The organism is Pantoea sp. X-Soil-TKNS-1211 (genome assembly GCF_059730495.1).
Genome location: NZ_AP035953.1, coordinates 574,892 through 631,986 on the forward strand (window position 1 = coordinate 574,892; position 57,095 = coordinate 631,986).

Genomic DNA, 57,095 nt, shown 5'->3' on the forward strand with positions numbered 1-57,095 from the left:
CTGAATCGCCTGCAACCACAGGCTTACCGCTGGCGGCACCAGGCCGGTATCGGTGATCTGATGTTTTTCGATCAACGGAAAGCACAGTGTGGCGCTGGGATCGGCGGCCAGTACTACCTGACCACCGGCATAAAACACGCCGAGTGCACCGGGCGAACTCATCGGGAAGTTATGCGCCGCAGGCAGCGCCACCAGATAGCGGGTACGATCGGTTACGGCACAAATATCCACGCTACCACGAATGCTGTAGTAGTAATCATTATGGGTACGCGGGATCAGTTTTGGCGTGCCGGTGCTGCCACCGGAAAGCTGGAAGAAGGCCACTTCATCTCCGGCGCTCGGCGTCGGGGTAAAATCACCGGCATTTTCCGCCAGCAGCGCTTCCAGGGTGTTTTCCGGCTGGGCATCATTGCGCAGAATCACCTGCTGCAATGAGGGATGGCTGCGGCACAGCGTGTCGATAAAGCTATCATCGGCGAACAGAGGATGGGTGCGATCGGCAATCAGCAGCACTGGTTCAATTTGTGCCGCGTAGGCGGTCATTTCGGTACGCTGGTGGCTGAACAACGCATTGACGGGCGCCACACCGATTTTAAATAAGGCGAACAGCGTCAGATAGAAATCCGCCACGTTGCCGAGTTGTACCAACGCGGTATCGCCGGTTTTCAGGCCGCGACGTTGCAGCGCTGCCGCCAGGTTGTCGGTTAACTGATGCATTTCGCGGTAGCTGATGTGACGTTCGCCGTCGATCACCGCGATGGCGTCGTTTTCTTGCTGACGCGCGAGGATGTCGGTCATCGGCACGTCGAGCCAGTAGCCTTTTTCACGGTAACGTGCGGCGAGTTCATCAGGCCAGCGGTTATAGGGAATACTCATGGTCTTTCCTTTATTGCAGTCCAAAGGCGCGCAACATGGTGTCCAGCTTCACGCCGGTTTCACGCCATTCTAATTCGGGTTGAGAGTCGGCCACAATTCCGGCACCGGCAAACAGGCGCACATGGGTGTCATGTACCGTGCCGCAGCGGATGGTGACGACCCATTCGCCATTGCCTTCGTCATCACACCAGCCGACGATGCCGCCAAACAACTGACGATCGAACGGCTCCAGTTGTTGGATCAGCTGCTGTGCCTGTTGATGCGGGAAACCGCTCAGGGCCGGTGTCGGATGCAGCAGGCAGGCGAGGGACAGGGCATTTTCGCGCGTGTCCTGCACTTCACCATCAATCTGCGTAGCGAGATGCCATAAAGTTGAGGTAGTGATGAGCGAAGGCACCGTCGGCACCGACAGCAGATGGCTGCGTGGTTGCAGGGTGGTGCGCATCGCATCGGTGACCAACTGATGTTCGTGCCGATCTTTACTGGAATTCATCAGGGTTTCGCCGGCTGCGCGGTCGGTTTGGCTGTCGCTATCGCGACGTGCTGAACCGGCGAGAGGACAAGAGCTGAAGTCACGCCCCTGCTTGCGCAGCATCAGTTCCGGACTGGCTCCCAGCAACACACCACCCTGCGGCAGCGGCAGATGGAAATGGTAGCTGTTAGGGTTTTGCGCCATGACCCGCTGCATCAGCGCAGCGCTATCCACCGGTTGTTCTGTCACGATATCCATTAAACGCGACAGGACCACTTTGTCGAGATCGCCACGTTGGGTGGCAGCCACCGCATCGGCCACCATTTGGGTAAAGATGTCGTGATCCGGTACCGCCGCACGGCGGCGCACTGCGGGTAGAGCACTCAGTTCGGTCGGTAACGCGGCCAGCAAATCGGCACGCTTAAAGGTCTGATGGGATTCAGGAATAAACAAGGCGGCAGGTTGGCTGACATCAAACGGGATCGCACCGACCAGAATCGGCTTCTCGATACCCTGTTTTTTCGCCGCCGCAAAATGCTGGCGCAACTGTTGCTGAAAATCACCGTCTAACGCAGCAGCATCCTGAACCGGTTCGGTCAGGGTGGTGTAGCAACCCTGAGTCACCAGGCTGCGCCACGGAGATGTGAACAGGAATCCGCGACAAAGTGCGGAAAAATCCTTCAGCCAGGCATTTTCAAATGTGGAGGATTCCACCATAATTTTCACCTATAAATGATAAGATTATTAAGAATGATTATCATTTTTATTATGGCATCGTAACCTACGTCTAATGGGTTAAAGAGTCAATCAGTTCGCGGGAATTCCCTTATCTTTAGGCGTTTTCCCGCAATTACGCCGAAGGCCGGAATAAGCTAAATGGTGGATGAAAACTTATGAATAAATGCGGTTTATGGGGCATGGTTGTCCTGTTGTTCATTTTGCAGGCGGTTAGTGGCCTTGCGCGTGCCGAACAGGGCTGGCCGCGCAAAATTCAGACCGAACAAGGCGTGGTGACTTTAACCAAAGCGCCTCAGCGTATCGTCTCAACCAGCGTCACGCTGACCGGTTCTCTGCTGGCGATTGATGCCCCGGTGATTGCCTCCGGTGCCACTGCCCCCAATAGCCGCCTCTCTGACGATCAGGGCTTCTTCCGTCAGTGGGGCGAGGTGGCAAAACAGCGCGGCGTAAAACGTCTCTATATTGGCGAACCCAGCGCTGAAGCGGTTGCCGCCGAAGCGCCGGATCTGATTATCGTCAGTGCCACCGGGAATGATTCTGCTATCAAACTGGTGAGCCAACTTTCTGCCATTGCACCGACGCTGGTCATCAACTATGACGATAAAAGCTGGCAAGACCTGATGACATTGCTGGGTGACGCCACCGGGCATGAAACCGAGGCGGCGCAGTATATTAAAGCCTTTGCCGATCGCCAGGCCGCGCTGAAAAAAGCCATCAAATTACCGCCACAGCCGGTTTCCGCCATGGTATGGAATGGCGATGGACGAGCGGTGAATCTGTGGACCGCAGAATCGGCGCAGGGCAAATTGTTGCAGCAACTGGGCTTCACCCTGGCGATGCCCCCGGCCAATATTCAACAAAGCCACAGCATGGGACAGCGCAAGGACATCATTCAGCTCGCGGGTGAAAACGTTGCCAACGGCCTGACGGGACACAGCTTCCTGTTATTTGCTGCCGATGACAAAACCCGTCAGTCGGTGCTGGCTAATCCGTTCCTCGCACAAAACGCCGCCGTGACGCAACAGCAGGTTTATGCGCTGGGCGTCGACAGTTTCCGCCTTGATTACTTCAGCGCCAGCAACCTACTGACTCGCCTGGAAAAACTGTTTGTGAAGTCATGATGTTTCTTCCGCCAGCTTCACGGCTGGCGGTTGATAGCGACGTAACGATCCCATCACCAGCCACATCAGCACGCCCAGCAGGGTGGCAGCGAAGCCAAACATCGCGGCAGCCTGCTGGGGTAACAGCCAGGCACCGATCCCGCCAATCAGCGCCGCGCCCAACGCATCCCCGGTGACGTTTTGTGCCGTCCATAAGCTGTTAATACGTCCCAGCAGCGCATCAGGGGTTAATGCCTGAATCAGGGTGTACTGCACCAGGCTGGTAATGGAACTGAAGTAACCGAAGGCCACCAGACAGAGCAACGCGAGGGGGAGGTTCGGCATCAGGCCAAACAGCCCGAGCGCCAGAAATGAGGTGATAGCGCTACTGAGAATCAATAACCCAGGACGTGCGGCCTGTGCTAACCGACCACTGGTCACTGCGCCGATCGCGGCACCCAAAGGCACGGCAGCGAACATCAATCCCAGCCGGTCGGCGCTCACCTCCCAATGCGGTGCCAGCGCCGGATAAAGCACGCGAATTGCGCTTGCCAGCGTGACCAGCGCGCCCATTAACGCCGCCATACCTACCAGCGGGGTGGTAAACAGAAATTGCACACCGGTAGCCAGGGACTTTAAGGGATGTTCACGCGGTTGGGGTGGTGGAGGCAGCACCGGCAACTTCAACAAGGTCAGCACGGTCAACAAGGTTCCCAGCGCCGCGAGGGCGAAGTTCCACACCACGCCGCCGCTGGCAATCACCATGCCGGCAATCGCCGGTGACAGGATAGAGCCGAAGCGTACTGAAAGCATGGTAATCGCGCCTGCCTGCATCAGATTCTCGCGTCCGACCAGCGCCGGAGTTGCGGCCAGCAGCGCGGTGACGCCAATCGCACCAAAAAAGCCATCCCACAACCCCAGCAGATAGACCACAGACAACGAGGGTTCAGGCAGTGCGGCGTTAATCGCCAGCCCGACAAAGCCCAGGCCACAGGTGGAACGAGCCAATAAAATCAGTTTCTTACGTTCATAACGATCGGCCAGTACTCCACCGGTGAGTAAACCGATAAACATGCCGCAGGCGGCTACCGTGACGCCGAGTCCGACCAACAGGGAGGAGCCCGTCATCTGCTGAATTTGTACCGGTACGGCTACGGCTAGCATGCCGAGTGCCACAATCGAGATAAAGCGGGCGATAAACACCGCGCGAAACGCCGGGTGGGATTTAAGCAGGGAGAGATCGATAAAGTGGGAGGGTTTGTTCATGTCTTCGCCTTTTTGCACCAATTTTCCTCATCTTTCGCGAGGCGAGTCATGATAACATAGACAAATACGAGTAATAACGATAACAAATATCATTATCACATTTACCCTACGCACGCGACGACGTTGATCATTAAGGTTCATAACACTATGCACCAGACTCGTGCACTTGCAGGATCAGGGATGCTGCTGGTGCTCCTTATTGCTCTCAGTTTAATGCTGGGCGCAAAATCCATCTCTTTTTCCGATGTTTATCATGCCGTTACCACCTCCTGTGGTAGCGCGGATTGCGTTATCGTTCGCGAGGCTCGTCTGCCACGCACCCTGGCCGGATTACTGGCGGGGGTGGCTCTGGGATTGGCAGGGGCGTTGATGCAAAGCCTGACGCGTAATCCGCTGGCAGACCCCGGCATCCTCGGTGTGAATGCCGGAGCCAGTTTCGCCGTGGTGCTGGGCATTGCGTGGTTTGGCGCGAATACCCCATCCGAATGGCTTGGTTTTGCTTTTGCGGGTGCGTTGCTGGCTTCGTTGTTGGTGTCGATGACCGGCGCGATTGGCGGTGGACGCGTCAATCCGGTGCGTTTAACCCTGGCGGGCGTGGCGCTGAGTGCGGTGCTGGAAGGGCTGACGTCGGGTATCTCGCTGCTCAATCCTGACATCTATGATCACCTGCGTTTCTGGCACAGCGGCTCGCTGGATATCCGCAACTTTACCATTTTGCGCACCCTGTGGCCTGCTGTCGCACTGGGTAGCGTGGTGGCTATCGGTTTGTCGCAGGCGTTAAACAGCCTGAGTATGGGCGGCGATATGGCGACTGCGCTGGGCACGCGCGTGGCACGGACCCAGTTGCTGGGGCTGCTGGCGATTGCCTTGTTGTGTGGTGCAGCGACCGCCGCGGTCGGACCGATTGCGTTTGTTGGGTTGATGACACCGCATCTGGCACGCTGGCTGGTGGGCAATGACCATCGTTGGCTGCTGCCTGCTACCGCGCTGGTGACGCCGATCCTGTTGCTGACGGCGGATATTATTGGTCGCCTGCTGGTGCCCGGTGAACTGCGCGTCTCCATTGTTACCGCCATGCTGGGTGCACCGATGTTGATTGTGCTGGTACGGCGCAAACTCGCGCGGGGTGCCGTATGACCGGACGCGTCATGTTTCATACTTTCTGGCTGCTGCTCGGTTGCGGGTTGATCGCGTTCCTCGCGATGACGCGCGGTGCCTTGCCGGTCAGCGGTGAACAAATCTGGCAGGTGCTGCTGGGGCAGGGTGCTAACAATATCAAACTGATTGTCCTTGAGTGGCGTCTGCCACGCGTCTTGATGGCGCTGCTGATTGGCGCAGCGCTGGGTGTGAGTGGCGCGATTTTCCAGTCGTTGCTGCGTAATCCGTTGGGCAGCCCGGATATTCTTGGTTTTAACACCGGGGCCTACAGCGGCGTGCTGGTGGCGCTGGTGCTGTTCAACCAAAACGCCTCAGCGATAACATTGGCAGCGATGATTGGCGGTATCGCCACTGCCGCGCTGGTTTACCTGTTTGCCTGGCGCAACGGTGTGGAAACCTTCCGTTTGATTATCGTCGGCATCAGCATCCGTGCACTATTGATGGGCCTTAACAGCTGGTTGATTATCAGCGCTTCGCTGGATTCTGCCCTCAGCGCCGGTCTGTGGAGCGCCGGTTCGCTTAACGGTATCACCTGGAACAAGACGCCGCCGGTGATCGCGGCGTTGTTGGTGGCGCTGCTGCTGGTGGCGTTGCTGGCGCGCCGGATGCGTTTGCTGGAAATGGGTGATGATACCGCCTGCGCCCTTGGGGTGCCGGTGGAGCGTAGCCGTTTATGGTTGATGCTGCTGGGTGTGGTGCTGATTGCCGCCTCGACGGCGCTGGTCGGCCCGATCTCCTTCGTGGCGCTACTGGCACCACAGATTGCCCGTCGTCTCGGCGGCGGTATGCCGCTGGCGGGGCTGTGTGGTGCGCTGTTGCTGATTGCTGCCGATTTCGCGGCGCAGCATCTGTTCCTGCCTTATCAATTGCCGGTGGGCGTGATTACCGTCAGCCTTGGCGGCCTTTATCTGATTGTTTTACTGGTGCGGGAGGCTCGACGCCAATGACCGAAATCTCTACCCGTCTTTATGGCGAAGGGTTGACGCTGGGGTACGACAAAAAAGTGGTGGCAGAAAATTTGTCGGTGGCGATCCCGGAAGGAGAGCTGACGGTGATTATCGGCCCGAACGCCTGTGGCAAATCAACCCTGCTGCGCACCCTGAGCCGTCTGAATACACCGTTGAAAGGCCAGGTTTTTTTGGATGGTGAAGCCATTGCGCGCTATCCCACCAAAGAAGTGGCACGTCGTCTGGGCCTGCTGCCGCAAAGTTCTAACGCACCAGCAGGCATCAGCGTGACTGAGCTGGTGGCACGTGGGCGTTATCCACATCAGGCGCTGTTTGGGCGCTGGCGTGCCGAAGATGAAGTTGCGGTACAGCAGGCGATGCTGGCTACCGGGGTGTCGGATCTCGCTGATCAGCAGGTGGATACCCTGTCTGGCGGTCAGCGTCAGCGCGTATGGATTGCGATGGTGCTGGCGCAGCAAACGCCGTTGCTGTTGCTCGACGAACCGACCACCTGGTTGGATATCACCCATCAGATTGAATTGCTGGAATTGATGCAGGATCTTAATCAGCAGCACGGTCGCTCGCTGGTGGTGGTGCTGCATGACCTGAATCACGCCTGCCGCTATGCCACGCATCTGATTGCCATGCGCCACGGACGGATTATTGCGGAAGGCAAACCGGCAGAGATTGTCACGTCAGCGCTGATTGAACAGGTATATGGCTTGCGCTGCGTGATTGTGGAAGATCCGGTGGCGCATACGCCAATGATTGTGCCGTTGGGACGGCCAAGAACATAACTTATTGTAGCGGCGCGATTTATCGCGCGGTTCCGTGCGCGGTGCTGGAAAAATCCGCGCGATAAATCGCGCCGCTACATTCTGGATTACAGTTCGCTCAGTAGCCGTTGCAACAACGGGCCAATCTGCTCAAACATCTTCGGCGAAATGATATCGACGTGGGCGCAATCCATCGGCCATACCTCCAGCTCGCCCACATAAGGTGCCCAGGCGCCGCGCGCATCCTGTCCCGGTTGCTGCGTCTGCTCCGCGAGGAACAAGGTGGCACGACCACTAAAGCTGGCGCTGCGTGCGGTCGCCAGCAGGCGTACCGAACTGGCGTAGTTGGCTTCAATGGTGTCAAACATCGCCTGCATCTCTTCACCCGCCTGATGCCGTTGTGCCGCAATGAACTGCTCACGCTCGCGGTTCACTTCGTCCAGCACTGCCGGGTCCAGCACGTTCTCGCCGCGCTTTTCATCCCAGTTCTGCGTCTCTGGCGGCCAGGTATCAAGCAGGCCAAGGAAAGCCACCTCTTCACCGGCCGCCGCCAGTCGTGCCGCAATTCCCTGCGCCAGCGTACCGCCGAGTGAATAGCCGAGGAAATAATAAGGACCGTGCGGCTGCACCTCGCGCAGCGTGCGCAGATGGGCTTCGCACACCTCGTCGAGATGCAGGCTTTGATTCAGTGGGCTGGCGGTATCGGGCGACTGAATACCGATCAACGACCAGCGCGCATCCAGGTAGCGTTGCAGAATGCTGAATTGCCACGCAAAACCGGATGCCGGGTGGAAACAGAACAACTTCGGCCCGCTTGCCTGACGTAGTGGCAACACCGCCTCGAAACCGGCCTGCTGGTGAGACTGATCATCACTCAGCAATGCCGCCAGCTTCTCGACGGTGGAGGCAACCATGATCTGTCCAACCGTAACCTGCTGCTGGAGTTCACGACGTAGCTGGGCAGCCAGACGCATCGCCAGCAGCGAATGTCCGCCGAGGGCAAAAAAATCATCCTGGGCGCTGATGCTGTCGCGCGCCAGCAACTGACAAAACGCCGCTGCCAGCTGGCTCTCCAGTCCTGGATGCGGTTCGCGCCCGGCGCTGGCGGCTGCTACCTGTGGCAGCGGTAGGGCTTTACGATCCAGCTTGCCGTTGCTGCTGAGCGGGAACGTCTCCAACTGGACAATCGCCACCGGCACCATATGGGCGGGCAGTTGCTGGGCCAGTGCGCTACGCAGGGCCTCACCGTCTATGGTGTGATCGGCGATGACATAACCCACCAGTTGGCGGGCATCGCCCTGTGCCGCCGCACCACCCAACACCACGGCGTGCGTCACGGCCTGCTCAATGCCTGGCTGGTCGCACAACAGATGATCGATTTCGTTGAGTTCGATGCGCTGACCACGAATTTTCAACTGATCGTCGCTACGGCCAAGGTATTCCACTGCCCCGTTATCGAGCCAGCGCGCCACGTCGCCAGTGCGATACATACGTTCGCCATTGCCTGCCGGATCGGCAACAAAACGGCTGGCGGTGAGATCGGGACGTCCCAGATAACCATGCGCCAGTTGAATACCGCTCAGATAAAGATCGCCCGCCACACCCGGCGGCACCGGTTGCAAGCGTGCATCAAGAATACGCAGGCCGGTATTCCAGACGGGATAGCCAATGGGTACGCTGGCACCCTCGACCGCAGCCAGTGATTCGCCAAACGCCGGATACCAGCTCACATCCACCGCTGCTTCAGTCGGGCCATATAAATTGTGCAGAGGAACATGGGTCAACTGCTCCCACTCACGGGATAAATCGGTTGGCAGTGCTTCGCCGCTACAGAACACACGGCGCAGGCTGGCGCAGTTGTTAATCGCCGCATCATCCTGCAACGCGGCGACAAACGCGGCCAGCATTGAAGGAACAAAGTGGGTGGTGGTGACCCGGTACTGCGCGAACAGTTGTTGCAGGGCTTCGGGATCACGATGGGCTTCCGGCGGAGCCATCACCAGTCGGGCGCCCACCAGCAGCGGCCAGAAAAATTCCCACACCGAAACGTCAAAGCTGCTGGGGGTTTTTTGCAACACCACATCATCAGCCTGCAACGGATAGTGATTTTGCATCCACAACAGGCGGTTAACGATCGCCTCATGGCCGACCAGTACCCCTTTAGGACGTCCGGTAGAACCCGAGGTATAGATGATGTAGGCACCATCCTGCGGTTGCGGCGCGCTGCGCGGGGCAGGGACATCTGTATGACTAAACAGCGCATCGAAATGCAGCTGACTGACGCCGGAGATGGCGGCAAAACGTGGTGCGAGTGATGCCGAGGTGATCAACGTTTGTGGTGTTGCATCTTCCAGCATCAGTTGCAGGCGATCATCAGGGTAGCCGGTATCCAACGGCAGATAAGCGGCACCGAGCGAGACGATCGCCTGAAGCGCCAGCGACAGTTGCACCGAACGCGGCAGTGCCACAGCAACAATATCACCACGCGTGACCCCGGCCGTACTCAGTTGCTGCGCCAGCGCAAACACCTGCTGCTGCATCTGGCGGTAGCTGAGCTGATGCTGGGCATCGGCCAGTGCGGATGCATCTGGGGTTCTCTCTACCTGCTGGGCCAGCAGCGATGCCAGAGTCTCGGCAGGTAACGGGTGTGGCGTGTGGTTGATATCCGCCAGCCAATGATGTTCTGCTGCAGTCAGCAGATCCAACTCGCCGCACGGGCGTTGCGGCTCAGCGGCCAACTGTGTCAGCAACAGCGCGAACCGGCTGGCGTGACGTTGCAGCGTCGCCGGGTTGTAGCGTTCGGCATTGGCCAGCAGTTCCAGCGTCAGCTCACCCTGTTCACTGATATAGATGGCGATTTCCAGATCGCGCACCGGGCCGGAAGCCAGTTGATGGGTGACGCCCTCCACACCGGCGAAATCCAGCTGGTAATCAAACATCTTCAGGTTGATCACCGGGCCATAGATCGGATCACCATCACCGAGACGGCCCAGATCGCGCTGCACTTGTTCAGCATCGTAACGCTGGTGGCGGCGCATTTTCTTCACTTCACCCGCCAGTTGCGTTGCCAGTGCGGCCAGCGGTTGCGCTGGATCGTAATGGATCGCCATCGGCAACACGTTAATCACCGGCCCGGTGGCGCACAGGGCGGCTGAACCGATGCGGCGCATAAAGATGAAGCCCGCCGAGAAATCGTTTTGCCCACTGAGACGCGCCAGCCATAACCCGACCAGCGCAAAGGCGAGATCGGCGGCGCTGTGCTGCGGATGTTGGCTGACCAGCGTCTGGAAGGTGGCGCGATCCAGCGTCAGGCTATGACGCAACAGATCGGTGCTGGCGCTTTGCCCGGCCAGCGGCTGGGGTGCCAGCGTGGCGGGCGCGGGCAGGGAGGCACCTTTTTCACGCCAGAACTGGCGGTCACGCTCGAAGGAGGAGGATTGCTGATAACGCTGATACTCTTCCACCACTTCGCTAAAGGGGATAAACGGCGTTGGTTCTGGTTCCTGCTGGCGCGCCCAGGCGCTGTACAGGTTGGCGATACGGCGCGTCAGGGCGGTAAAACTAAAACCATCCACCACCAGGTGGTGATAACGCTGATACCAGAACCAATGCTGCTCGCCGAGGCGGTACAGGCAATGATGATATAAGGGAGCTCCGCTCAGCACGCGCAAGTCGCCATTCATATCTTCACGCATCAACGCGCGGGCCTTGTCAGCGGGATGCTCGTCTGAACGCAGGTCAACCAACTGCGGCGGGCTGAAGTGCTGGGCCTGCGGCCATTGCAACGCTTCGCCGTCCACTTCACCGAACGCCATATTCAGCGTATCGGCTTCCTGCATTCCGGCGATGATCGCTTTGCTCAGCAAGGCGCTGTCGATATCGCCATGCAATTCAATAAAGTGTGCCACCGCGTAGGCGTTGTGATGGCGTGACAGCTGATCGGCAATCCAGATACCGGGCTGCGCCGCAACCAGTGGCAGGGTCTGTTGTTCGGTGTGGGGTCGATTCATCAGGAATTCAGACATTGTCGCTCCGGTTAGTGTCCTGCGTCACTGGGCGGATATTCCCCCAGTTCTGTTCCAGCCAGCTGAGGCAATCTGGCTGTGGCTGGGGGCCATACACGGCATGCCAGCCAGCGGGAAGGTCGCTAAACGCGGGCCATAAACTGTATTGTTGCTGCGGATTGCGCAGCACCAGACAATCCTGCTGCGGATCGTCGAAGGGATTGCGATGTTCCATGTCGGCTCCTGAGTCCGGGCGAGATGAATTTATGTCGGGGTGCGCCACAGCGCCTGTAAGCCAACGAGCAGGCCACCGCGCCAGCACAGCGCGTCATGTCCACCTTCTACCGGTTGGTAGTGCACCTGATATCCGGCGGCTTGCAACATCTGTTGCAGTTGCTGATTCGCCTGCAAAATCAGTCCTTCACGTTTGCCCGCTTCCAGCCAGAAACGCAGCGGCTGACGCGGTGCCAGCCCTTGCTCCAGTTGCTGCAACAGCCAGCCATGCGGGTTACCACGCTCCGGCCACCAGAAGGAGCCGGACAGGCTGATGGCGTTGCCAAACTGCTGCGGCCAGTGCAGCGCCGCGAATACCGAGGCCAGGCCGCCAAAGCTTTGCCCGGCGACCACGGTGCTATCGGCCTGTTGTTGGTACGGTGCCCACTGCGCCACCTGGGGGAGTAATTCCTCCTGCAAGGCTTGCCAGAACAGGGCGTTACACGGCAGCTCACGGCTGCGATGCTCACGATCGATGATGTCGATAAACAGATAGACGGCGGCGGGCAATGCGCCCTCATCGGTGAGTTGTTGCAACGGGCCAGCAATCGGCATGCTGTTAGCCCAGAACTGGCCGTCGAGCAGAATGGCCAGTGGCCGGGACGTAGGTTGCGCCTCACCGGTGCAATAGATCCACACCCGGCGGCTATTGCCGAGTAAGTGGCTGTCCCAGCGATATTCTTGCAGGGCGATTGCGGGGGCGCGGCCTTCATCAATCGCCTGCCACAGCTGTTGATTGGGGGCCTGAGGCAGATGCAATGGAGAAACGCCCATGCCGCGTCCACCTGACCAGCCACGCAAGGCATTGAGCGGATCAGATTGGGCGGTGGGGAATTTGTCGCGCCACCAGTTGCGCAGCGCGTACATGTCGACATCACCGGAAAAATCAGTCGCCTGCTCATCCGGCATCAGGCAGTAGCTGCCACGCCAGTTGGCTGGCAGGGTGGTTTGCCAGTACCAGACATCGGTAGTGGCAACACGCATCAGGGATTGCGGGGCGCGGCGCTGGTGGTGATCGGTCACACCGGTAATGTTGATCCACACCCGCTGGATACGTGACTGCGTCTCGTTGCCCTGCGGATCGCGCCAGAGGAAAGTGACCAGGCATTCGCCGTCCACTTCACCTTCCACACGCGGGATACCTTTACTTTGTTGCTCCTGCCACCAGGCTTCACTGCCGGTCAGATCATTTAGCCAGGTCATAGGTGCTGCCAGTCGCCATTTACTCAAGGATTCTTTCACAAAGGTGATAAATAATACTATTGATAATTATTTGCATTTGCAATAGGGTGTTTCCGCTCATAAATGAGCGCGCTCGTTCCGCCTGTCAACTTTCCCATTAAGGAAAGGATGCGCAACGGATGGCACTGCCAGGCTTGGAACGGGGCTTTGATAAGGACTGTGACCTTCTCACCGGCTCGCCAGTGACCTTTACTGGCAATCCAGGAACGAAAAAATGACAAAATATTCGCGTTTATCATTAGCTATTCTGATTGAACTGGGCCTTCTTTCCAGCAGCGTCTGGGCAGCAGAGACCTCCAGTAGTACGACTACCAGCACAGACGCCAATTCACACGATGGCGGCACCATGATGGTGACCGCCGAGCAACAGACGCTCCAGGCTCCCGGTGTTTCCACCATCACCGCTGATGAAATCAAAAAGCATCCGCCAGCCCGTGACGTCTCAGAAATCATTCGTACCATGCCGGGTGTTAACCTGACCGGTAACTCAACCAGCGGCCAACGTGGCAACAATCGCCAGATCGATATCCGTGGCATGGGGCCAGAAAACACCCTGATTATGGTCGATGGTATCCCGATTACCAGCCGTAACTCGGTACGACTTGGCTGGCGTGGCGAGCGTGACACTCGCGGTGATACCAACTGGGTGCCACCGGAGCTGATCGACCATATTGACGTGATTCGTGGTCCGGCAGCGGTGCGCTACGGTAACGGCGCGGCGGGTGGTGTGGTGAACATCATCACCAAAAAATACACCGATCAACAGTGGCACGGTTCCTGGAATACCTATTTCAACGTCCCACAGCACAAAGATGAAGGTGCAACTAAACGCACCAACTTCAGTCTGCAAGGACCGCTGGGCGATGATTTCAACTTCCGTTTATACGGTGGTTTAGCCAAAACGCAGGCTGATGCCTACGACATCAACGAAGGCCATGCGGCAGACCGTACCGGGACTTACGCGGGCAGCTATCCGGCGGGCCGTGAAGGCTCAGTCAATAAAGATATCAATGCGTTACTGAGTTGGGCGTTTGCACCGATGCAGACACTGGAACTTCAGGCGGGCTATAGTCGTCAGGGTAACCTGTATGCCGGTGATACCCAGAACACCAACACCAGCACGCTGGTGAAAAGCAAGTACGGCGACGAAACTAACCGCATGTACCGCCAGAACGTCTCGCTGAAGTGGACCGGAGCCTGGGATAACGGCGTCAGCACCAATACCTGGGGACGTTACGAGAAAACCCGTAATAGCCGTATTAATGAAGGTTTGGCTGGCGGCACCGAAGGGATCTTCTCCAACAGTGGTTTCAACACCATCCAGTTGGATGACATCATGCTGCACAGTGAAATCAGCATTCCGTTTGAATGGCTGATCAACCAGACGGCAACCCTGGGTACCGAATGGAACCAGCAGCGCATGAAGGATCCGTCTTCAACCACGCAGGCGGCCAACTACGGTAGCGTACCGGGCATCTCCAATACCGGACGTAGTCCTTACTCACAGGCTGAAATCTTCTCGTTGTTTGCTGAAGACAATATGGAAGTGACGGACAGCACCATGCTGACGCCAAGCCTGCGTTTCGACCATCACTCGATTGTCGGTAACAACTGGAGTCCATCACTGAACCTGTCGCAGGGACTGGGCGATGACTTCACGCTGAAGATGGGTATCGGTCGTGCTTATAAAGCGCCGAGCCTGTATCAGACCAACCCGAACTATCTGTTGTACAGCAACGGCCAGGGGTGTGCTGACGCCTCCAGCGCCTGTTATCTGCAAGGTAACAAAGACCTGAAAGCGGAAAACAGCATCAACAAAGAGATTGGTCTGGAGTGGAAACACGAGGGCTATCAGGCTGGTTTGACCTGGTTCCGTAACGATTATCGCAACAAAATTGAAGCCGGTATGGTTTCAACCGGTACGGCTTCCAATGGCACCACCAACATTTACAAGTGGGAGAATGTGCCAAAAGCGGTAGTTGAAGGTCTGGAGGGAACGGTTAACATTCCGTTCTCCGATGCGGTGACCTGGAATAACAACTTCACCTATATGTTGCAGAGTAAGAACAAAACCACCGGCGACCGTTTGTCGATTATTCCGCAATATACCCTGAACTCCACGTTGAGCTGGCAGGCGATGGAAGATCTGTCACTGCAAACCACCTTTACCTGGTATGGTAAGCAAGTGCCTAAGAAGTATGACTATCATGGCGATCCGGTTACCGGCAGCGCCACCGATCAGGTTAGCCCTTACTCCATCCTTGGCATGAGCGGTACGTATGATGTGAACAAGTACGTTAGCGTAACCGTGGGTATCGACAACCTGTTCGACAAGCGTCACTGGCGTCAGGGTAATGCCCAGACCACCGGTAACGCCAACACCGGCTCTTATCTGTACGGTGCGGGTGCCAATACCTACAACGATTCAGGCCGTACTTACTACATGAGCCTCAACACCCAGTTCTAATTCAGTGACTGAGGTAACTGGCAGCGGGCAATCAGTCCGCTGCCATCTTTACGGTTCAGCAACGCCAGACGACCACGATGCATCTGCACGATGCGCAGCACGATATTCAAGCCCAACCCACTGCCGCCGTAGCGTTGATCGCGACGCCGAAAGGCTTTGGTTAACTCTTCTGCCGCGCTGGCTTCGATGCCTGGTCCTTGATCCCAGACTTCAACAATCACCTGCTGTGCTTCCTGACGTAACACTACCTTCACTTCACTACCTTCCGGGCTGTAGCGCGAGGCGTTTTCCAGCAAATTGCGCAGCATCAGACGCAGCAATACCGCTTCGCCCTGTTGCGGTATGTCGGCACCCTGCGGCCAGTGTAGTTGTTGCTGACGTTGCTCATAAAGTTCGGCCATCTCGGGCTGGAGCGGTTGCATGATGTCCTGTTGCCAGTGCAACTGTTGATAGTGACCACTCGCCAACGCCTGCCCTGCGCGTGACAGCATCAGCAACTGTTCGACGGTGTGCATCAGTTGATCAATGCGCGCTACCAACATTTCGCTCTGTGGCACGTTCTGTTGTTGCAGCAATTCCAGATGCAGTCGTAACCCGGCCAATGGTGTGCGCAACTCGTGGGCGGCATCGGCGGTGAACAAGCGTTCCTGCTGAATGGTGTGATCCAGGCGCGACAGCAGCTGATTAATTGAGGTGGTCACCGCTACGATTTCTTCCATCTCAGAATAGAGTGGCAAAGGTGACAGGTTATCGGCGGAACGATGCGCCAGGCTGTTTTGCAGTGACTTGAGCGGGCGGATAATCCAGTTAATCGCCCAGAAGGAGAACAATAACGTCAGGCACACCATCACCAGCGAGGGCAGTAGCAACGAGGCTATCGCTTCACGGATTTCATTTTCAACGTGTTCATTGCGTGCTTTAGCGGAGAGGGTTTCACTCACCAGAAAACCGATTTGCTCCCGGCTTTCGTGCCACAACCATACGGCGCTCATGATCTGGCAGGTGAGCAGAATCAGCGCCAGCATAATCAGTAATCGCTGACGCATACTGTTCATTCTCGTACTTCCAGCCGATAACCTACGCCGCGTACGGTTTTGATGCGGTCTTTGCCGAGTTTGCGACGCAGATTGTGAATATGGACTTCCAGGGTGTTGGATCCGGGATCATCGTTCCAGCTGTAGAGATCCTGCTGTAAGGTTTCACGGTGCACATTCTGCCCGACACGCATCAGGAGGCGTGTCAGCAGCGCGAACTCTTTAGGGGTGATCTCCAGAGGCAGGTTTTCCAGCAACACCTGCTGAGAACTGAGGTTGAGGGTCAGATCGCCCTGCTGGAGCAGGTTGTCGCTGTGGCCCTGATAGCGGCGAATTAACGCGCGCGCGCGGGCCTGCAACTCAACCAGCGCAAAAGGTTTCACCAGATAGTCATCAGCACCGGCATCTAACCCGTCTACGCGATCTTCCAGCGCATCACGCGCGGTGAGAATCAACACCGGTACGTTGATCCCGTCGCGCCGCCACTGGCGCAGCAAGGTCGCGCCGTCGCGATCCGGCAAGCCGAGATCCAACACGATCAAACTGTACTGGCCGCTGCGCAGTAAGGCGTTGCTTTCTGCGGCGCTGGCAGCACAGTCCACGGCGTATCCCTGGGCGCTCAGTGCCTGGGCCAGGCCCGATTGCAGCAGCGCATCATCCTCAACGATTAACAGTTTCATCAGTTGTTCTGGTAAATGTCCTTGTAGAGGCGGCTCTCAAAACGCACCAACGGAATACGACGTGTCTTTTGATCTTCCGGCGGGACAGCGTAGCCTGAAAGGTACTGCACAAAGGCGACACGCGCGCCGCTGGCCGTGGTGATAAATCCTGCCAGATTATAGACGCCCTGAAGTGAGCCGGTTTTGGCTGAGACTTTGCCATCCACTCCCGCCTCATGCAGACCACCACGATATTGTAGCGTGCCGTCATAACCCGCCAGCGGTAGCATCGAAATATAATTCAACGTCGAATCATTTTTGGCAATGTATTGCAGCACCTGCATCATGGTATCCGGGGCAATCAAATCATGGCGCGACAGGCCGGAACCATCCACCTGAATGCTGTTACCGAGATCAACACCGGCTTTTTCGCGCAGAATACGACGGACCGCGTCAGAACCGGCGCGGAAGGTGCCTGGCACGTTAAAATAATGATGGCCGATGGTGCGGAATACGGTATCGGCAATCATGTTGTCCGATTTCTTCAGCATGGTATGCAGCAGATTATGCAGCGGTGCAGATTGTGTCGAGGCTAACACCGTGCCCGGCGATGTCACCTGTGTCTGGCGCACCAGATGGCCGCTGTAATCAATATCTGCGGCCCGCAGCTCATCTCTGAGGATTTCACCCGCCCAGGCCGCACCATCCTGTACCGCAAATGCCAGTGGCAGCGGTTCGGCACGTTGACGCATACAACCGGTCAGGGTGTAGCGATTCAGTTCACCAGGCACCACGTCCAGCTCGCAATATTGTCCTTCACCACTGTTGCGGCCCAGGGTGCGGACCTGGCTGAACATATGCGCCGGATAATAAGAGGCGATACGCACAAAGGCATTTTCGCCCGGCGTGTTGGCGCTGTAGAGCGAAACGGAGAAACAGTTTTTATCAACAATCGCCGCACCCGGCGGGGCACTGAAACACTGGGTCAGGTCGTTCCACGGCCAGCCTGGCGCCATATCATGGCTGGCGAAGACCGAGGTATCGATCACCAGGTTGCCTTTAATATGGGTGATGCCCTGCTTTTTCAGTGCGGCAACCATGTTGCGCAGATCCTGACGGCTTAGCGTCGGATCGCCAGCAAAACGCGCCACCAAATCACCGTTCAGCGTACCGTCGCTGACGGCACCTTTGGTTTCCAGCGTGGTCTGAAAACGGAAGTCGGGTCCGAGTTCCAGCAGCGCCGCCAATGCGGTGACCACTTTCATGGTACTGGCCGGTAGCGCCATCTGTTTGCCATGAAAATCGATGATCGGGGTTGATGCGCCCACTTTTTGTACCATCAGCGCCAGGTTTGCGCCGTCTGGCAAATACTGCATGTATTCTTCAACGGGGGCTGCTTGCGCCTGCAGCATAAACGCACAGGTTAGTCCGGTAACAAGTCGTGAAAATCGCATAATCTCGCGGTAACTGACGGGTGAAGGCGACAATACTACGTCCCCGGACGGTGCAAAGTAAACGATGACCCACAGGGAACTCTGGGGTAAAATACGTATCAAAATGCAAAACCAATCCTGACCCGGAACGCTTTCCGGGTCAGGATTCTTTTGCTTGTGAAATGAGGTAACGCGCCGCAGAAGCTGTTTTCTGCTGTCACCAGTCAGGATGACGCCGTTAACCAGGAAAGATGACGAGGAGCCAAAATGAATCAGATTCCGATGACGTTGAAAGGCGCTGAAAAGCTGCGCGAAGAGCTGAACGAACTGAAAACCGTTAAGCGTCCGCGCATCATCGCCTCTATCGCCGAAGCCCGTGAGCATGGCGATTTGAAAGAGAATGCCGAATATCATGCTGCCCGCGAAGAACAGGGGTTCTGCGAGGGTCGCATCCAGGAGATCGAAGCTAAGCTCTCCAATGCACAAGTTATTGATATTACTAAAATGCCGAAAACCGGCCGCGTCATTTTTGGTTCTACCGTGCGGGTTTTGAACCTTGATACTGACGAAGAATCGACCTACCGCATCGTGGGTGATGATGAAGCCGATTTTAAACAAAATCTGATTTCAGTGAACTCGCCGATGGCGCGTGGTCTGGTTGGAAAAGAGGCAGATGACGTCGCGATCATCAAAACCCCAGGTGGCGATGTGGAATATGAGATCCTGAAGGTGGAATACCTTTAAGATATTGCTACGCTTTGAAATGCGTTGCTGCATATTGTAAAGAAAGGAAAAAGGCCGCATAGCGGCCTTTTATCCCATGCAGGAGCATGGCACCTTCTTTGCCCGCCTTACGAGCGAGGCAGAGAAATTTTGCTCTCTTTTGCAGGGCGATACAGCACCAGCGTTTTGCCGATGACCTGTACGTTGCAAGCTTTAGTTTCACGCACGATCGCGTCAACGATCAGCAGCTTAGTTTCACGATCTTCCGAGGCAATTTTTACCTTGATCAATTCGTGATGTTCGAGCGCCTGTTCGATTTCGGCGAGCACGCCTTCTGTCAGGCCATTTCCGCCCAGCATAACAACGGCTTTAAGCGGATGGGCAAGGCCTTTCAGGTGCTGTTTTTGTTTGGTACTCAGATTCATCGTATTTTTTTGCTTACTTAGGGATTGAAAACGGTTCATTCTACCGCCATCTCGGGTATATCGCCAAATCAACGCAACCAATGCGTGCTGATTTATCGCTACGATGACGATTTAACTGGAAAAATTATGACGGGTAAAAAGCGTTCGGCCAGTTCCAGTCGCTGGCTTCAGGAACACTTTAGCGATAAATATGTGCAACAGGCACAGAAAAAAGGGTTGCGTTCGCGCGCCTGGTTTAAACTTGAGGAAATACAGCAGGGTGACAAGCTTTTCAAACCCGGTATGACAGTGGTAGATCTGGGCGCTGCACCCGGTGGCTGGTCGCAATATGTGGTACAACTGATTGGCTCATCTGGCCGTATTATTGCCTGTGACCTGCTGCCCATGGACCCGATTGTCGGTGTTGATTTTCTGCAAGGCGATTTTCGTGACGAAGCAGTACTGAAGACGCTATTGGAACGCGTTGGTGACGAAAAAGTGCAGGTGGTCATGTCGGACATGGCGCCGAACATGAGTGGTACACCGGCGGTTGATATTCCACGTTCCATGTATTTGGTAGAGTTAGCGTTGGAAATGTGTCGGGATATTCTGGCGCCAGGCGGCAGTTTTGTAGTGAAAGTGTTTCAGGGAGATGGCTTCGATGAATACCTGCGGGAAATTCGCTCCCTGTTTACGAAAGTGAAAATTCGTAAGCCGGATGCTTCGCGTTCACGTTCGCGCGAAGTGTACATTGTGGCGACAGGGCGCAAACTATAACCTGTTCTGCCGGGATCAAAGCAAGGCGACCAATGCGTTTACACCGATGAGTATTCTGACTTTCAGGGTAAACAAGCAAAATCATCAGCGCCGCGATTCCAGATATGCAGGATATATAGTACCCTACGCTGTCTGTTAACACCGTTGTAATATGAGGTTAATCCCTTGAGTGACATGGCGAAAAACCTGATTCTCTGGCTAGTCATCGCGGTTGTGCTGATGTCGGTATTCCAGAGCTTTGGGCCCAGCGAGTCGAATGGCCGTAGGGTTGATTATTCAACCTTCCTGTCGGAAGTGAACCAGGATCAGGTCCGCGAGGCACGTATTAACGGGCGTGAGATTAACGTTACCAAAAAAGACAGTAATAAATACACGACCTATATTCCTGTCAACGATCCCAAGTTACTCGATAACCTGTTGACCAAAAACGTCAAAGTGGTTGGCGAACCGCCGGAAGAACCGAGCCTGTTGGCCTCGATCTTTATCTCCTGGTTCCCGATGCTGCTGTTGATTGGCGTGTGGATCTTCTTTATGCGTCAGATGCAAGGCGGCGGCGGGAAGGGCGCGATGTCCTTCGGCAAGAGCAAGGCCCGCATGCTGACCGAAGATCAGATCAAAACCACTTTTGCTGATGTGGCCGGTTGTGACGAGGCCAAAGAGGAAGTGGGTGAGCTGGTCGAGTATCTGCGCGAACCGAGTCGCTTCCAGAAACTGGGTGGTAAAATCCCGAAAGGCGTTTTGATGGTGGGTCCTCCGGGGACCGGTAAAACGCTGCTGGCAAAAGCGATTGCCGGTGAAGCCAAAGTGCCTTTCTTTACCATTTCCGGTTCTGACTTCGTTGAAATGTTCGTCGGTGTCGGTGCATCTCGTGTGCGCGACATGTTCGAGCAAGCGAAAAAAGCCGCACCTTGCATCATCTTCATCGATGAAATCGATGCGGTGGGTCGTCAGCGTGGCGCAGGTTTAGGCGGTGGTCACGACGAACGTGAACAGACGCTGAACCAGATGCTGGTTGAGATGGACGGCTTTGAAGGTAACGAAGGTATTATCGTTATCGCGGCCACTAACCGTCCTGACGTGCTTGACCCGGCGCTGCTGCGTCCAGGCCGTTTCGACCGCCAGGTGGTCGTCGGTTTGCCTGACGTACGTGGTCGTGAGCAGATCCTGAAAGTGCATATGCGTCGTGTGCCGCTGGCAACCGATATTGATGCTGGCATCATCGCACGTGGTACACCCGGCTTCTCCGGTGCTGACCTCGCGAACCTGGTAAACGAAGCTGCATTGTTTGCTGCCCGCTCTAACAAGCGCGTGGTATCGATGGTCGAATTCGAGAAAGCGAAAGACAAAATCATGATGGGTGCGGAACGTCGCTCTATGGTGATGACGGAAGCGCAAAAAGAATCGACCGCCTATCACGAAGCAGGCCACGCGATTATTGGTCGTCTGGTGCCGGAACACGATCCGGTGCATAAAGTGACGATTATCCCGCGCGGTCGTGCCCTGGGTGTGACCTTCTTCCTGCCGGAAGGCGATGCGATCAGCGCCAGTCGTCAAAAACTGGAAAGCCAGATCTCTACGCTGTACGGTGGCCGTCTGGCTGAAGAGATCATCTACGGTGTTGAGCATGTATCAACCGGTGCATCTAACGACATCAAAGTCGCCACTAACCTGGCGCGTAACATGGTGACCCAATGGGGCTTCTCTGAAAAACTCGGTCCACTGCTGTATGCAGAGGAAGAGGGAGAAGTGTTCCTCGGACGTTCTGTGGCAAAAGCCAAGCATATGTCTGATGAAACGGCGCGTATCATCGACCAGGAAGTTAAACACCTGATCGACAGCAACTATCAACGTGCCCGCCGTATTTTGGGTGAAAACATGGACATCCTTCACGCGATGAAAGACGCGCTGATGAAGTATGAAACCATTGATGCACCGCAGATTGATGATCTGATGGCGCGCCGCGAAGTGCGTCCGCCAGCTGGCTGGGAAGATCCTGGCAGCAACTCTTCTGATAACAACGGTACGCCGAAGGCGCCACGTCCGGTTGATGAACCGCGTACGCCAAACCCAGGCAACACCATGTCAGAACAGCTCGACAAATAAGAGGCGCAAACCTCGACAAAAACCCCGGCCGGTCCGGGGTTTTTTACATCCTGCAGTTACGCAATTCCTCAAGGAGGCTCTCGCCATGAAGTTGTACGCCCGTGATACCCATCTCGATCTCTCATTTCCCCATGTGATGGGCATTTTGAATGTCACGCCGGACTCCTTCTCCGATGGCGGAAAGCATAATGCGTTGGTGGATGCGCTGACCCACACCAATGAGATGGTCAATGCGGGGGCGACCATTATTGACGTGGGGGGCGAATCGACGCGCCCGGGAGCCGATGAGGTCAGCGTTGAAGAAGAACTGGAACGCGTTATCCCGGTGGTGGAAGCCATTGCGCAGCGTTTCGAGGTGTGGATTTCAGTCGATACCTCAAAAGCTGAAGTAATTCGCGAATCCGCGCGAGTGGGCGCTCACATCATTAACGACATTCGCTCGCTGTCAGAACCCGGCGCGTTGCAGGCAGCGGCAGATACCGGGTTACCGGTGTGCCTGATGCATATGCAGGGTGAGCCGCGCACCATGCAGCAGGCACCGCAATATCAAAACATCGTCAGCGAAGTGGACACTTACTTCACCGAACAGATCGCACGTTGTGTTGCGGCAGGCATCAAAAAAGAGAATCTGCTACTCGACCCCGGCTTTGGTTTCGGTAAGAATCTCAGCCACAACTATGAGCTGCTGGCTGAACTGAGCCATTTTCACCATTTCGGCTTGCCGTTACTGGTGGGGATGTCGCGTAAGTCGATGATTGGCCAACTGCTGAATGTCGGCCCGGCGCAGCGCCTGACTGGCAGCCTGACGTGTGCGGTGATTGCCGCCATGCAGGGCGCACACATTATTCGCGTGCATGACGTGAAAGAAACTGTTGAAGCGATGCGTGTGGTCGAAGCGACACGCAGAGCAAAAGGATAAAAAAGGCATGAGTGATCGTAAATATTTCGGTACGGATGGGATTCGCGGCAAAGTGGGTGAAGCACCAATTACCCCGGATTTCGTTCTTAAGCTGGGCTGGGCGGCAGGTAAAGTGCTGGCCCGTCACGGTTCTAAAAAGGTGTTGATCGGCAAAGATACGCGTATTTCTGGCTATATGCTGGAATCAGCACTGGAGGCCGGTTTGGCAGCGGCGGGCCTTTCTGCGGCGTTTACCGGCCCGATGCCGACCCCGGCGATTGCCTATTTGACACGTACCTTCCGCGCCGAAGCCGGTATCGTGATTTCCGCTTCCCATAACCCGTTCGACGATAACGGCATCAAATTTTTCTCTGCGGAAGGCACCAAATTGCCTGACGAAGTCGAAGAAGCGATTGAGCTGGAGATGGAAAAACCGATCACTTGTGTTGAGTCAGCGGAATTGGGGCGTGCCAGTCGTATTGTCGATGCGGCCGGGCGTTACATCGAATTCTGCAAAGGGACTTTTCCCAGCGAGCTGAGCCTGAACGGTTTAAAAATCGTGGTGGATTGCGCTAACGGTGCGACTTATCACATCGCACCCAATGTGCTGCGCGAACTCGGCGCGACGGTGATTGCCATCGCAACTCAGCCTGACGGCATGAACATCAATAAAAATTGCGGCGCAACCGATCTGAAAATGTTGCAGCAACGCGTGCTGGATGAGAAGGCTGACATTGGCCTGGCTTACGATGGTGACGGCGACCGCATCATGATGGTTGACCATTTAGGCGCGAAGGTGGATGGCGACCAGATCCTCTACATCATTGCACGTGAAGGTTTACGTCAGGGACAGCTGCGCGGTGGCGTAGTGGGGACGCTGATGAGCAACATGGGTCTCGAACTGGCGCTGAAGCAATTGGGGATCCCGTTTGTGCGTGCCAAAGTCGGCGACCGATACGTGTTGGAGAAAATGCAGGAGAAGGGCTGGCGTTTGGGGGCGGAAAACTCCGGTCATGTCATTCTTCTGGACAAAACCACCACCGGTGATGGCATCGTTGCAAGTTTGCAAGTACTTACTGCGATGGTGCAAAACCATATGAGCCTGCACGATTTGTGTAGTGGTATGAAGATGTTGCCTCAGGTGCTGGTGAATGTTCGCTTCAGCGGTAGCAACGATCCTTTGCAGAGCGATGCCGTCAAAGCGGCCAGCGCAGAAGTGGAAAAAACGCTGGCGGGTCGTGGCCGTGTCCTGTTACGCAAATCCGGCACCGAGCCGCTGATTCGTGTGATGGTGGAAGGCGAAGATGAAGCGCAGGTAACGGCGTTGGCGCATAAAATTGCCGACGCAGTGAAGGCGGTTTAAGCCCGCAACAGGCGGTAAGATTTTTCTCTTTCCGCCTGTAAAATCACCATGATGGCGATTTTTTCTGCAATTGGTGAGGCTGGTGAAAATTGCGCTTGCAGAGCCATGTGCCTTTGGTTAGTATTCACACCCGCTTCTGATGGGTGATGACGAGACTCCCCATCGATACTGGTTGAAGCTTTAACTGTGCGGTTTACGCGCAAGGAAACAGGTTGATTATGTACGAAGCTCTTTTAGTTGTTTTCCTTATTGTGGCACTGGGCCTTGTCGGTCTGATCATGCTGCAGCAAGGTAAAGGCGCTGATATGGGAGCATCATTTGGTGCAGGCGCTTCTGCAACGCTGTTCGGTTCTACCGGGTCTGGTAACTTCATGACTCGCATGACCGCAGTGCTGGCGACGCTGTTCTTCATCATCAGCCTGATTCTGGGTAACCTGAACACGAATAAAACTTCCAAAGGAAGCGAGTGGGAAAATCTGACTGCGCCGGCTAAATCTGAACAGACTCAGCCAGCAAAACCGGCAACCCCGGGTAACGATATCCCGCAGTAAGATCGTCAGCTTGCAGTGCGACATATTATCGTCGCTGTCAGTGAAGTGCCGAGGTGGTGGAATTGGTAGACACGCTACCTTGAGGTGGTAGTGCCCGATTGGGCTTACGGGTTCAAGTCCCGTCCTCGGTACCAAATCTCAGTATGACTTGCAATTTTTGCATGTTCGGCGTAACATTCGCCACGTTTTCGGACGCGGGGTGGAGCAGCCTGGTAGCTCGTCGGGCTCATAACCCGAAGGTCGTCGGTTCAAATCCGGCCCCCGCAACCACTTTCCCTTAGAGTTCTTTTTCAAATATACTGTATGCATCGACGGACGCATTCGCAGTGAGTTTTGAAAAAAATTCTTCTGGATTGTGCTCCGAGCCGCATCGCGGCATACAGGGTCCAGTCACAAAAAGCCCCGATTTTTCGGGGTTTTTTGTTATCAGGAAATCGCAACACTGGGCTATTAGGCCCTTTTTTTATGTCTTGGGGGTGGGCTTGTCCACATTAGAGCAAAAATTGACAGAGTTGATCTCTGCTCCGGTAGAAGCGCTTGGCTACGAATTGGTCGGTATCGAATTCATTCGTGGTCGCACATCAACCTTGCGCATCTATATTGATAGTGAAGAGGGTATCAATGTTGATGATTGCGCCGATGTCAGCCACCAGGTCAGCGCGGTAATGGATGTGGAAGATCCCATCACCGTGGCTTATAACCTTGAAGTTTCCTCACCGGGTCTCGACCGTCCTCTTTTTACTGCTGAACACTACGCGCGTTTTGCCGGTGAAGAGGTGGGTCTGGTCCTGCGTATGGCCGTGCAGAACCGCCGCAAATGGCAGGGCATCATCAAGTCAGTTGAAGGCGAGATGATCACGGTAACCGTTGAGGGTAAGGATGAAGTGTTCGCGCTGAGCAACATTCAGAAAGCGAACCTGGTCCCCCACTTTTAAAAGTCCGGATTGAGGCTAACCAGGATGAACAAAGAGATCTTAGCTGTAGTAGAAGCCGTTTCTAACGAAAAAGCCCTGCCGCGTGAGAAAATCTTCGAAGCGCTGGAGAGCGCTTTGGCCACTGCGACCAAAAAGAAGTATGAGCAGGAAATCGACGTGCGTGTCAGCATTGACCGCCGTAGTGGCGATTTCGATACTTTCCGTCGCTGGCTGATTGTTGATGAAGTGACGCAGCCGACTCGTGAGATCACGCTGGAAGCAGCCCGCTTCGAAGATGAAGCATTCAATCTGGGCGAGTTTGTTGAAGATCAGATTGAATCGGTCACCTTTGACCGTATCACCACCCAGACGGCGAAGCAGGTTATCGTGCAGAAAGTGCGCGAAGCTGAGCGCGCGATGGTGGTCGATCAGTTCCGCGAGCAGGAAGGCGACATCATCACTGGCGTGGTGAAGAAAGTGAACCGCGACAACATCACGCTGGACCTCGGCAGCAATGCCGAAGCTGTCATCGTGCGTGAAGATATGCTGCCACGTGAAAACTTCCGCCCTGGCGACCGTATTCGCGGTGTGCTGTATGCCGTCCGTCCCGAAGCGCGAGGTGCGCAGCTGTTCGTGACCCGCTCTAAGCCGGAAATGCTGATCGAACTGTTCCGCATTGAAGTACCGGAAATTGGCGAAGAAGTTATCGAGATCAAAGCGGCAGCGCGTGATCCCGGTTCTCGCGCTAAAATCGCGGTGAAAACCAATGACAAACGTATCGATCCAGTGGGTGCTTGCGTAGGTATGCGTGGTGCTCGCGTGCAGGCTGTCTCCAGCGAGCTGGGTGGCGAGCGTATCGATATCGTGCTGTGGGACGACAACCCGGCACAGTTCGTCATCAACGCTATGGCTCCGGCTGATGTAGCGTCAATTGTGGTGGATGAAGACAATCACACCATGGATATCGCTGTTGAAGCTGGCAATCTGGCTCAGGCGATCGGCCGTAACGGCCAAAACGTACGTCTGGCTTCCCAACTGAGCGGTTGGGAACTGAACGTAATGACCGTCGATGATCTGCAGGCGAAGCATCAGGCTGAAGCCCACGCGGCCATTGATATGTTCACCAAACATCTCGACATCGACGAAGAGTTTGCCACCACTCTGGTGGAAGAGGGCTTCTCTTCTCTTGAAGAACTGGCATATGTACCGATCAACGAGTTGTTGGAAATTGACGGCCTTGATGAAGATACGGTAGAAGCCCTGCGTGAACGAGCAAAAAATGCGTTAACTACCCTGGCACTGGCGAAAGAAGAGAGCCGTGGCAATCAGGAACCTGCTGAGGATCTTCTGAATCTCGAGGGGCTGGATCGTGCGCTGGCTTACCGTCTGGCAGCGATTGGCGTTTGCACGCTGGAAGATCTTGCCGAGCAAGGTGTCGACGATCTGACAGATATCGAAGGGCTGGATGATGAGAAAGCCGGCGCGCTGATCATGGCCGCGCGTAATATCTGCTGGTTCGGCGATGACGCATAATTACAGGAAGGAACAGCATGACAGATGTAACCGTAAAATCGCTGGCCGCCGAAATTCAGACTCCGGTAGATCGCCTGGTACAGCAATTTGCTGATGCGGGGATCCGTAAGTCTGAGAATGACGCGGTGACCCAGCAAGAGAAAGAGACCTTATTGTCCCACCTGAATCGTGAACATGGTCAGGCCGGTTCAGGTAAACTGACGCTGCAACGTAAAACTCGCAGCACCTTGAATATTCCTGGCACCGGGGGTAAAAGTAAGTCGGTGCAAATCGAAGTCCGCAAAAAGCGCACCTATGTGAAGGGTGATGCAGAAGCCGAAGCGCAGGCTCAGGCTGAAGCCGAAGCCGAGGCGCAGCGTGAAGCGGAAGAGAAGGCGCGTCGCGAGGCGGAAGAACAAGCCCGTCGCGAGGCTGAACAAAAAGCGCAACGTGAAGCCGAAGAAAAAGCCAAGCGCGAAGCCGCTGACAAGGCGAAGCGTGAAGCAGCGGAAAATGACAAAGTGACTAATCAACCTACCGACGAACTAACCAAAGCCGCGCATTCTGACAAGGCCCGTCGTGAAGCAGAAGCCGCAGAACTGAAGCGTAAAGCCGAAGAAGAAGCGCGCCGTAAGCTGGAAGAAAGCGCACGCCGTGTGGCTGAAGAAGCCCGCCGTCTGGCTGAAGAGAAATCAGCTGAATGGGAAAAACCTGAAGAAGAGGATAAAGGCGACTATCACGTCACCACCTCGACGCATGCACGTCAGGCTGAAGACGAAAACGATCGCGAAGTCGAAGGCGGTCGTGGTCGTGGCCGCACCACTAAAGCTGCGCGTCCTGCCAAGAAAGGCAACAAGCATTCTGAAGCTAAAACTGACCGTGAAGAAGCGCGTGCCGCGATTCGTGGTGGTAAAGGTGGTAAGCATCGCAAACCTAGCTCCCTACAGCAGGGCTTTAATAAGCCAGCTCAGGCAGTGAACCGCGATGTTATCATCGGTGAAACCATCACTGTTTCAGAATTGGCTAACAAAATGGCCGTTAAAGGTTCTCTGGTCATCAAAGCCATGATGAAGATGGGCGCTATGGCGACCATTAACCAGGTTATCGATCAGGAAACCGCTCAGCTGGTTGCGGAAGAAATGGGTCACAAAGTGATCCTGCGCCGTGAGAATGAGCTGGAAGAAGCGGTAATGGACGATCGTGATACCGATGCTGCGCAGGAAAGCCGCGCGCCGGTCGTGACCATCATGGGTCACGTTGACCACGGTAAAACGTCGCTGCTGGACTACATCCGCTCCACCAAAGTCGCCTCAGGCGAAGCGGGCGGCATTACCCAGCATATCGGTGCTTACCACGTTGAAACCGAAAATGGCATGATCACCTTCCTGGATACCCCGGGCCACGCCGCGTTTACCGCGATGCGTGCACGTGGTGCGCAGGCAACGGATATCGTTATCCTGGTGGTTGCTGCGGATGATGGCGTAATGCCTCAGACCATCGAAGCTATCCAGCACGCGAAAGCGGCCGGTGTGCCGGTTGTGGTTGCAGTGAACAAGATCGACAAACCAGAAGCCGATCCGGATCGCGTTAAGAACGAGCTGACTCAGTACGGAATCATCCCGGAAGAGTGGGGCGGCGAGAACATGTTCGTCAACGTTTCTGCGAAAGCCGGTACCGGTATTGATGACCTGCTGAACGCCATTCTGCTGCAAGCAGAAGTTCTGGAACTGACCGCGATTCGTGAAGGTATGGCAAGCGGCGTGGTGATTGAATCGTTCCTCGACAAAGGTCGTGGTCCGGTCGCTACTGTTCTGGTACGTGAAGGTACGCTGAATAAAGGCGACATCGTGCTGTGCGGCTTCGAATATGGCCGTGTGCGTGCGATGCGTGACGAGCTGGGCCGTGAAGTATTGGCTGCCGGTCCATCTATTCCGGTCGAAATCCTCGGCTTGTCCGGTGTTCCGGCTGCGGGTGATGAAGCCACCGTGGTTCGTGACGAGAAGAAAGCGCGTGAAGTCGCACTCTATCGTCAGGGTAAATTCCGCGAAGTGAAACTGGCGCGTCAGCAGAAATCTAAGCTGGAAAACATGTTTGCCAACATGACCGAAGGCGAAGTGTCCGAGCTGAACATCGTACTGAAGTCCGACGTACAGGGTTCTGTGGAAGCGATCTCCGATTCCCTGCTGAAACTCTCCACCGACGAAGTGAAGGTGAAGATTATCGGTTCGGGCGTGGGTGGTATCACCGAAACCGACGCCACGCTGGCAGCGGCTTCCAACGCGATTATCCTTGGCTTCAACGTGCGTGCCGATGCGTCTGCACGTCGTGTGATCGAAGCGGAAAGCGTGGATCTGCGTTACTACTCCGTCATCTATAACCTGATCGACGAAGTAAAAGCAGCGATGAGCGGTATGTTGGCTCCGGAATACAAGCAGCAGATCATCGGTCTGGCTGAAGTTCGTGACGTGTTCAAGTCACCGAAATTCGGCGCGATCGCGGGCTGTATGGTTACTGAAGGCAACATCAAGCGTCACAACCCGATCCGCGTTCTGCGCGACAACGTTGTTATCTACGAAGGCGAGCTGGAATCCCTGCGTCGCTTTAAAGACGATGTCAACGAAGTGCGTAACGGCATGGAGTGTGGTATCGGCGTGAAGAACTACAATGACGTTCGTGTCGGCGACATGATCGAAGTCTTTGAAGTGATTGAAGTTAAACGCACCATCGATTGATCATCATCTGATGTGTTGCAATTTGGGAGGCCGCTGGCCTCCCGAATTATTTGGGAGAAAGCATAATGGCGAAAGAATTTGGCCGCCCACAGCGCGTTTCACAGGAATTGCAAAAAGAGATCGCAATCATCCTGCAGCGCGAAATCAAAGATCCGCGTCTCGGTATGATGGTGACGGTTTCTGGCGTTGAAGTGTCACGCGATCTGGCTTATGCCAAGGTGTTTGTCACTTTTCTGAATGATAAAGACGAAGAAGCGGTGAAAAACGGTCTGAAGGCGCTGAAAGAGGCTTCAGGTTATATCCGTACTTTAGTCGGTAAAGCGATGCGTCTGCGCATTGTGCCTGAGCTGACCTTCTTCTATGACAACTCGTTGATTGAAGGTATGCGCATGTCAAACCTGGTCACCAACGTTGTCAAAAATGATGCTGAGCGCCGTGGCGATCATGCAGCGGACGACGACAAGGAGGATTGATGAGTCGTCCTCGTCGTCGCGGTCGCGATGTGCATGGTGTATTGCTGTTGGATAAGCATCAGGGTGCGTCTTCCAATGATGTGCTGCAAAAAGTAAAACGCATCTTTAATGCGAATAAAGCGGGCCACACTGGCGCGCTTGATCCGTTGGCAACCGGAATGCTGCCCATCTGTCTGGGTGAGGCCACTAAGTTTTCCCAGTATCTGTTAGATTCGGATAAGCGTTACCGTGTGATTGCCCGACTGGGTGAGCGCACCGATACCTCCGATGCCGACGGCAACGTGGTCGAAACGCGGCCGGTCACTTTTACTCAGGCCGAACTGGATACCGCACTGGAAAGTTTTCGTGGCGATACCCAACAAGTACCGACCATGTTTTCGGCGTTGAAGCATCAGGGACGTCCGTTGTACGAGTATGCGCGTCAGGGGATTACCGTTGAGCGTGAAGCCCGTCCCATCACCGTGTATGAACTGCTGTTTATTCGCTGGGAAGGGGATGAGCTGGAGCTGGAAATTCACTGCTCCAAAGGTACCTATATTCGAACCATCATTGACGATCTTGGTGAGAAACTCGGTTGCGGTGCCCATGTGATCATGCTGCGCCGTTTGCAGGTTTCCCGCTATCCGGCAGAAAAAATGGTGACGCTGGAACAGTTGCAGGCGTTGCTTGAGCAAGCCAATGCGGCAGAAATCGCGCCGGCGGAACTGCTCGATCCGCTGCTGCTGCCGATGGACAGTCCGGCTGAGGATTTCCCGGAAGTGAATTTACCGGATGCGGTTGCGGTTTATTTCAAGCTGGGCCAACCAGTGCAGGCTGCTGATGTACCTGCTTCTGGTTTGGTACGTGTTACCGAAGGCGCAGCGCGCAAATTTATCGGGATGGCGGAGATCGATGCGCAGCAGCGCGTTGCCCCACGCCGTCTGGTGGTTGAATTTCCGCAATAATGCGGTTTGCCCAACGGGGTATTTGCGTTGTCGCTGGGCGAAGAGTAGAATAGCGCGGCTTTAAAAGCGGGCTGCTGAATTAGAGATCGGCACCCATACATTCATTAATAATTGGAGTTCATTATGTCTCTAAGCGTAGAAGCTAAAGCAGAGATCGTTGCCAAATACGGTCGTGGTGCTAACGACAGCGGTTCAACTGAAGTTCAGGTTGCTCTGCTGACTGCTCAGATTAACCACCTGCAGGGTCACTTCTCTGAGCACAAAAAAGACCACCACAGCCGTCGCGGTCTGCTGCGCATGGTATCCCAGCGTCGTAAGCTGCTGGACTACCTGAAGCGTAAAGACGTTGCACGCTACACCAGCCTGATCGAAAACCTGGGTCTGCGTCGCTAAGTCTGAAGAATCTGATCAAGGGTGTAGCGCAGACAGTATGCAAAAAAACGCATCTGACGATCAGATTTGTGCGAGTTTCGCGAAAAGGGGGCCTTTATGGCCCCTTTTTTCGAGCAATCGGCAGCAATCCGGTCCAAACTCATGTATTGTTGCTGAGAGTGATCTTCGCTTGCAGAGGTTCGCGCGGCTAATGAGAGGCTTTACCGCAAGGGCGGTTAAAGGTTGTCATTAGTCGCGAGGATGCAGCTGAAGATCGGTAATCCCCGGCGGGCCTGAGATGGGTCTGCCTCGACGTTAAGGACTTTAATTTTGCTGAACCCGATCGTACGCAAATTCCAATATGGTCAGCATACCGTCACGCTGGAAACTGGCATGATGGCACGCCAGGCCACCGCTGCTGTGATGGTAAGCATGGACGACACCGCGGTTTTCGTAACCGTTGTTGGCCAGAAAAAAGCTAAAGCAGGTCAGGATTTCTTCCCTCTGACTGTTAACTATCAGGAGCGTACTTACGCTGCTGGCCGTATTCCGGGGAGCTTCTTCCGTCGTGAAGGCCGCCCGAGCGAAGGCGAAACCCTGATTGCGCGTCTGATTGACCGCCCGGTTCGTCCGCTGTTCCCGGAAGGTTTCGTTAACGAAGTTCAGGTTATCGCTACCGTTGTGTCTGTTAACCCGCAGGTTAACCCGGACATCGTCGCGATGATCGGTGCCTCTGCGGCACTGTCGTTGTCGGGTATCCCGTTCAACGGCCCGATCGGCGCTGCGCGCGTTGGTTACATCAACGATCAATACGTACTGAACCCGACGGCTGACGAAGTCAAACAGTCTCGTCTGGATCTGGTGGTTGCAGGTACGCAAAACGCCGTGCTGATGGTGGAATCTGAAGCCGACATCCTGACTGAAGATCAGATGCTGGGTGCGGTAGTATTCGGTCACGACCAGCAGCAGGTGGTTATCGAAAACATCAACGCTCTGGTGGCTGAAGCGGGTAAACCGCGTTGGGACTGGCAGGCAGAGCCGGCTAACGATGCGCTGATTGCGCGCGTTGCAGCACTGGCTGAAGCACGTATCAGCGATGCTTACCGCATCACGGATAAGCAGGAACGTTATGCTCAGGTTGGCGTTATCAAAGACGAAACCATTGCTGCGCTGCTGGCTGAAGACGAAACGCTGGATGACGCTGAAATCGGCGACATCGTGCACAGCCTGGAAAAGAACGTAGTACGTACCCGTATTCTGAACGGCGAACCGCGTATCGATGGCCGTGAAAAAGATATGATTCGTGGTCTGGACGTGCGCACTGGCGTGCTGCCGCGTACCCACGGTTCTTCTCTGTTCACCCGTGGTGAAACTCAGGCGCTGGTTGCTGCGACTCTGGGTACTGCTCGTGATGCGCAAAACCTGGACGAGCTGATGGGTGAACGTACCGACAGCTTCCTGTTCCACTACAACTTCCCTCCGTATTCGGTGGGTGAGACCGGTATGGTCGGTTCGCCGAAGCGTCGTGAAATTGGTCACGGTCGTTTGGCGAAACGCGGCGTGCTGGCGGTGATGCCGAAGCAGGAAGATTTCCCGTACACCGTACGTGTGGTATCTGAAATCACCGAATCAAACGGTTCCTCTTCTATGGCTTCCGTGTGTGGCGCTTCTCTGGCGCTGATGGATGCGGGTGTGCCGATCAAAGCTGCCGTCGCCGGTATCGCGATGGGTCTGGTTAAAGAAGACGAAAAATTTGTGGTTCTGTCTGACATCCTGGGTGATGAAGATCACCTCGGCGACATGGACTTCAAAGTGGCCGGTAGCCGTGACGGTATTACCGCGCTGCAGATGGATATCAAAATCGAAGGAATCACCCGCGAGATCATGCAGGTTGCTCTGAACCAGGCTAAGGGTGCGCGTCTGCATATCCTGAGCGTGATGGAACAAGCAATCAGCACACCGCGTCAGGAAATCTCTGAATTCGCACCGCGTATTTACACCATCAAGATCAATTCCGACAAGATCAAAGATGTGATCGGTAAAGGCGGTTCTGTCATCCGTGCGCTGACCGAAGAAACCGGCACCACCATCGAAATCGAAGATGATGGCACCGTGAAGATCGCCGCGACCGATGGTCTGAAAGCGAAAGAAGCTATCCGTCGTATCGAAGAGATCACCGCAGAGATCGAAGTGGGCCGCATTTACACCGGTAAAGTGACTCGTATCGTTGATTTCGGTGCCTTCGTTGCGATTGGCGGCGGCAAAGAAGGTCTGGTACATATCTCTCAAATCGCTGATAAGCGTGTTGAGAAGGTGACTGACTATCTGCAGATGGGCCAGGAAGTTCCGGTTAAAGTGCTGGAAGTGGACCGTCAGGGCCGTGTACGTCTGAGCATCAAAGAAGCGACAGAGCAGAAACCGCAAGCGATCGATACCACCGCTGCGACCGATGCACCTGACGCCGAATAAGCGTTTCCTGATTAGCCTTTCCCTGCATGGCAGGGAAAGGTGTTTGTATACCCTAAATAATTCGAGTTGCAGGAAGGCGGCAAGTGAGTGAATCCTCGGGTGCTTACTCTCGTAAGTGACTGGGGTGAGATAGCGCAGCCAACACACCTGCAATTTGAATGATGAAGGGTATCATCGCGAGGGCGGGAATCCTTGTGCATAGCAGGCGGATGACAGGATGGTTATCCCAATGTTTGTATTCGGGAGTGGGAAATGAAGCCTTTTTTGCGCTGGTGTTTTGTTGCGACAGCTTTGACGCTGGCAGGATGCAGCAACTCCAATTGGCGTAAGAACGAAGTTCTGGCAGTACCTTTGCAGCCCACACTGCAGCAGGAAGTGATTTTGGCGCGAATGGAACAAATTCTTGCCAGTCGCGCCCTGACCGATGATGAACGCGCACAGCTATTATATGAGCGTGGAGTGTTGTATGATAGCTTAGGTCTGAGAGCATTAGCGCGGAACGATTTTTCGCAAGCGCTGTCTATCAGACCGGATATGCCTGAGGTGTTTAACTATCTCGGCATATATTTAACGCAGGCAGGCAATTTTGATGCTGCCTATGAAGCGTTTGATTCTGTACTTGAGCTTGATCCAACTTACAATTATGCGCATTTAAACCGTGGTATCGCCCTCTATTACGGCGGTCGATACAAGTTAGCGCAAGATGATCTGCTGGCGTTTTATCAAGACGATCCTAATGATCCATTCCGCAGCCTGTGGCTCTACCTCGTTGAACGCGAGATGGATGTCGACAAAGCAAAAGTTTCGCTAAAACAGCGTTACGACAAAGCGGTCCGGGATCAATGGGGATGGAATATTGTCGAGTTCTACCTGGGCGACATCAGTGAAAAAACATTGATGGAACGTCTCAAGGCGGACGCAACGGATAACACCTCGCTCGCTGAACATCTCAGTGAAACCAACTTCTATTTAGGTAAGTACTACCTAAGTCTGGGGGAGAAGGACGACGCGAAAGCGTTGTTCAAACTGGCGGTCGCCAACAACGTTAACAACTTTGTTGAACACCGATACGCATTGTTGGAACTGGCGCAACTCGGCCAGGCACAAGACGATTTATCAGAATCTGACCAGCAATAGCTGACGAACTTTTATTGCCCGAATATCCGTAAATTCATCATCTTTCGGGGTGAGGGCTTTTCTGTTCGTCAAAACTTCTAATTTGAGCCGGTTCACACTTTTCGATGAAAATGACTGAAAATTTTCATGACGAGTTATGTAGACTGGCCGCCGCAATCTAAGAGGCACGTGTACTACATGACTGATATTCAAACCACTTTTGCTGATCTGGGCCTGAACGAATCCATCCTGTCTGCTCTTAACGACATGGGATACGTCAAGCCGTCACCGATCCAGGCTGAGTGCATTCCGCACCTGCTGGCTGGCCGTGACGTGCTGGGTATGGCACAGACCGGTAGTGGCAAAACCGCGGCATTTTCTCTGCCGCTGCTGAATAACATTGATCCAAATTTGAAAGCACCGCAGATTCTGGTGCTGGCACCGACCCGTGAGCTGGCGGTGCAGGTTGCTGAAGCAGCAACTGAATTCTCCAAACATATGCGTGGCGTAAACGTTCTGGCCCTGTACGGCGGTCAGCGTTATGACGTACAGCTGCGTGCCCTGCGTCAGGGCCCACAAATTGTGGTGGGCACACCGGGTCGTCTGCTCGACCACCTGAAACGCGGTACGCTTGATTTGTCAAACCTGCGTGGTCTGGTGCTGGACGAAGCCGACGAAATGCTGCGCATGGGCTTTATTGAAGACGTCGAAACCATCATGGCGCAGATCCCGGAAGGTCATCAGACTGCTCTGTTCTCTGCCACTATGCCGGAAGCGATTCGTCGTATTACCAAGCGTTTCATGAAAGATCCGCAGGAAGTGCGTATTCAGTCCAGCGTGACGACTCGCCCGGACATCTCTCAGTCTTACTGGACCGCTTATGGTCGTAAAACTGACGCACTGGTACGTTTCCTTGAAGCAGAAGACTTTGATGCTGCGATCATCTTCGTACGTACCAAAAATGCAACGCTGGAAGTGGCCGAAGCGCTGGAGCGCAGCGGTTACAACAGCGCTGCGCTGAACGGTGACATGAACCAGGCACTGCGTGAGCAGACGCTGGAGCGTCTGAAAGATGGTCGTCTGGACATCCTGATTGCGACCGACGTTGCTGCCCGTGGTCTGGACGTTGAGCGTATCAGCCTGGTTGTAAACTATGACATCCCGATGGACGCAGAATCTTACGTTCACCGTATCGGCCGTACCGGCCGTGCGGGTCGTGCAGGCCGTGCGCTGCTGTTCGTTGAGAACCGTGAGCGTCGTCTGCTGCGTAACATCGAGCGCACCATGAAACTGACCATTCCGGAAGTTGAACTGCCGAATGCCGAGTTGCTGGGTGAGCGTCGTCTGGCTAAATTCGCGGCGAAAGTTCAGCAGCAGCTGGAAAGCAGCGATCTGGAAATGTACCGTGCTCTGTTGAGCAAAATGCAGCCGGAAGAAGATCTGGATATCGAAACCCTGGCTGCGGCACTGCTGAAAATGGCACAGGGCGAGCGTCCTCTGATCGTACCTGCTGATGCACCGCGTCCGCCGCGTCGTGAGTTCCGCGATCGTGATGATCGTCGTGACAGCCGCGATTCACGTGATTCACGTGGCCCGCGCGAAAGCCGTGATGGTGATCGTCCGCGTCGTGAGCGTCGTGATGTTGGCGAAATGCAGCTGTACCGCATTGAAGTGGGCCGTGATGATGGTGTTGAAGTTCGTCATATCGTGGGCGCGATCGCTAACGAAGGTGACATCAGCAGCCGTTACATCGGTAACATCAAACTGTTTGGTACTCACTCCACTATCGAGCTGCCGAAAGGCATGCCGGGCGAAGTTCTGCAACACTTCACCCGCACGCGTATTCTCAACAAACCGATGAATATGCAGCTGCTGGGCGATGCACAGCCACACGAACGTGGTGAGCGCAGCGAGCGTCGTAGCGGTGGTCGTGACTTCGGTGGTGAGCGTCGTGGCAACCGTGAAGGTGGCGCACCGCGTGGTGAAGGTCGTGAAGGCGGCCGCCGCTTCTCTTCTGAGCGTCGTGAAGGCGGACGTTTCAGCCGTGAAGGTAGCCGTGGCCCGCGTCGCGAAGAAGCGGGCGCATCAGCACCGCGTCGTCGTGACATCTAAGCGATAAACGCTAAAAACAAAATGGGACGCCTTGGCGTCCCATTTTTTTTCTTATCGACTATACGCCGCCAGCAATCAGAACCCGTTCACCGCTGACATAAGCAGACTCCTCCGAGGCGAGGAACAACGCGACCTGCGCCACATCCTCCGGCAAGCCAAAACGCCCCAGCGGTGTCGCCGCGATTAACTGTGCTTTCAACTCCGGATGCATCTTCTTCGCTGCCAGCAAACCTTCAGTCAGGATAATGCCGGGTGCCAGGGCATTGACGCGGATATTGCGCGGTCCAAGTTCACGTGCCAGACCCTGCGTCAGGGTATCAATTGCGCCTTTGGTCGCAGCCCATAACACCGAACCTGGCGTGCTGCGTTGACTGTTCAGCGCGCTCAGATTGATGATGCAGCCACCGCGCGACGGAAAATGTTGTGCCGCCCGCTGGCAAACCAGCAGCGTGCCGAGCAGATTTACATTCAGCTGCTGTTGCATCTCAACGACGCTTAGCGCGGTAAAATCACCATGATGAAAAATGCCTGCGTTGTTGACGACAATATCCGGTGCGCCGAATTGCTCAATACAGGTCGCAAAGAGTCGGGTGACATCGGCTTCACGTGAGATATCGGCTTGCACGGCAATGGCCTCGCTACCGATGGCGCGAATATCTGCGACCACGTCAGCCGCACCGACTTCATCCTGACGATAATTAACTACCAGCCGGGCGCCGGCCGCCGCGAAAGTCATGGCGATAGCGGCACCAATGCCTTTCGACGCGCCCGTAACCAGCGCAATTTTGCCTTCAAGTGCTTTCATTGTGCCTCTCCACCTGAGGTTTCGGGGAAGCATAAGAATGCGCTGTCCATACAATCTATAGGTAGTGCAATCCTGCAAGCTTTTTGCACGATCCTGCAAATCTCCGTCTCAGGGAGAAGGCGTAACAACAACGTCAGGTTAGAATAACGACTTAACGATTTCTCATCGCGGAGCGCTCAACGCATGATTCATCAGGAACAGTGGCAGCAACTGGTTGCCATGATAGCTCGCCACGCCCCGGCTGATGGCCGCCATCACAGTGCGATCGATTTTCTCTCTTTTGGCCGCAGTTCACGACCAACCAGTCTGGCCCATGTTGCTACCTGGGCCAGCTTTGCGCTGGTGGCGCAGGGACAGAAGGCGCTGCGCATGGGCGATGATGTGATGCACTACGGTGCGGGTGATTTGCTGTTGGTGACGCTGGATATGGCGGTGCAATCCTGCGTGGTGATGGCGACGGAGGAGAAACCCAATCTGGGCGTCGGCATCGCTATCAATGAAACACGTTTGATGCGCTATCTGGAGCATTTTCCCTTGCATCAGGTTGGCACGACTGCGATGAATGAGCGCGGCATCACGGTACATAAAGTTGCCCCGCCGTTAGTGGATGCGGTGATTCGCCTGATTGAACTGTTGGATCAGCCACAGGACATCGCGGCACTGGCACCGTTGATTGAACAGGAAATTTTCTATCGTTTGCTGACCGGGCCGGAAGGGCCGCGCATTCTGAATATGGCGTTGGCGGAACGTCCGGGCAACAAAGTGGCGCGCGCGGCGCGCTGGCTGCGAGAAAACTTTCACCAGCCGCTGAAGATGGATAAATTGGCCAGCAACGTGGGGATGAGCATTTCGTCGCTGCACCATCATTTTAAAGCCGTTACCGCCATGACGCCGATGCAGTATCAAAAGCAGTTACGTTTGAATGAAGCGCGGCGCTTGATGTTGATGGAAAAACTGGATGCTGGCACGGCGGGCTATCGGGTGGGGTATCAAAGCGCTTCACAGTTCAGCCGTGAATACACTCGCTTTTATGGCCAGTCGCCGGGCCGGGATATTCGTCAGATGGCGGTGGGCGCGGAAGCGTACCCACCGCAATAACCGTTACAACGAGCGGGCGGCTTCCATCGCGAGCGCGAAGGAGCGCAGACGTGCCTGCGTATCGAAAATCTGGCCATTCACCATGATTTCATCCGCCTGAGTTTCACGCAGCAACGCTGTGAGGCCGTGACGCACTTTATCGCTATCCCCGACGATCGACATGCTCAGCGCCTGTTGCACGCCATACTGCTCGGACGGCGACCACAGATTGTCCATATTCTCCACCGGGGCCGGGAGTGGGCCAGGCTTGCCACGACGCAGATTAATAAACTGCTGCTGCATCGAGGTGAACAGGAAGCGCGCATCCCGTTCGCTGTCGGCGGCAACGACGTTGACGCATACCATTGCGTAAGGTTTTGCCAGGCGTGCTGAAGGCTGGAACTTCTCGCGGTACAGTTGCAATGCCTGGAACAGCAGGTCCGGGGCAAAATGCGAGGCGAAGGCAAATGGCAGGCCAAGCTGTGCTGCCAGCTGGGCGCTGTAGAGGCTGGAACCCAGCAGCCACACCGGGATTTTTGAACACAGGCCAGGCACCGGTTGCACCGGCGGGCATTCACCGACTTCGGCGTCAAACCAGTTGATCAGCTCCACGACATCATCGGGGAAACTATCGGCCTGCGCACTTGAAAGATGACGCCGCAGCGCCAGCATGGTGCGCTGATCGGAACCCGGCGCACGACCCAGACCCAGATCAATACGACCCGGATAGAGCGATTCCAGGGTGCCAAACTGTTCGGCAATGACCAGCGGTGAATGGTTCGGCAACATAATGCCACCCGAGCCGAGCCGCAGGGTTTCGGTGTTAGCAGCCAGATAGCCAATCAATACCGAGGTTGCCGCACTGGCAATACCGGTCATATTGTGGTGCTCTGCTAACCAGTAGCGATGAAAGCCAAGGGCTTCAGCCTGACGGGCCAACGCCAGCGAATTCTGGAACGCATCGCGTGGCGTTGAACCCTGTGGAATAGGAGCCAGATCCAGCACGGACAGGCGAACAGGTTTTTTCTCAGACATGGGCACTCCAAATAAGTATGGCGCAGGTGTTCATCAAGCCTGCGCCATCCAGTATTACGCATCAGTACCCATATTAAAACTGCTAATAACCGCAGGAATATAGCCGGAACGTGCCTTTCAGCGGTCCGTCGTATCCAGCACCATTCCGGCGAGACGTCGCCAGTAACCGTTGCTGTCGCTGCCACGTGCTACCATCAGGGGCGCTTCACCGGCTTCGTTGGCGCGGAAGCGATCCACATCCTCCAGCGTGTTTTCATCCTGTGGCGATAAACGCACAATGTCGACCCAGTTATGCATACCGGGCAGGTCATTGCCGAGATTGTAGCAGTAGCCGCTCATGGTCTGGATGCCATTGAGCACGAACACCTGCTGCCCCTCCTGCGATAGCACGCGTCGGCCATTGGGATAGTCAATGCAGCAGGTCTGGCAATCGTCTTTGGCGCGATTTTCCGAGCGGGCGGTAAAGCAGCGTGCCGATAACGCCAGCGGCAGATGGCCGTAACCGAGCACCTCCACCTCAAAGCGGTCGCGTACGCCAGCCGCATTGCACTGCTGCAACAGCTGGATCAGCCAGTCGCGCGACATCTCCACCGGGATGCACCAACGCGTCATACCTTCTTTCAGCAACAATTGCAGCGTTTGTGCGTTGTAGACGTTGAGCGTCGGGCCAGCCACAAACGGCAACTGGCGTTCAGCCGCCATATTCACGGTGCCAATATCATTGGCTTCAATCAGGAACTCGCCGTTTTCCACATAACGACGCAGTTCCTTCAGTTCCGATGGCGATTGCAGCAGCGCCAGGGTACTGATCACCACCTGCTTGCCGTGCTGTGCCAGCGCCCGCCCCATCTCCATCCATTGCGCGAAAGGGGTGGCGCGACGTTTGCTGCATACCGCTTCTCCCAGATAAACAATTTCTGCGCTGGATTGCGCGGTACGCTGATAAAAGTTTTCCAGCTTGTCACTGGGCCAGTACCACAGCACCGGTCCGATTGCGTATTTCATGTTGACTCCTTACTGCCAGTCGCGATGGTAAGCGCCGAGCGTGGTCTGGCTACCTTCAGAAAGTTCCCCCAGCGCCTGCATCCACGGGGCCTGCACGGTGTACTGTTCCGGTGCGGAGACACAACGATCGATGGCCTGCCGCCACACTTTCGCCACCTGTGCCACATAGGCCGGGCTGCGCTGGCGGCCCTCAATCTTCACCGAAGCGATACCGGCACGCAGCAGGTCCGGCAGCAGCGACAGGGTATTCAGGCTGGTGGGTTCTTCCAGCACGTGATAACGCTGGTCATCGACTTCATAACGCCCCTTACACAGAGTGGGATAACCGGCGCCCTCATCAGGACCGTAACGGTCAATCAACACTTCATTCAGGCGTGATTCCATGCCATTTGGTGTCTGCTGCCAGCGCACGAATTTGGCGGGTGAGCAGGCTCCGGCGCTGTTGGGCGACTCCCCCGTCAGCCATGAGGAGAGATAGCAACGGCCTTCAGCCATGATGCACAGGCTGCCAAACGCGAACACTTCAAGTGGCACCGGCGTTTCACGCGCCAGTTGTTTCACCTGATGCAGCGACAGCACGCGTGGCAGCACCACGCGATGCAGCTGAAAATGGCGGTGATAAAAACGGATCGCTTCCAGATTGGTGGCTGAAGCCTGTACCGACAGATGGCGTTCAACCTGCGGATAGTGCTTCGCTGCATATTCCAGCGTGGCGATATCCGCGAGAATCAGCGCATCCGCGCCATTCTGGGCGGCAATATCAATCGCCTGCTGCCAGCGGTTCATGCCATCGGGATGGGCAAAGGTATTAATCGCCACATGCAGTTTGCGCCGATGCTGGTGCAAATAGCGCGCCGCTTCAGCCAGTTTTTTGTCGGTAAAATTAAGGCCAGCAAAGTGGCGGGCATTGGTGTCGTCTTTCAGGCCGACATAAACGGCGTCGGCGCCATGCTCCACCGCCGATTTCAGCGCAGGCAGATTCCCCGCCGGGCACAGCAGTTCCATACATTTTCCTCCCCCAGGTTCTGAACGGCGTTGAGTGTAGGTAAGCCCTCGCCGCAGAATGTTGATTTAAGGCAGTGAAACAGCCAATGGTGATGCAGAGTGCAGATTTTTCGCACAACCAGACTGCGAATTCCTTGATCTCAGTGGATGCGAAGCCAAACGGTTGTGGCAGAATAGGTAAAATTTTCTAAAGGGAGTGCAGATGGTGTTTACTCGCTTATGTGGCCTGGTTGTTGAAAAAGGGCCAAAATTCCTAGCCTTACCGGTTTCACTGACCCCTTTCGCATTGAAAAAAGCCGTTTTGCAACAACTCCTAAACTGGCAATTTCGCCATGCTTTGGCTGAAGGTGAGTTAGACTTTCTGGAAGGGCGTTCCCTGGGGATCGAAATCAGCGATATCAATTTACGCTGGATGACCACCCTAAAGGACGGGCGTCTGACCGTTTCGCGCGATGCTGAGGCCGATGTCTGGTTTCGCGGCGAAGCTAACGATCTGTTGCTGGTGGCAGCACGCAAAGCGGACCCCGACATGTTGTTCTTTCAACGCCGCCTGGTGATTGAAGGCGACACGGAGCTGGGACTGGAGGTGAAAAACCTGATGGATGCCATTGAACTGGATGCCATGCCCACGCCGTTGCGGACGGGTTTGCTGCAGCTGGCTGCCTTTGTTGAGGCAGGACTGAAACAGGACGCGAAGGCCAGTGAGTCGCGCGCGGGGATCTCATGTTGATTCGTACTGAAATTGGTGTTGATGCCGCAAGCATCGACACCCTGTTAAAGCGCTGTTTTGCCAGCGCCGCCGAAGCGGAACTGGTACAACAGTTGCGTGAAGATGGTTTGCTGACCCTTGGCGTGGTGGCGAGCGATGATGAAGGCCAGGTGCTGGGTTATGCCGCATTTAGCCCGGTGACCTTGCAGGGTGAGGATCGTGGCTGGGTGGCACTGGCACCGCTGGCGGTGGATGAGAGCGTACGTAAACAGGGCATCGGTAAACAGCTGGTGTATGAAGGGCTGGATGCGCTGAACGAATTTGGTTACAGCGCAGTGGTGGTGCTGGGCGACCCGGCTTACTACAATGCCTTTGGCTTTGAACCGGCAGCGCGCCATGGTTTACATTGTCGCTGGACCGGTTCGGAAGCGGCGTTTCAGGTGTACAAGCTGGCCGACGATGCGTTCGCCGGGGCCGAAGGGCAGATCGATTTTGCCGAGCCTTTCAATCGCTTTGCGTAAACCAGCCAGCCAGGTTGAGCGGTTGTTGCGCGACCAGTTGTAACTTTTGCGCCCGGCTTAACTGCTTTACCTGGTACTCAAGCCGTGATGCGGCGGCGTGATCGCCAGCATCACAGTGAAATACCAGTGTCAGCGGGCCTTTGCCGCGTAGCGATCGCGCCCCGCGTCCTTGCTGATGCTGCTGTAAACGCCGGTTAACATCCGTTGTGATGCCGGTGTAAAGCATGCCTGCGGCGGTTTGCAGCATATAAAGCTGCCAGCCCTGCTCCATATGACTAACCTCAGAAAAATTGCTGGCAGGCAGTGTAGCGCGCATCAGGCGTTGCCGCTATCGGTCAGCACAGGCCGCTGGCCTGCCAGGGAGTTCGATTGTGTCCGACCATTCCCATCTGATGCGCTACCTGAAGAAACAGCATGCGCTGTCGCTGTGTGCGACCGACGGCGACGATCTCTGGTGCGCCAACTGCTTTTATGTTTTTGATGAATCCCGCATGGTGTTCTGGCTGATGACCGAGCCAGACACCCGTCATGGTCAACTGATGTTGGCGAATCCACGCGTGGCTGGCACTGTCAACGGCCAGCCTAAAACCGTGCTGCTGATTAAGGGCGTGCAATATCGTGGGCATATCCAGCGCCTGAGTGATGAAGCCGAGCGGCAGGCGCGTCATGCCTATCAGAAACGTTTCCCGATTGCGCGCGCTGTCACGGCCCCGCTATGGGAAATTGTGCTGGAAGAGGTGAAGATGACGGATAACGCGCTGGGATTTGGCAAGAAAATTGTCTGGCAGCGCGAGGATTAAATGCTTGCTACCCTCTATCCGTAGCGGCGCGATTTATCGCGCGGTTTCGTGCACCTTGCAGGAAAAAAACGCGCGATAAATCGCGCCGCTACAAGGTTAATCCGTCGTGCTCCCGGTACGGCATTCGTTATTCGGTCTGAATACGGAATCCTGCTATGACTCAACTCACTTCAACTGCTGCGGTAACGCGTTTTGCCTGGTGGAAGCCCCTGCTGTTTCTGCTGGTGGTGATTATTGGCCTGTGGTACGTCAAATGGCAGCCGTATTACGGCAAAGCCTTCACGGCGGCAGAGACTCACTCCATCGGTAAATCGATTCTCGCTAACGCGGATGCGTCCCCCTGGCGTGCCGCGCTGGATTACGCGATGGTTTATTTCCTGGCGGTGTGGAAAGCGGCGGTGCTTGGCGTGCTGCTGGGATCGCTGGTGCAGGTGCTGATCCCACGTAGCTGGTTGCTGCGTCTGATGGGCAAGAACCGTTTTGGCTCGGCGCTGGTTGGCACCGGGCTGGGATTACCCGGTATGATGTGCAGCTGTTGTGCGGCTCCGGTGACTGCCGGGTTACGCCAGTCGCAGGTCTCCAGCGGCGCAGCGATGGCATTCTGGCTGGCAAACCCGGTGCTGAACCCAGCCACCCTGATTTTTATGGGTTTTGTCCTTGGCTGGCAGTTTGCAGCGATTCGCCTGGTGGCGGGGATCATCATGGTGTTGGGTATTGCCTGGCTGGTACAACGCAGCGTACCGCAAAAAGTCGGTGCCCTTGAGGCCAGGGCGGCAGTTCCTCCGGAGGAACCCTTCCTCCAGCGTTGGCTGCGGGTGTTGTGGCGGCTGTTCTGGAACACCATCCCGCTGTACGTGGTGGCGGTGCTGCTGCTGGGGGCCGCGCGCGTCTGGCTGTTCCCGCATGCGGATGGCGCGGTGGGTAACACGCTGTTCTGGGTGGTGGTGATGGCGGTGGCGGGATGCCTGTTTGTCATCCCAACCGCCGCAGAGATCCCGATTGTGCAGACTATGATGCTGGCGGGGATGGGCATCGCGCCCGCGCTGGCATTGTTGCTGACGTTACCTGCGGTCAGCGTCCCCTCATTATTGATGTTGCACCGGGCATTTCCGACTCGCGCCTTGTGGATAGCCTTGCTGGGCGTAGCCTTCAGCGGGATGCTGGTTGGCGTGATCGCCCTGTGGCTGGCGTAAATACCAGATGTTCTGATTGCGGCTGCCGCGCCACAGCAGCCGCGCATCTTTCTCCGCTTCGATAAAACGTCCATCAATCAACACGTCGATTTCGGCGATCACTTCCCGCTGGGCAGCGCTCAGCTCTGCTAACTGGTAGCCGGTCCACAGCCAGATATCCTTGTCCGGGCACTCGCGTCGTACTCGTTTCACCAGGCGGCGGATGTGCGGCACATTATGAGGATGCAGCGGATCGCCGCCACTGAGCGACAATCCCTGGCGGGGAATGCGCCGATCCTTGAGATCGGCGATTAACTGTTCTTCCATCGCCAGCGTGAAGGGCACACCGGAATCCAACCGCCAGGTGCTCTGGTTGTAGCAGCCGCGGCATTGGTGTTCGCAACCCGCAACAAACAGCGTGCAGCGCGTGCCCGGCCCGTTAACGATATCAACGTCATAATAGCGATGGATATGCATCATCCCAGCTGTCCCGTATCCAGATGTTTCACGCGGCGCTGCACCTCTTCCTGTTTACCGGCGTTGAACGGGCGCGCATCCGGGCTGCCGAGGTAGCCGCACACGCGACGCGTCACCGATACCCGCGCCGGATCGTGATTGCCGCAGCACGGGCAGGTAAAGCCTTTGCTGGTGCAACTGAACTCGCCGCTGAAGCCGCATTCATAGCATTCATCAATCGGCGTATTGGTGCCGTAGTAGGGAACGCGGTCGTAGCTGTAATCCCAGACATCTTCCAGCGCCCTGAGGTTGTGCTGGATATTGGGATACTCGCCATAACAGATAAAACCGCCGCTAGCGATCGGTGGGTAAGGGGCTTCAAAGTCGATTTTGTCGTACGGATTGACCTTCTTCTCGACGTCGAGATGGAAACTGTTGGTGTAATAACCTTTGTCGGTGACACCTGGCACCACGCCAAACTCGGCAGCATCAAGGCGGCAAAAACGGTCACACAGGTTTTCACTGGGGGTGCTGTACAGGCTAAAGCCATAGCCGGTCTCGGCCTTCCATGCATCAACTGCGTTGCGTAGATGAGTGACGATCGCTACCCCTTTAGCGCGCAGATAATCGGCGTCATACGGATGCACTTCGTTACCGCTCAACGCATTGAGGGTTTCATGCAGGCCGATATAGCCGAGGGAGATGGAGGCTCGCCCATTGCGGAAAATCGGCCCAATATCGTCATCGGCTTTCAGGCGCACGCCGCAGGCACCTTCCATATACAGAATCGGCGCGACGCGTGCCTTGGTTTTTTCCAGCCGGGCGATACGGGTCATCAGCGCACGTTTTGCCAGCGCCAGGCGTTCATCCAGCAGCGACCAGAAATGCGCTTCATCACCTTTGGCTTCCAGGGCAATGCGTGGCAGGTTGAGGCTGATTACGCCAAGGTTATTGCGTCCTTCGTGGATTTGTTTGCCATTCTCTTCGTAGACACCAAGGAAGCTGCGACAACCCATCGGGGTTTTAAACGAACCGGTGACTTGCACCACCTGGTCGTAATTGAGGATATCGGGGTACATCCGCTTGCTGGCGCACTCCAGCGCCAGCTGCTTGATGTCATAATTGAGATCGCCTGCGCGGCGATTGATCCCTTCACGGATGGCAAACACCAGCTTCGGAAACACCGCAGTTTTGTGGTTCTTGCCCAGCCCGGCAATACGGTTGCGCAGAATCGATTGCTGAATCAGCCGTGCAGCCCAGTCGGTGCCGAGGCCAAAACCAAAGGTGACAAACGGCGTTTGTCCATTGGCGGTATGCAACGTATTGACTTCGTATTCCAGCGACTGGAAAGCGTCGTAGCACTCTTTTTCGGTACGCGCGCGGGCATAAGCCTCGGGGTCGGCGATCTGCCATTCGAGTGCCACTGCGCGATGTTTTTCCAGGCTCAGGGTGACAAAGGGTGCCAGCACTTCATCGATGCGATTAATGGTGGTGCCACCGTAAATATGGCTGGCAACCTGGGCGATGATCTGCGCGGTGACGGCGGTAGCGGTGGCGATCGATTTGGGCGGTTCGATCTCGGCATTGCCCATTTTGAAACCATTGGTCAGCATGCCGCGCAGATCGATCAGCATGCAGTTAAACATCGGGAAGAAGGGCGAATAATCGAGATCGTGGTAGTGGATCTCACCACGCTCGTGCGCCAGCACCACATCGCGCGGCAGGATCTGCTGCTGCGCGTAATGTTTGGCGACGATACCTGCCAGCAAATCGCGCTGGGTGGGGATCACCTTACTGTCTTTGTTCGCGTTCTCGTTCAGCAGGGCGGCATTGGTTTGTTCCACCAGGCCACGAATGGCATGGTGCAGTTTTCCGCGCTGTTCGCGTGCCAAATCGCGATCGTGCCGATATTCAATATAGGCGCGCGCCAGTTGCGGCCACGGGCCGCTCATCAGCGTTTCTTCTACCGCACATTGAATGTCGCGGATATCTACCTCATGGCGCGCCGCCAGTTGCTGTTCAACTTCTGCCGCAACCTGAGCACACCAGGCCGCATCGTTCACCTGCGCTGCACTGGCCGCAGCCTGTACGGCGCTGGCGATACGCTGTGCATCGAACGGAACTTTGCAGCCATCACGCTTAATCACTACCGTTGCCATTTACCCTCCATGAAACTACATGTTGTGATTTTTACGAAGTGTAATCGCTACATATGGTGTTTGCGTGGGAATTAATTGCAGGGTTTTTGATATGGCGCAAAGAAGCGATAAGGAAGTTTGAAAGGCGCGCAATCGGCAACGCTGACTAAACTGAAAAAGTTTTAACCCACCCATAGTTCCGGTTTTCGCCACTTGATGTGCGACGCGAAACAGGTTTAATGGGCCTTTTGCCCGATTTGGTTCGTCAATATTTCACAAGGATGCCCTTCATGCCTCTGCAACGAACGCTGGTTGCCTGTTGTTTGTCCCTGAGTTTTTCCGCTTTCGCGACACCGGCGGGCGACCTGCCGCTGATGCCCTGGCCGCAACAGATTGAGCTGCCCCGTAGCGGCGGTGCTTATCAGCTTACTCCGCAACTGACGCTACACATATCGGGGGACCATCTGGAAGGGGCGCAGACGCGCTGGCTGAGGCGCATCGCGCGGCAAACTGGCTGGCCGCTGTTGCCATCGGATGCAACGGATGAAAAGGCGACCATCCGTGTGCAAATCAAGGAAGCGGTAGATCCCTTACCACAGCCGGACAGCGACGAAAGCTATCATCTGGTGGTAGACAGCGATGGTGTATTGCTGCAGGCGCAGACGCGCTTCGGTGCCATGCGGGGTATGGAGACGTTGTTGCAATTGATTGAGAACAGCGAAAGCGGCACGGTGATCCCTTATGTCACCATTGATGATCAGCCGCGTTTTGCCTGGCGTGGTTTGTTGATCGATTCTGCACGTCATTTTATGCCGGTGGAGACCCTCAAACGTCAGATTGATGGCATCGCGGCGGCCCGTATGAATGTCTTTCACTGGCATCTGACTGATGATCAGGGTTGGCGTTTCGCTTCCAGTCACTACCCGCAGTTGCAGGACAAAGCCAGCGATGGCCGCTACTACACCCAGCAGCAGATGCGTGAGGTGGTGCAATACGCCACGCAGCGTGGTGTCCGCGTCGTCCCGGAAATCGATCTGCCAGGCCATGCCTCGGCGATCGCTGTAGCGATGCCGGAGCTGATCAGTGCACCGGGGCCGTACGCAATGGAGCGCGGTTGGGGGGTATTTAAGCCGTTGCTCGATCCGAGCAATGAACAGGTGTTTACGTTTATCGATACGCTGGTGGGGGAGGTGGCGGCGATCTTCCCGGATCCGTATCTGCATATTGGCGGTGATGAGGTGGATCCTTCGCAGTGGAATGATTCGCCAGGAATTCAGCAGTTTATGCGCGATCACGGATTAAAGGATGCCCATGCGTTGCAGGCCTGGTTTAATCAGCGGGTGGAAAAAATTCTTGAAGCGCACCAGCGTCGGATGGTGGGCTGGGACGAAATCTATCATCCCGATCTGCCGCGCAGCATTCTGATCCAGTCGTGGCAGGGACAGGATGCGCTGGGTGAGGTGGTGAAAAACGACTATCGCGGTATCCTCTCCACCGGCTTCTACCTCGACCAGCCGCAGCCTGCGGCTTACCACTATCGTAACGAACCTTTCCCGCAAGGGCTGAATGGCCAGGATCAGGTACAAGCAGATGAACAGGCGCAGAGCTGGGAATTTACCCTGCCACGTCTGAAAGGCAGCGCGGTGAAGGGCAGTTTCACGCTGATTGAGGGCAAAGAGGGGTGGCGGGGTTTTATCGACTTTAACGGTAAGGCGCGGCGTCTGGTGAACCATGTTGACTGGCTGTCTTCCGGCCAGGTGACGTTCCGGGTAGATAGCTGGATGGGGGAAGTGCAGCCGGTAGTAACGTTGACGGGTAACAAATTGACCGGATATATGCTGGTGGGCAATGTGCGTTATCCCACTGAAGGCAGCCGTCTGGCGCAAATACCGGCGGGTATTGCGCCCTCGCTGCCCACCCCGCAGCAGTTGCGAGACAACCTGCAAGGGGGGGAAGCGGCGCTATGGGCAGAAAACGTCAATAGCCAGATTATTGATACCAAACTGTGGCCGCGAACCTTTGTGGTGGCGGAGCGCCTGTGGTCCGCTGCTGACGTGAATGACAGCGATAACATGTACCAGCGGCTGAACGCCATCGACCGCTGGAGTACCGTGTCAGTCGGGCTGCAACAGCATCAGCAGGCGGAGGTGCAGATGATGCGTCTGGCGAACAGCACCGACATCACTCCGTTGCGCGTGCTGAGCGAGGTGCTGGAACCCGCGCAGTATTACACACGGCAGCATCTGAAGTTTCAGGCGGGTCACTACAATTATTTCGAACCGCTGAACCGTCTGGCTGATGTCCTGCCCGCTGAGAGTGAAGCGGTGCGTTTGCTGGATAAGCAGGTGGATGCGTTGATCGCCAATCGTGACAACCACCAGGCAGCCAATGTGATTCGCCAGCAATTACAACGCTGGCTGAGTAACAGCGATCGGGTGATGCCGCTGACATTGCACAACTATCAGCTGCATGCGTTACAACCGCAGGTACAGCAAGTTGCCGTACTTTGCCGCATGGGGCTGGATTTGGTGGCGACGCTGGAGCGCAATCAGGCGTATGGCGCAGGTGATGTGGCGCAGATGCAGGTGAAACTGGATGCCGCCGCCCAGGTGCAGGACGAAACGGTGCTGGCTCTGGTACGCCCATTGGAAAAACTACTGCGTTCTGTCAAATAACCAGGAATGTAACGGCGTGATTTACACGCCGTTACGGACCATCAACGACGAATGGCGATGGCTTCGATTTCGATTTTCACATCTTTCGGCAGACGCGCCACTTCGACACAAGAGCGGGCCGGGAAGCTGGCGTTATGCTCGGTGAAGAACGCTTCATAGGTGGCGTTCACGGTCGCGAAATCATTCAGGTCTTTGACAAACACCGTGGTTTTCACAATGTCGCCCACTTTCAGGCCCGCGGCTTCAACAATCGCCTTCACGTTTTCCAGCGACTGACGCGCCTGAGCTGACACATCGTCAGCCACTGCGCCAGTTTGCGGATCAACCGGGATCTGGCCGGAGGTGATGATCATGCTGCCGAGATCCACGCCCTGTACGTACGGACCAATCGCTGCCGGTGCTTTTTCGGTACTGATTTCGCGAGACATTGTTTCTCCTTAAGAAAGTGTACCGCCAGCATCGCCAGCGGCATGAAAATATCGCCCCATTATAGGGGCGATGCCGACGATTACCAGTGACCGAGCACCACGTGGTGCGCAAACTCTTTCTCGCAATATTTGCACTTCAGGTGCACTTCATCGTCACGCTTTTTCACGGCAAAACTGGAGAACACCGGCTCGCTGCGGCTGATGCAGTTGCCGTTCGGGCAGGTGAGCACGCGCTCGATGCGATCCGGTAGCGTGGGGGCGATCTTCGCCACGACTTCATATTCATCGATACGGTTGACCGTTGCATGGGGTGCATACACCGCTAACTGGTTGATCTGATCATCGGTGAGAAAGGTGTTCTCGATCTTGATCAGATCTTTACGTCCCATTTCGCCAGACGGCAGATTCAGGCCAATGGTGATGCGTTGATCGGTTTCGGTCAGGCGAAACAGCGACAATAATTTAAAGCCTACCTGAGCCGGAATATGGTCAATCACCGTGCCGCGTTTAATGGCTTCGACCTGCAATTTGTTATCGTGTGTCATGCTGTTTTCCTCCTTACAGAGCCAAATCGCGATTCAGGACCAGTGCCAGCAATGCCTGGCGGGCGAAGATGCCATTACCGGCCTGCTGGAAATACCAGGCATGCGGTGTACTATCGACATCGGTGGTGATCTCATCAATACGCGGCAGTGGATGCAGAACCTTCATATTATCGCGCGCGCCGACCAGGTCGCTGGCGCGCAGAATAAACTGCGCTTTGACGTTGGCGTATTCCGACGGGTCGAGACGCTCTTTCTGTACGCGTGTCATGTAGAGGATATCCAGTTCTGGCATCACTTCTTCGATGCTGTCATGACGCGACCAGTGGATGTTTTTCTCATCCAACATATCGGTGATGTAGGACGGCATTGCCAGGGCATCGGGGGCGATAAAGAAGAAGCGATTGCCATCGAACTTCGCCAACGCCTGGGTCAGGGAGTGCACGGTGCGGCCATATTTCAGGTCGCCGACCATCGCCACATTCAGGTTGTCCAGACGGCTCTGGGTTTCGCGAATGGTGAACAGATCCAGCAGGGTCTGCGTCGGATGCTGGTTGGCACCGTCCCCGGCGTTGAGAATTGGCACGCCGCCGGAAAATTCGGTGGCGAGGCGGGCCGCACCTTCCTGCGGATGGCGCATCACAATCGCATCGACATAGGTGCCTATCACCGAAATGGTGTCGGCAAGGGTTTCACCTTTCTTACCGAGCGAGGTGTTGCTGCCGTCAGCAAAGCCGACTACCGAGGCACCGAGACGATGCATGGCGGTTTCAAACGACAGACGAGTACGCGTTGAGGCTTCAAAGAAGCAGCTGGCGATAACGTTGTGTTTCAGCAACTCCGGCTGCGGATGCGCCTTGAGCTGTGCAGCGGTATGCAGTACCAGCTCAAGCTCGTCGCGGCTGAGATCGTTGATTGAAATAATGTGCTTACGATATAGCGGGTTGGCCATAGCTCTCTCCTCTGCGCTGCCGGATGACGGACAAAAAAAAGCCCCTGCTTAAGGGGCTTGATTTGTGATCGATTGATGACGGAAAGAAACAGGTGCGCCGCCAGCTTTCTGGCGTAATTGAGCGTCAAATTGTGCGCTGCGCTGTTGCATGCTTCCTCCCGGCAAATTGTGGCGCATTATACGCATTCACTGATTTGCATCAAGCAGAAATCGCACGTGAAGTAATCGTTTGCTTCGTGAGCTTTTACGGCTGGCCCAGAGTGGCAACCATGACTGCCTTAATGGTATGCATGCGGTTTTCTGCCTGGTCAAACACAATGCTGTGCGCCGATTCAAACACTTCATTGCTGACTTCCATGCCGTCGCTCAGGCCATACTGTTCGGCCATCTGACGTCCCAGCGTGGTTTGATCATCATGGAATGCAGGCAGGCAGTGCAGGAATTTCACCTGTGGGTTGCCGGTCAGCGCCAGCATCGCACTGTTCACCTGGTATGGGCGCAACAGCGCGATACGATCGGACCACACTGATTTGTCTTCTCCCATCGAGACCCACACGTCAGTGTAGATGAAATCGGCACTCTGCACGCCGGCGGCAATATCTTCGGTCAGCGTGATTTTTCCGCCGGTTTTCTGGGCTGCGATCTGGCACTGCTCCACCAGTTGTTCTTCCGGCCAGCAGCCTTTCGGTGCCACCAGGCGCAGATCCAGTCCGACCATAGCAGCCGCTTCCAGCATGCTGTTGCCCATGTTATTGCGCGCGTCACCAACGTACACCAGCGTCATCTGGTTCAGCGATTTTTGCGGCAGATGTTCCTGCATGGTGAGCAGATCCGCCAGCAGTTGGGTGGGATGGAATTCGGTGGTCAGACCGTTCCACACCGGCACACCGGCATGCTCTGCCAGGGTTTCCACCAGTGCCTGGCCGTAGCCGCGATATTGAATACCGTCATACATGCGTCCCAGCACACGCGCGGTGTCTTTCATCGATTCTTTATGACCGATCTGGCTGCCACTTGGGCCGAGGTAAGTGACGTTAGCACCCTGATCGTAAGCGGCAACTTCGAAAGAGCAACGGGTACGGGTCGAGTCTTTTTCGAAGATGAGCGCGATGTTTTTACCTTTCAGGTACTGTGTTTCGCTGGCGTTTTTCTTTGCGTGTTTTAATTCACCGGCCAGTTTTAACAGGTAATCAATTTCTGCTGGGGTGAAGTCCAGCAATCTCAGGAAATGGCGTTGGTTCAGCTGACTCATACAGCGCTCCGTGTGGACATCATAAATGAATTAAAATTCAATCTAACCGGATGAATATGCATTTTCAACCCCGGCGTTAAGAAACTTTCTGTTTTGAGTAGTGGCGCGCGAGGCAGTGTGGGAAAATAATTGCATTCATTGCCGAACATTTTGAGGACATCCCTATGGCATACGAAGCATTGCTGGAAGAACAACGCGAAGAGACGCGGTTGATCATTGATGAATTACTGGAAGATGGCAGCGATCCGGATGCGCTGTACACTATTGAGCATCATCTTTCCTGCAACAATTTTGACTCGCTGGAAAAAGCGGCGGTGGATGCCTTCAAGCTGGGCTACGAAGTCACCGAACCGGAAGAGTTGGAACTGGAAGATGGTAGCACGGTGATGTGTGTCGACATCCTGAGCGAAGCCGCGCTGAAACCCGAGCTGATTGATGCTCAGGTGGAGCAACTGGTGAACCTGGCGGGCAAATACAACGTCGATTACGATGGCTGGGGCACCTACTTCGAAGACCCGGACGCGGAAGACGAAGATGACGACGGCGACTTCATTGATGATGAAGACGACGGTGTGCGTCACTAAGCATGAACGGGCGGCAACTTTGCTGCCCGTATTTTTTCCCCGCAGATAAAGACATTCATGAATTACGCCTCACTATTAGCACCTATCTATCAGTTTCTGCATTGCCGCACACCGCAGGCGTGGATCGATGAAGCGCGCAAGCCAGAAAACCTGACGCTGCTACTCACCGATCATATGGTCTGTGAGTTGAAAGCGGCGCAAACCGCCGTCTGGCTGATTCGTAAATATGTGGCTGATAAGCCCAGTGGTGATGCCATCCTCGCGTGGCTGACACCCTACGAAGATTTTATTTTTGGTGAAGATCACGACAGCAACTTCATCAACGCCCATAAAAATCTGACCAAAAGCATCATCGTGCGTAACGAGCTGCCGTGGGCGGATGATCTGGTGGAAAAGATGGTGCTGCTGATTAAAGAAGAGTTGCACCATTTTTATCAGGTTTGGGAAATCATGCAGGCGCGCGGTTTACCGTATCGCAAAATCACCGCCAGCCGTTACGCCAAAGGGTTGCTGCGTGAAGTCACCACCCATGAGCCGGATACGCTGGTGGATAAGCTGATTTGTGGTGCTTACATCGAGGCGCGTTCTTGTGAACGTTTTGCCAGCCTGGCACCGTATCTGGATGAGCAACTGGAGAAGTTTTATATCTCGCTGCTGCGTTCTGAAGCGCGTCATTATCAGGATTACCTGACATTGGCGGCACAGATTTCACCGAAGGATATTGCGCCACGCGTACGCGCGATTGGTGAGACAGAAGGGCGCTTAATCAGCGAGCCGGACACCGAGCTGCGTTTTCACAGCGGCGTGCCGGCCTTCTAAAACCCGCGCGATAAATCGCGCCGCTACGGCGTTGTGCAACGTGTCTGGCACTCTTTCCTGCCGCATGATTTGTAGCGGCGCAATTTATTGCGCGGTCAATTGCTGTGTTAAAGGGTACGCAGCATGCGTACCTCACAATCCACATGCCCGGTGCAACCCATCGCGTCTTCAATCAGCGTGAATCCCAGCGATTCATATAACTTGATGGCGCGCGTCAGGCTGGCGGTGGTTTCCAGATAGCAGCGACGGAAGCCCTGCTGGCGTGCGTAATCCATCGCGCGCAGCGCCAGGTCGCGTGCCAGGCCGAAGCCGCGTGCTTCCGGCAGAAAGTACATTTTCTGCAATTCACAAATATCGGGCGCACTGCACGCCAGGGGGGCCACGCCACCACCGCCCAACACCTTCCCCTGATGCTCGACAATCCAGTAGGCGCTGTTTGCCTCGCTATACAATTCAAACAGCCGGTCCAGATGAGGATCGGAAACGGTATAGCCCTTGTCAGCAGTCAGGCCGAATTCGGCAGATACATCGCGTATTACCCGAGCAATCAACGGATTATCGGCTGCGGTAATTGGACGTACCTGAAGATTCAGTGGGGTGACAGTGGTCATTAGCATCTCATCCGATAGAAAAAAGCCGGGCAGTGCCCGGCTTCGGTTAAGCAGTTGGCCTGAAGCGATTACAATGCCGCAATCACGCCCTGCTGTTCAATCAGTTTTGCTTTTGATTGTTCCAGCTCAGCCGCACGCTCACGCTCTTTCGCCACCACCGCTTCCGGTGCACGGGCAACAAAGCCTTCGTTCGCCAGCTTGGTCTGGATCTTCTCGATCTCGACATCCAGCTTGGTCAGCTCTTTTGCCAGACGATCCAACTCCGCTTCTTTGTTTACCAGATCCGCCATCGGGATCAGCAGTTCAGCACCTTCAACAATCTTGGTCACCGATACCGGGCCTTTCTCGCCCGCAGGCAGAATGGTCAGACTTTCCAGACGCGCCAGACGCGACAGGAAGTTGCGGTTTTCTTCCACACGACGCAGCGCCGCAGGCGAGCAGTCACGCAGCAACACATCCAGCGGCTTGCTCAGGGCGATGTTCATCTCTGCGCGGATGTTACGCACCGCGACGATCGCCTGTTTCATCCACTCGATATCCGCTTTCGCTTCCGCATCTTCTTTCGCCGCATCGTACTGCGGGAATGGTTGCAGCATGATGG

At 55.5% G+C, this 57,095-nt stretch carries 53 protein-coding genes and 2 tRNA genes (2 of these 55 running past the window's edge); 31 read left to right on the forward strand and 24 right to left on the reverse strand.

The annotated features are described in order from the left end of the window. Window positions 1–876: the 5' portion of a (2,3-dihydroxybenzoyl)adenylate synthase gene (locus tag AC6I8W_RS02575; protein WP_497836856.1), read on the reverse strand. It extends 741 nt beyond the left edge of the window; 876 of the gene's 1,617 nt are visible here — the first part of the coding sequence; it begins with the start codon at window positions 874–876; the stop codon falls past the left edge of the window. Window positions 877–886: 10 nt separating this feature from the next. After that, window positions 887–2,065: an isochorismate synthase gene (locus tag AC6I8W_RS02580; RefSeq protein WP_497836857.1), complete on the reverse strand. Its 1,179-nt coding sequence runs from the start codon at window positions 2,063–2,065 to the stop codon at window positions 887–889. Between the two features lie 176 nt (window positions 2,066–2,241). Between AC6I8W_RS02580 and fepB the strand changes: the two genes are divergently transcribed. Beyond that, the gene (gene fepB, locus AC6I8W_RS02585) at window positions 2,242–3,207 is read left to right on the forward strand and encodes a Fe2+-enterobactin ABC transporter substrate-binding protein (RefSeq protein WP_497836858.1); all 966 of its coding nucleotides are present in this window, start codon (window positions 2,242–2,244) and stop codon (window positions 3,205–3,207) included. On the opposite strand, the gene entS is transcribed toward fepB, so the two are convergent. Continuing rightward, entirely contained in the window at window positions 3,202–4,452 is a 1,251-nt protein-coding gene (gene entS, locus AC6I8W_RS02590) for an enterobactin transporter EntS (protein WP_497836859.1), read from the reverse strand. The genes fepB and entS overlap by 6 nt on opposite strands. A gap of 180 nt (window positions 4,453–4,632) precedes the next feature. On the opposite strand from entS, the gene fepD reads away from it, so the two are divergent. The 3 genes from fepD to AC6I8W_RS02605 are packed head-to-tail and all read left to right on the forward strand — an operon-like array spanning window position 4,633 to window position 7,354. Then, window positions 4,633–5,589: a Fe(3+)-siderophore ABC transporter permease gene (gene fepD, locus AC6I8W_RS02595; RefSeq protein WP_497836860.1), complete on the forward strand. Its 957-nt coding sequence runs from the start codon at window positions 4,633–4,635 to the stop codon at window positions 5,587–5,589. Then, entirely contained in the window at window positions 5,586–6,557 is a 972-nt protein-coding gene (gene fepG / locus AC6I8W_RS02600) for an iron-enterobactin ABC transporter permease (RefSeq protein WP_497836861.1), read from the forward strand. The genes fepD and fepG overlap by 4 nt, the downstream gene beginning before the upstream one ends. Continuing rightward, window positions 6,554–7,354, forward strand: coding sequence for an ATP-binding cassette domain-containing protein (locus AC6I8W_RS02605; RefSeq protein ID WP_497836862.1), 801 nt, complete (start codon window positions 6,554–6,556; stop codon window positions 7,352–7,354). The genes fepG and AC6I8W_RS02605 overlap by 4 nt, the downstream gene beginning before the upstream one ends. A gap of 86 nt (window positions 7,355–7,440) precedes the next feature. Here AC6I8W_RS02605 and AC6I8W_RS02610 read toward each other — a convergent pair whose 3' ends face one another. The 3 genes from AC6I8W_RS02610 to fes are packed head-to-tail and all read right to left on the reverse strand — an operon-like array spanning window position 7,441 to window position 12,813. After that, window positions 7,441–11,358 (reverse strand): enterobactin synthase subunit F, encoded by a 3,918-nt coding sequence (locus AC6I8W_RS02610; RefSeq protein ID WP_497836863.1) that lies wholly within the window; start codon window positions 11,356–11,358, stop codon window positions 7,441–7,443. Further along, window positions 11,351–11,572, reverse strand: a complete 222-nt coding sequence (locus AC6I8W_RS02615; RefSeq protein ID WP_497836864.1) for an MbtH family protein — start codon at window positions 11,570–11,572, stop codon at window positions 11,351–11,353. Before AC6I8W_RS02615 ends, AC6I8W_RS02610 begins: the two co-directional genes overlap by 8 nt. Window positions 11,573–11,601: 29 nt before the next feature. Then, window positions 11,602–12,813, reverse strand: coding sequence for an enterochelin esterase (gene fes / locus AC6I8W_RS02620; RefSeq protein ID WP_497836865.1), 1,212 nt, complete (start codon window positions 12,811–12,813; stop codon window positions 11,602–11,604). A 253-nt stretch (window positions 12,814–13,066) separates the two neighbouring features. On the opposite strand from fes, the gene AC6I8W_RS02625 reads away from it, so the two are divergent. Next, window positions 13,067–15,319 carry a TonB-dependent siderophore receptor gene (locus tag AC6I8W_RS02625; RefSeq protein WP_497836866.1) on the forward strand — a complete coding sequence of 751 codons (2,253 nt, stop codon included), beginning with the start codon at window positions 13,067–13,069 and terminating at the stop codon, window positions 15,317–15,319. Here the strand turns inward: AC6I8W_RS02625 and pmrB are convergent. The 3 genes from pmrB to dacB are packed head-to-tail and all read right to left on the reverse strand — an operon-like array spanning window position 15,316 to window position 18,466. After that, a complete protein-coding gene (gene pmrB / locus AC6I8W_RS02630) occupies window positions 15,316–16,374 on the reverse strand; it encodes a two-component system sensor histidine kinase PmrB (protein ID WP_497836867.1) in 1,059 nt (352 codons plus the stop codon). The two genes, AC6I8W_RS02625 and pmrB, sit on opposite strands and share 4 nt — an antisense overlap. Continuing rightward, window positions 16,371–17,033 (reverse strand): two-component system response regulator PmrA, encoded by a 663-nt coding sequence (gene pmrA / locus AC6I8W_RS02635; RefSeq protein ID WP_013507690.1) that lies wholly within the window; start codon window positions 17,031–17,033, stop codon window positions 16,371–16,373. Before pmrA ends, pmrB begins: the two co-directional genes overlap by 4 nt. After that, on the reverse strand, window positions 17,033–18,466 hold the full coding sequence (gene dacB, locus AC6I8W_RS02640; RefSeq protein ID WP_480367853.1) for a serine-type D-Ala-D-Ala carboxypeptidase: 1,434 nt from the start codon (window positions 18,464–18,466) through the stop codon (window positions 17,033–17,035). The genes pmrA and dacB overlap by 1 nt, the downstream gene beginning before the upstream one ends. A 246-nt stretch (window positions 18,467–18,712) precedes the next feature. Here dacB and greA point away from each other — a divergent pair, with 246 nt between their 5' ends. Next, window positions 18,713–19,189 (forward strand): transcription elongation factor GreA, encoded by a 477-nt coding sequence (gene greA / locus AC6I8W_RS02645; protein ID WP_497836868.1) that lies wholly within the window; start codon window positions 18,713–18,715, stop codon window positions 19,187–19,189. Window positions 19,190–19,296: 107 nt separating this feature from the next. Here greA and yhbY read toward each other — a convergent pair whose 3' ends face one another. Then, window positions 19,297–19,593: a ribosome assembly RNA-binding protein YhbY gene (yhbY, locus tag AC6I8W_RS02650; RefSeq protein WP_480371455.1), complete on the reverse strand. Its 297-nt coding sequence runs from the start codon at window positions 19,591–19,593 to the stop codon at window positions 19,297–19,299. Window positions 19,594–19,719: 126 nt separating this feature from the next. On the opposite strand from yhbY, the gene rlmE reads away from it, so the two are divergent. The 4 genes from rlmE to glmM all read left to right on the forward strand — a co-directional run bounded on the left by rlmE (window position 19,720) and on the right by glmM (window position 24,713). Further along, a complete protein-coding gene (rlmE, locus tag AC6I8W_RS02655) occupies window positions 19,720–20,349 on the forward strand; it encodes a 23S rRNA (uridine(2552)-2'-O)-methyltransferase RlmE (RefSeq protein WP_013507694.1) in 630 nt (209 codons plus the stop codon). 174 nt (window positions 20,350–20,523) lie between these two features. Beyond that, a complete protein-coding gene (gene ftsH / locus AC6I8W_RS02660; RefSeq protein WP_497836869.1) occupies window positions 20,524–22,452 on the forward strand; it encodes an ATP-dependent zinc metalloprotease FtsH in 1,929 nt (642 codons plus the stop codon). Window positions 22,453–22,537: 85 nt separating this feature from the next. Further along, complete coding sequence (gene folP / locus AC6I8W_RS02665; RefSeq protein WP_497836870.1) at window positions 22,538–23,371, forward strand: dihydropteroate synthase; 834 nt, start codon at window positions 22,538–22,540, stop codon at window positions 23,369–23,371. A 7-nt stretch (window positions 23,372–23,378) separates the two neighbouring features. Beyond that, on the forward strand, window positions 23,379–24,713 hold the full coding sequence (gene glmM, locus AC6I8W_RS02670) for a phosphoglucosamine mutase (protein WP_480367868.1): 1,335 nt from the start codon (window positions 23,379–23,381) through the stop codon (window positions 24,711–24,713). Here glmM and AC6I8W_RS02675 read toward each other — a convergent pair. Next, complete coding sequence (locus tag AC6I8W_RS02675; protein ID WP_497836871.1) at window positions 24,710–24,841, reverse strand: hypothetical protein; 132 nt, start codon at window positions 24,839–24,841, stop codon at window positions 24,710–24,712. The two genes, glmM and AC6I8W_RS02675, sit on opposite strands and share 4 nt — an antisense overlap. Window positions 24,842–24,931: 90 nt before the next feature. Between AC6I8W_RS02675 and secG the strand changes: the two genes are divergently transcribed. The 13 genes from secG (at window position 24,932) to AC6I8W_RS02740 (ending at window position 37,908) form a co-directional block, all read left to right on the forward strand. Then, on the forward strand, window positions 24,932–25,264 hold the full coding sequence (secG, locus tag AC6I8W_RS02680) for a preprotein translocase subunit SecG (RefSeq protein ID WP_013507698.1): 333 nt from the start codon (window positions 24,932–24,934) through the stop codon (window positions 25,262–25,264). A gap of 47 nt (window positions 25,265–25,311) precedes the next feature. Further along, window positions 25,312–25,398, forward strand: a tRNA-Leu gene (locus tag AC6I8W_RS02685). A gap of 59 nt (window positions 25,399–25,457) precedes the next feature. Next, a tRNA-Met gene (locus tag AC6I8W_RS02690) sits at window positions 25,458–25,534 on the forward strand. 212 nt (window positions 25,535–25,746) lie between these two features. Continuing rightward, the gene (gene rimP / locus AC6I8W_RS02695; RefSeq protein ID WP_041525727.1) at window positions 25,747–26,199 is read left to right on the forward strand and encodes a ribosome maturation factor RimP; all 453 of its coding nucleotides are present in this window, start codon (window positions 25,747–25,749) and stop codon (window positions 26,197–26,199) included. 24 nt (window positions 26,200–26,223) lie between these two features. Continuing rightward, window positions 26,224–27,711, forward strand: coding sequence for a transcription termination factor NusA (nusA, locus tag AC6I8W_RS02700; protein WP_497836872.1), 1,488 nt, complete (start codon window positions 26,224–26,226; stop codon window positions 27,709–27,711). Between the two features lie 17 nt (window positions 27,712–27,728). After that, window positions 27,729–30,422: a translation initiation factor IF-2 gene (infB, locus tag AC6I8W_RS02705; protein WP_480367877.1), complete on the forward strand. Its 2,694-nt coding sequence runs from the start codon at window positions 27,729–27,731 to the stop codon at window positions 30,420–30,422. A 65-nt stretch (window positions 30,423–30,487) separates the two neighbouring features. Beyond that, window positions 30,488–30,895, forward strand: coding sequence for a 30S ribosome-binding factor RbfA (gene rbfA / locus AC6I8W_RS02710; RefSeq protein ID WP_480367879.1), 408 nt, complete (start codon window positions 30,488–30,490; stop codon window positions 30,893–30,895). Then, entirely contained in the window at window positions 30,895–31,839 is a 945-nt protein-coding gene (gene truB / locus AC6I8W_RS02715) for a tRNA pseudouridine(55) synthase TruB (protein WP_497836873.1), read from the forward strand. Before rbfA ends, truB begins: the two co-directional genes overlap by 1 nt. Window positions 31,840–31,962: 123 nt before the next feature. Then, complete coding sequence (rpsO, locus tag AC6I8W_RS02720; RefSeq protein WP_013507704.1) at window positions 31,963–32,232, forward strand: 30S ribosomal protein S15; 270 nt, start codon at window positions 31,963–31,965, stop codon at window positions 32,230–32,232. 309 nt (window positions 32,233–32,541) lie between these two features. Further along, window positions 32,542–34,680 carry a polyribonucleotide nucleotidyltransferase gene (gene pnp / locus AC6I8W_RS02725; protein WP_497836874.1) on the forward strand — a complete coding sequence of 713 codons (2,139 nt, stop codon included), beginning with the start codon at window positions 32,542–32,544 and terminating at the stop codon, window positions 34,678–34,680. 252 nt (window positions 34,681–34,932) lie between these two features. After that, window positions 34,933–35,817, forward strand: coding sequence for a lipoprotein NlpI (gene nlpI, locus AC6I8W_RS02730; RefSeq protein WP_021185746.1), 885 nt, complete (start codon window positions 34,933–34,935; stop codon window positions 35,815–35,817). Window positions 35,818–35,921: 104 nt separating this feature from the next. Then, complete coding sequence (yrbN, locus tag AC6I8W_RS02735) at window positions 35,922–35,978, forward strand: protein YrbN (protein WP_100229640.1); 57 nt, start codon at window positions 35,922–35,924, stop codon at window positions 35,976–35,978. A gap of 16 nt (window positions 35,979–35,994) precedes the next feature. Then, window positions 35,995–37,908: a DEAD/DEAH family ATP-dependent RNA helicase gene (locus AC6I8W_RS02740; protein ID WP_497836875.1), complete on the forward strand. Its 1,914-nt coding sequence runs from the start codon at window positions 35,995–35,997 to the stop codon at window positions 37,906–37,908. 58 nt (window positions 37,909–37,966) lie between these two features. On the opposite strand, the gene AC6I8W_RS02745 is transcribed toward AC6I8W_RS02740, so the two are convergent. Beyond that, window positions 37,967–38,713, reverse strand: a complete 747-nt coding sequence (locus tag AC6I8W_RS02745) for an SDR family NAD(P)-dependent oxidoreductase (protein ID WP_497836876.1) — start codon at window positions 38,711–38,713, stop codon at window positions 37,967–37,969. A gap of 183 nt (window positions 38,714–38,896) precedes the next feature. On the opposite strand from AC6I8W_RS02745, the gene AC6I8W_RS02750 reads away from it, so the two are divergent. Continuing rightward, entirely contained in the window at window positions 38,897–39,811 is a 915-nt protein-coding gene (locus AC6I8W_RS02750) for an AraC family transcriptional regulator (protein WP_497836877.1), read from the forward strand. Window positions 39,812–39,814: 3 nt separating this feature from the next. Here AC6I8W_RS02750 and AC6I8W_RS02755 read toward each other — a convergent pair whose 3' ends face one another. The 3 genes from AC6I8W_RS02755 to ubiU form a co-directional block, all read right to left on the reverse strand. Further along, window positions 39,815–40,825 (reverse strand): luciferase-like monooxygenase, encoded by a 1,011-nt coding sequence (locus tag AC6I8W_RS02755; protein ID WP_497836878.1) that lies wholly within the window; start codon window positions 40,823–40,825, stop codon window positions 39,815–39,817. Between the two features lie 117 nt (window positions 40,826–40,942). After that, on the reverse strand, window positions 40,943–41,830 hold the full coding sequence (locus AC6I8W_RS02760; protein ID WP_497836879.1) for a U32 family peptidase: 888 nt from the start codon (window positions 41,828–41,830) through the stop codon (window positions 40,943–40,945). A gap of 9 nt (window positions 41,831–41,839) precedes the next feature. Beyond that, complete coding sequence (ubiU, locus tag AC6I8W_RS02765; protein ID WP_497836880.1) at window positions 41,840–42,835, reverse strand: ubiquinone anaerobic biosynthesis protein UbiU; 996 nt, start codon at window positions 42,833–42,835, stop codon at window positions 41,840–41,842. Window positions 42,836–43,037: 202 nt separating this feature from the next. Between ubiU and ubiT the strand changes: the two genes are divergently transcribed. Continuing rightward, window positions 43,038–43,565 carry a ubiquinone anaerobic biosynthesis accessory factor UbiT gene (gene ubiT / locus AC6I8W_RS02770; RefSeq protein WP_497836881.1) on the forward strand — a complete coding sequence of 176 codons (528 nt, stop codon included), beginning with the start codon at window positions 43,038–43,040 and terminating at the stop codon, window positions 43,563–43,565. Then, the gene (locus tag AC6I8W_RS02775; RefSeq protein WP_497836882.1) at window positions 43,559–44,065 is read left to right on the forward strand and encodes a GNAT family N-acetyltransferase; all 507 of its coding nucleotides are present in this window, start codon (window positions 43,559–43,561) and stop codon (window positions 44,063–44,065) included. Before ubiT ends, AC6I8W_RS02775 begins: the two co-directional genes overlap by 7 nt. Here AC6I8W_RS02775 and AC6I8W_RS02780 read toward each other — a convergent pair. Continuing rightward, window positions 44,049–44,336: a GIY-YIG nuclease family protein gene (locus AC6I8W_RS02780; RefSeq protein ID WP_497838094.1), complete on the reverse strand. Its 288-nt coding sequence runs from the start codon at window positions 44,334–44,336 to the stop codon at window positions 44,049–44,051. The genes AC6I8W_RS02775 and AC6I8W_RS02780 overlap by 17 nt on opposite strands. A gap of 100 nt (window positions 44,337–44,436) precedes the next feature. Between AC6I8W_RS02780 and AC6I8W_RS02785 the strand changes: the two genes are divergently transcribed. After that, complete coding sequence (locus AC6I8W_RS02785; protein ID WP_497836883.1) at window positions 44,437–44,865, forward strand: YhbP family protein; 429 nt, start codon at window positions 44,437–44,439, stop codon at window positions 44,863–44,865. A gap of 155 nt (window positions 44,866–45,020) precedes the next feature. After that, the gene (locus AC6I8W_RS02790) at window positions 45,021–46,058 is read left to right on the forward strand and encodes a permease (protein WP_497836884.1); all 1,038 of its coding nucleotides are present in this window, start codon (window positions 45,021–45,023) and stop codon (window positions 46,056–46,058) included. Here the strand turns inward: AC6I8W_RS02790 and nrdG are convergent. Next, window positions 45,951–46,517 (reverse strand): anaerobic ribonucleoside-triphosphate reductase-activating protein, encoded by a 567-nt coding sequence (nrdG, locus tag AC6I8W_RS02795; protein WP_497836885.1) that lies wholly within the window; start codon window positions 46,515–46,517, stop codon window positions 45,951–45,953. The genes AC6I8W_RS02790 and nrdG overlap by 108 nt on opposite strands. Further along, window positions 46,514–48,652 carry an anaerobic ribonucleoside-triphosphate reductase gene (nrdD, locus tag AC6I8W_RS02800; protein ID WP_497836886.1) on the reverse strand — a complete coding sequence of 713 codons (2,139 nt, stop codon included), beginning with the start codon at window positions 48,650–48,652 and terminating at the stop codon, window positions 46,514–46,516. The genes nrdG and nrdD overlap by 4 nt, the downstream gene beginning before the upstream one ends. A 269-nt stretch (window positions 48,653–48,921) precedes the next feature. Here nrdD and AC6I8W_RS02805 point away from each other — a divergent pair, with 269 nt between their 5' ends. Further along, on the forward strand, window positions 48,922–51,306 hold the full coding sequence (locus AC6I8W_RS02805) for a beta-N-acetylhexosaminidase (protein ID WP_497836887.1): 2,385 nt from the start codon (window positions 48,922–48,924) through the stop codon (window positions 51,304–51,306). Between the two features lie 41 nt (window positions 51,307–51,347). On the opposite strand, the gene ridA is transcribed toward AC6I8W_RS02805, so the two are convergent. From ridA to argF, 4 genes are all read right to left on the reverse strand, one after another. Next, a complete protein-coding gene (gene ridA / locus AC6I8W_RS02810; RefSeq protein WP_021185758.1) occupies window positions 51,348–51,734 on the reverse strand; it encodes a 2-iminobutanoate/2-iminopropanoate deaminase in 387 nt (128 codons plus the stop codon). A gap of 80 nt (window positions 51,735–51,814) precedes the next feature. After that, window positions 51,815–52,279, reverse strand: a complete 465-nt coding sequence (gene pyrI, locus AC6I8W_RS02815) for an aspartate carbamoyltransferase regulatory subunit (RefSeq protein WP_021185759.1) — start codon at window positions 52,277–52,279, stop codon at window positions 51,815–51,817. Window positions 52,280–52,292: 13 nt separating this feature from the next. Continuing rightward, the gene (pyrB, locus tag AC6I8W_RS02820) at window positions 52,293–53,228 is read right to left on the reverse strand and encodes an aspartate carbamoyltransferase (protein WP_013507723.1); all 936 of its coding nucleotides are present in this window, start codon (window positions 53,226–53,228) and stop codon (window positions 52,293–52,295) included. A gap of 244 nt (window positions 53,229–53,472) precedes the next feature. Continuing rightward, complete coding sequence (argF, locus tag AC6I8W_RS02825) at window positions 53,473–54,480, reverse strand: ornithine carbamoyltransferase (protein ID WP_497836888.1); 1,008 nt, start codon at window positions 54,478–54,480, stop codon at window positions 53,473–53,475. Window positions 54,481–54,644: 164 nt separating this feature from the next. On the opposite strand from argF, the gene rraB reads away from it, so the two are divergent. Together rraB and miaE are read left to right on the forward strand one after the other, a co-directional pair. Then, window positions 54,645–55,064 (forward strand): ribonuclease E inhibitor RraB, encoded by a 420-nt coding sequence (gene rraB / locus AC6I8W_RS02830; protein WP_013507725.1) that lies wholly within the window; start codon window positions 54,645–54,647, stop codon window positions 55,062–55,064. 57 nt (window positions 55,065–55,121) lie between these two features. After that, window positions 55,122–55,883, forward strand: coding sequence for a tRNA isopentenyl-2-thiomethyl-A-37 hydroxylase MiaE (gene miaE / locus AC6I8W_RS02835; protein WP_497836889.1), 762 nt, complete (start codon window positions 55,122–55,124; stop codon window positions 55,881–55,883). Between the two features lie 107 nt (window positions 55,884–55,990). Here miaE and AC6I8W_RS02840 read toward each other — a convergent pair whose 3' ends face one another. Together AC6I8W_RS02840 and AC6I8W_RS02845 are read right to left on the reverse strand one after the other, a co-directional pair. Further along, window positions 55,991–56,494, reverse strand: coding sequence for a GNAT family N-acetyltransferase (locus AC6I8W_RS02840; RefSeq protein WP_497836890.1), 504 nt, complete (start codon window positions 56,492–56,494; stop codon window positions 55,991–55,993). 68 nt (window positions 56,495–56,562) lie between these two features. Further along, window positions 56,563–57,095, reverse strand: partial view of a valine--tRNA ligase gene (locus AC6I8W_RS02845; RefSeq protein WP_497836891.1) — the final stretch only. It continues 2,323 nt past the right edge of the window; the window shows 533 of its 2,856 coding nt (coding positions 2,324–2,856); its start codon lies beyond the right edge, outside the window — the gene reads right to left on this strand; the stop codon is at window positions 56,563–56,565.

What these genes read in the sequence shown, in the direction of transcription:
- pmrA (WP_013507690.1), bottom strand. Translation starts at nt 17,033, where the DNA reads ATGAAACTGTTAATCGTTGAGGATGATGCGCTGCTGCAATCGGGCCTG.
- fepG (WP_497836861.1), top strand. Translation starts at nt 5,586, where the DNA reads ATGACCGGACGCGTCATGTTTCATACTTTCTGGCTGCTGCTCGGTTGC.
- nusA (WP_497836872.1), top strand. Translation starts at nt 26,224, where the DNA reads ATGAACAAAGAGATCTTAGCTGTAGTAGAAGCCGTTTCTAACGAAAAA.
- truB (WP_497836873.1), top strand. Translation starts at nt 30,895, where the DNA reads ATGAGTCGTCCTCGTCGTCGCGGTCGCGATGTGCATGGTGTATTGCTG.
- rlmE (WP_013507694.1), top strand. Translation starts at nt 19,720, where the DNA reads ATGACGGGTAAAAAGCGTTCGGCCAGTTCCAGTCGCTGGCTTCAGGAA.
- rpsO (WP_013507704.1), top strand. Translation starts at nt 31,963, where the DNA reads ATGTCTCTAAGCGTAGAAGCTAAAGCAGAGATCGTTGCCAAATACGGT.
- AC6I8W_RS02750 (WP_497836877.1), top strand. Translation starts at nt 38,897, where the DNA reads ATGATTCATCAGGAACAGTGGCAGCAACTGGTTGCCATGATAGCTCGC.
- AC6I8W_RS02780 (WP_497838094.1), bottom strand. Translation starts at nt 44,336, where the DNA reads ATGGAGCAGGGCTGGCAGCTTTATATGCTGCAAACCGCCGCAGGCATG.
- ubiT (WP_497836881.1), top strand. Translation starts at nt 43,038, where the DNA reads ATGGTGTTTACTCGCTTATGTGGCCTGGTTGTTGAAAAAGGGCCAAAA.
- rbfA (WP_480367879.1), top strand. Translation starts at nt 30,488, where the DNA reads ATGGCGAAAGAATTTGGCCGCCCACAGCGCGTTTCACAGGAATTGCAA.
- AC6I8W_RS02615 (WP_497836864.1), bottom strand. Translation starts at nt 11,572, where the DNA reads ATGGAACATCGCAATCCCTTCGACGATCCGCAGCAGGATTGTCTGGTG.
- folP (WP_497836870.1), top strand. Translation starts at nt 22,538, where the DNA reads ATGAAGTTGTACGCCCGTGATACCCATCTCGATCTCTCATTTCCCCAT.
- nrdD (WP_497836886.1), bottom strand. Translation starts at nt 48,652, where the DNA reads ATGGCAACGGTAGTGATTAAGCGTGATGGCTGCAAAGTTCCGTTCGAT.
- pmrB (WP_497836867.1), bottom strand. Translation starts at nt 16,374, where the DNA reads ATGAACAGTATGCGTCAGCGATTACTGATTATGCTGGCGCTGATTCTG.
- AC6I8W_RS02755 (WP_497836878.1), bottom strand. Translation starts at nt 40,825, where the DNA reads ATGTCTGAGAAAAAACCTGTTCGCCTGTCCGTGCTGGATCTGGCTCCT.
- ftsH (WP_497836869.1), top strand. Translation starts at nt 20,524, where the DNA reads ATGGCGAAAAACCTGATTCTCTGGCTAGTCATCGCGGTTGTGCTGATG.
- ubiU (WP_497836880.1), bottom strand. Translation starts at nt 42,835, where the DNA reads ATGGAACTGCTGTGCCCGGCGGGGAATCTGCCTGCGCTGAAATCGGCG.
- nlpI (WP_021185746.1), top strand. Translation starts at nt 34,933, where the DNA reads ATGAAGCCTTTTTTGCGCTGGTGTTTTGTTGCGACAGCTTTGACGCTG.
- pyrB (WP_013507723.1), bottom strand. Translation starts at nt 53,228, where the DNA reads ATGGCCAACCCGCTATATCGTAAGCACATTATTTCAATCAACGATCTC.
- greA (WP_497836868.1), top strand. Translation starts at nt 18,713, where the DNA reads ATGAATCAGATTCCGATGACGTTGAAAGGCGCTGAAAAGCTGCGCGAA.
- fes (WP_497836865.1), bottom strand. Translation starts at nt 12,813, where the DNA reads ATGACCTGGCTAAATGATCTGACCGGCAGTGAAGCCTGGTGGCAGGAG.
- fepB (WP_497836858.1), top strand. Translation starts at nt 2,242, where the DNA reads ATGAATAAATGCGGTTTATGGGGCATGGTTGTCCTGTTGTTCATTTTG.
- rraB (WP_013507725.1), top strand. Translation starts at nt 54,645, where the DNA reads ATGGCATACGAAGCATTGCTGGAAGAACAACGCGAAGAGACGCGGTTG.
- AC6I8W_RS02790 (WP_497836884.1), top strand. Translation starts at nt 45,021, where the DNA reads ATGACTCAACTCACTTCAACTGCTGCGGTAACGCGTTTTGCCTGGTGG.
- AC6I8W_RS02610 (WP_497836863.1), bottom strand. Translation starts at nt 11,358, where the DNA reads ATGTCTGAATTCCTGATGAATCGACCCCACACCGAACAACAGACCCTG.
- yhbY (WP_480371455.1), bottom strand. Translation starts at nt 19,593, where the DNA reads ATGAATCTGAGTACCAAACAAAAACAGCACCTGAAAGGCCTTGCCCAT.
- AC6I8W_RS02840 (WP_497836890.1), bottom strand. Translation starts at nt 56,494, where the DNA reads ATGACCACTGTCACCCCACTGAATCTTCAGGTACGTCCAATTACCGCA.
- infB (WP_480367877.1), top strand. Translation starts at nt 27,729, where the DNA reads ATGACAGATGTAACCGTAAAATCGCTGGCCGCCGAAATTCAGACTCCG.
- entS (WP_497836859.1), bottom strand. Translation starts at nt 4,452, where the DNA reads ATGAACAAACCCTCCCACTTTATCGATCTCTCCCTGCTTAAATCCCAC.
- AC6I8W_RS02740 (WP_497836875.1), top strand. Translation starts at nt 35,995, where the DNA reads ATGACTGATATTCAAACCACTTTTGCTGATCTGGGCCTGAACGAATCC.
- pyrI (WP_021185759.1), bottom strand. Translation starts at nt 52,279, where the DNA reads ATGACACACGATAACAAATTGCAGGTCGAAGCCATTAAACGCGGCACG.
- argF (WP_497836888.1), bottom strand. Translation starts at nt 54,480, where the DNA reads ATGAGTCAGCTGAACCAACGCCATTTCCTGAGATTGCTGGACTTCACC.
- glmM (WP_480367868.1), top strand. Translation starts at nt 23,379, where the DNA reads ATGAGTGATCGTAAATATTTCGGTACGGATGGGATTCGCGGCAAAGTG.
- AC6I8W_RS02745 (WP_497836876.1), bottom strand. Translation starts at nt 38,713, where the DNA reads ATGAAAGCACTTGAAGGCAAAATTGCGCTGGTTACGGGCGCGTCGAAA.
- AC6I8W_RS02805 (WP_497836887.1), top strand. Translation starts at nt 48,922, where the DNA reads ATGCCTCTGCAACGAACGCTGGTTGCCTGTTGTTTGTCCCTGAGTTTT.
- ridA (WP_021185758.1), bottom strand. Translation starts at nt 51,734, where the DNA reads ATGTCTCGCGAAATCAGTACCGAAAAAGCACCGGCAGCGATTGGTCCG.
- AC6I8W_RS02760 (WP_497836879.1), bottom strand. Translation starts at nt 41,830, where the DNA reads ATGAAATACGCAATCGGACCGGTGCTGTGGTACTGGCCCAGTGACAAG.
- AC6I8W_RS02605 (WP_497836862.1), top strand. Translation starts at nt 6,554, where the DNA reads ATGACCGAAATCTCTACCCGTCTTTATGGCGAAGGGTTGACGCTGGGG.
- miaE (WP_497836889.1), top strand. Translation starts at nt 55,122, where the DNA reads ATGAATTACGCCTCACTATTAGCACCTATCTATCAGTTTCTGCATTGC.
- nrdG (WP_497836885.1), bottom strand. Translation starts at nt 46,517, where the DNA reads ATGATGCATATCCATCGCTATTATGACGTTGATATCGTTAACGGGCCG.
- AC6I8W_RS02580 (WP_497836857.1), bottom strand. Translation starts at nt 2,065, where the DNA reads ATGGTGGAATCCTCCACATTTGAAAATGCCTGGCTGAAGGATTTTTCC.
- secG (WP_013507698.1), top strand. Translation starts at nt 24,932, where the DNA reads ATGTACGAAGCTCTTTTAGTTGTTTTCCTTATTGTGGCACTGGGCCTT.
- AC6I8W_RS02625 (WP_497836866.1), top strand. Translation starts at nt 13,067, where the DNA reads ATGACAAAATATTCGCGTTTATCATTAGCTATTCTGATTGAACTGGGC.
- AC6I8W_RS02775 (WP_497836882.1), top strand. Translation starts at nt 43,559, where the DNA reads ATGTTGATTCGTACTGAAATTGGTGTTGATGCCGCAAGCATCGACACC.
- fepD (WP_497836860.1), top strand. Translation starts at nt 4,633, where the DNA reads ATGCTGCTGGTGCTCCTTATTGCTCTCAGTTTAATGCTGGGCGCAAAA.
- dacB (WP_480367853.1), bottom strand. Translation starts at nt 18,466, where the DNA reads ATGCGATTTTCACGACTTGTTACCGGACTAACCTGTGCGTTTATGCTG.